Source organism: Dyadobacter sp. CY345 (assembly GCF_021502725.1).
Taxonomy (GTDB): Bacteria; Bacteroidota; Bacteroidia; order Cytophagales; family Spirosomataceae; genus Dyadobacter.
In genome coordinates this window covers 402,522-460,192 of sequence record NZ_JAKFFS010000004.1, presented here as the reverse complement: position 1 = coordinate 460,192, position 57,671 = coordinate 402,522, and the positions used below count along the sequence as shown (strand labels likewise).

Below are 57,671 nucleotides of genomic sequence, written 5' to 3'. Positions count from 1 at the left end.
CTGAGCGCCAGAAAGTTCAGAACCTGATCGAACTTAGTTATACGCTGTTAAAATATCAAATGGGTATGCCGCTTTCTGAAACGATTGCACTGGAAGACAAAGTAGAAGACCTGGATATTGAAACGATGAAATCCGAATTTTCAGAAACAGCAATTAACTACAACAACCGGATCGAATATTCCTTACTTGATACGCAGCTGAAACTCGCCGGGCTGGATTTGAAAAACATTCGCAGCGGTTATTTACCAAGCGTTTCGGCCTCATTTGGTTATGGACATAATAATGGTAGGAATACACTTCCAGACTTGTTCGGAACGCAGTGGTTTAACAATTCCGTTTTAGCATTAAATGTCAACATTCCGATTTTCGATGGTTTTACAAAAAAATACCAGGTTCAGCAAAAGAAAGTGGCGCTTGATAAAGTGAAACTTAATCAGACGCTCCTGGAACAATCCATCGATCTTGAATCAAGACAAGCTGCGATTAATATCAAAAATGCTTTTGCGACCTTGGAAACCCAACGCAGAAATGTTGATCTGGCAGAGGAAATCGTGCGTGTTTCTAAAATTAAGTATAAGGAAGGTGTGGGATCTAATATTGAGGTAATCAATGCTGAATCTTCTTTCAAGGAAGCACAGACAAATTATTTCTCGGCACTTTACGATGTACTGATTGCCAAAGTTGACCTGAGCAAAGCGAAGGGAGAGCTTTATAATGATTAATTGTCAAGGATTAATTGTTAATGAGCGGCTCATTAAGAGCTCGCAGACAGAAACAGTTACCATCCATAATTAATCATTAACCACTAACAATTAACCATTAAAAGAATTTATGAAAACACATATTCTATGTATCACAATCGCTGCTGCTTTGCTGGCTTCTTGCTCAGGAGAGAAAAAGGATGGATTGGCAGGAAAAAAAGAAGAACTGACCAAACTAAAATCAGAACAGAGCGAAACTGACAAAAAAATAAAGGCACTTGAATCGGAAATAGCGAAGCTTGACACGACAAAAAGAGCAGAAACCAATATAAAAGTAGTTACTGTGAAACCGCTTGAAGTGGGTACTTTAAGTCATTACGTGGAATTGCAAGGTTCTATCGATGCCAAAAACAGTGTGATGGTAACGCCGAAATCCGGTGGGGTGATCACGGCCGTTTATGTACGTGAAGGCGATCAGGTAAAAGCCGGAACTGCAATGGCGAAAGTTGACGACAGTATTTTACGCGAAAGTATCGAAGAAGTAAAAACGCAGCTGACCTTGGCTAACACGATTTTTAACAAACAAAAAAACCTTTGGGACCAGAAAATCGGTACTGAAGTACAGTTTTTACAAGCGCAGAATAATAAAGAAGGCTTGGAAAGAAAACTTTCTACTTTAAACACGCAGCTTTCTCAATCGCGGGTTTCTGCTCCGATTTCGGGTGTTGTGGATCAGGTTAATGTGAGAGTTGGCGAAACTGCGGCTCCGGGCGTTGGTCTTTTCCGGGTTGTTAATCTTGGAAATCTGAAAGTTGTTGCTAAGGTTTCGGATACTTATGCTGCGAGCGTAAAACGTGGTGACGAAATTCTGATCAGCTTTCCGGATTTGAATAAAGATTATAAGGCAAAAGTTTCTTTTGTTGGAACGACGGTTGATCCGCTTAGCCGCACTTTTAATATTGAAGCAGATCTTCCTTCAAGTCCTGCATTGAAACCAAACATGACAGCGAAAGTCCAGATCAATGACGCGACAAAGAAAAATGCGCTGATCGTTGACCAGAACATTATTCAGGGAACTGAAAAGGGACAGATTGTTTATGTAGCTGTGAATGAAAACGGTAAGAAAATGGCTAAATCGAAAATTGTGAAAACAGGTTTGATTTACAACGGAAAGATTGAAATAACGGAAGGCTTACAGGCAGGAGACGAAATTATCACGACCGGATACCAGGAGGTTTCGGACGGACAAACAATTTCGTACTAACATTCACTTTCAGCTAGCATACCCATGAAATTTGAAGATCATAAAACCCTGAGTTTTACCAACTGGTGCGTAGAGAATAGGACTACTATTTACATCTTTACGGTTATCATCACGCTGGCAGGCTTCGTGGTATACAACAACCTGCCCAAAGAGCAGTTTCCGGATATCAAAATACCGCAGATTTATATCAACACGGTCTATTTTGGTACCGCTCCCGCCGATGTGGAGAACACGATTAACAAGCCCATTGAAAAACAGCTAAAATCCATCAATGGGGTAAAACATATCAAATCAAACGCTTTGCAGGATGTTTCAGTAATTCTGGTGGAATTTACACCGGATGTTGAAGTTTCGGATGCCTTACAGCGTGTGCGTGATGCGATTGATAAGGCCAAACAGGATTTGCCGCAGGAACTGGATTCTGGTCCGACGGCGCAGGATGTGAACTTTTCGGAGTTCCCGATTATGAACATCAACCTGGCAGGAAATTATTCGCTGAAACAACTAAAAGAATACGCGGAAGATTTGCAGGATGCGATTGAAGCCATGCCGGAAATCAGCCGGGTAGATATTGTTGGTGCGCTGAACCGTGAAATCCAGATTAACCTGGATCTGCCGCGTATGCAATCCACCGGTTTGACTTTTGCGGATATTCAAACTGCCGTTCAAAGTGAAAATATTAACGTTTCTGGTGGTGATTTAAAAGTTGGAAATATGCGCCGGACGCTGCGCGTGAAAGGTGAATTCCTTGACATGACCCAGCTTGCAAACCTGCGTATACGTACAGGAACGGGTGCGGTGGTACGTCTGGGCGATATTGCCGAAGTGACGGACAGCTTTGAAGAACAGCTTGATTTTGCCCGTCTGGACAACAAATCGGTAATCACGCTGAACGTTATCAAAAGAGCGGGTTCAAACCTGGTAAAAGCGGCTGATGATATTGAAGTGATTATTGATAAAATGAAGGAATCCGAATTGCCGCAGGGACTGGATATCCGCATCACAGCCGATCAGTCGGAACGTACACGGGCGGATTTGCATGAGCTGATCAATACCGTTATTATCGGTTTCATCTTCGTGGTTTTGGTACTGATGTTTTTCATGGGTATCCGTGACGCGATTTTTATCGGACTTTCCGTACCGCTTTCTGCGCTTGTTGCCTTTGTATTGATGCCGGTTTTAGGACCAGTGATTGGTACTTCATTTACCTTGAATACGATCGTACTTTTTGCCTTCCTGCTCGGGATTGGTCTGGTGGTGGATGATGCAATTGTGGTAATTGAAAATACCCACCGTTTGTTCAACAACCATAAGGACTGGACGATTCAGCAGGCGGTAAAAGCCGCTGCGGGAGAAGTTTTCGTGCCGGTACTTTCCGGTACCTTGACGACGATCGCACCGTTTTTTCCGCTTCTTTTCTGGCCGGGCATTGTCGGGGATTTCATGAAATTTCTGCCGCTGACGCTGATTTTGACGCTGATGTCGTCCCTTTTTGTGGCTTATGTGATCAACCCGGTTTTCGCGGTAACGTTCATGGGCCGTCATGAAGATGAAAAAGAAAAACATGATACAAGCATCAAAGCGATCATGCGTCCGATGTTGATATTGGCTGCGATGGCGCTGGTTGGTTATTTTGTTGACCGCGGTGTGGGTAACTTCTTTGTAATTATCCTCGTGCTTTTCGTTTTCAATCATTACATCCTGACACCGAGAATTCTTGTTCCTTTCCAGGACAAACTCCTTCCGGCACTTAAAAATAATTATAAAAAACTGATCACCTGGCTGATCAAAGGATACCGACCGGTTTTTGCGATTCTTTCGATGGTCGTGCTTTTGATCGCGACGTTTATCATTGTCGGTATTGCCAAACCGGAAGTAACATTCTTCCCGAGCGGTGATCCTGATTATATTTATGTGTACAATAAACTGCCTTCGGGAACGGATGCGCTTACGACGGATTCGGTTACCAAAGTGATCGAAAAACGTGTTTTCTCGGTGTTGAAAACGGAGAAAGCTATGAATATCGTGAACTCGGTTATTTCCAATGTTGGTAAAAATGCCGGTGATCCAAACAACCCGGACCGTGCCGCTACGCCGCATAAATCCAAAGTGACGGTGGCGTTTGTCAAAAGTGAATCCCGCGATGGCCGCTCGACGCAGGAATTGCTGACCAAAGTACGTGATGCAGTAGCCGGAATTCCCGGGACTGAAATTTCCGTTGAACGTGAAAGTACCGGCCCTCCTACCGGAAAGCCGATTTCGATTGAAATTTCGGGTGATGATTTTGATGAATTGCAGGTACTGGAAAAAGATCTTTTGAAACGTGTACAAAACTCCGGTATCGCAGGAATTGACCAGTTGAAATCCGATCTGGTAACGAACAAGCCTGAGATCACGATTGATATTGACCGTGAAAAAGCACAACGTGAAGGTATCAGTTCTTCACAGATCGCGCTGTCGATCCGTACCGCACTTTTCGGTCTGGAAGTCTCCAAATTCCGTGATGCAAAAGATGAATATCCGATCATGGTCCGTTTGAAAAAAGACGACCGTCAGCAGATTGAAAAACTGTTGAGTCTGAACATTGTATACCGTGATATGAATTCCGGCGGCGCGCTTCGTCAGGTTCCGATCACGTCCGTTGCCAACATTTCTTATTCGACAACATTCAGTCAGATTAACCGGAAAGATCAGCAACGGATTGTGACGCTGAGCTCCGATGTTTTACCGGGATATAATGCCAACGAGGTCGTGGCCCAGATTCAGGAACTGGTGAATGACGTGAAAGTGCCAAGCGGTTATACCGTAAAAATGGGTGGTGAGCAGGAAGATCAGGCTGAATCCATGAACTTCCTGACCGGCGCATTTGGTGCAGCGATCCTGCTGATTTACCTGATCCTGGCTACGCAGTTTAACTCGGTTGTGAAACCGCTGATCATCTTCTTTACCATCGTGCTTTCGCTGATCGGAGTATTGCTAGGTTTTGTGATTTTTGACAAAACATTCTCCGTGATCATGTCCGGTGTTGGTATCATTGCACTGGCCGGTATTGTGGTGAAAAACGGGATTTTGCTCATTGAATTTATTGATGAACTTCGCGGACGCGGTTACCCGCTGCGCAATGCAATTATCGAAGGCGGCGCGATCCGTCTGACGCCAGTATTGCTGACGGCTTCGGCGGCGGTACTCGGTCTGATTCCGCTTGCATTCGGTATTACGCTGGATTTTGTGGCCCTGTTCAGAGATTTTGCCCCTAATATTACGACAGGCGGAGCGAGTTCCGTATTCTGGAATATCCTCGCCTGGACGATCATCATGGGACTTACCTTCTCAACCATCCTGACGCTTCTGCTCGTGCCGTGTATGTATTACGTCAACGAAAGAGTACGCGACAAATGGTTCCGTAAAGGCAAACAGGAAGTCATCAATCCAAACTGGCAGAACGAGAGTATATAAATTCGTTTGTTTGTTTAAACGCAGAGTTAGGGAGTTTTGCGCAGAGTTTCACAGAGATTATTTAAAAAATAAAAACTCTGCGTAACTCTGCGCAAAACTCTTTTAACTCTGCGTTTTTTTTAATTATTTGCAGCCTTGGAAAATTACGGGATGTGGCGCAGCTCGGTAGCGTGCTTGCATGGGGTGCAAGAGGTCGCAGGTTCAAATCCTGTCATCCCGACAATATAAGAAAATACTCACGAATCATGTTACAAGTATTTTTCTTGTATAGATTATCGAAAATTAACTTTTAATCTCGCCTTTTAGCCTACAAGTATCATGGATTTTTGATCGAAGCATAAAGTAGTTCAATGAAAATAACTTGCATCTCTCAGAAATAAAATAACATATGTCATATAAGTTACGTCGGAGACGGTCTCGACTACCGTTATTATTAAGTGATATCAAAACTTGAACTGTCATAACGAATTCCGATTGACTCTACAAAGTCCCTCTCTCTATTTCTAATAATTTCTTCTCTTTGGGACAAAAAAACATCTTCATCACCGTTGAGCATTATATCACGTAAATCTGGTGTGAAAAAGATTTTCGCCAGATCTTCTTCACTTGCATCAGTAATTGAAAACACGTTGTTCGGCTCGAACTCACCACTATCAGGTATAACTGTGAAAATCATATTTGAAGGCACTCTTCCCTTGCCCTTATAAACATAAATGTCAGTAACGCTACCCTCCTGTGGTACTTCTTGTCCTAAATACCTATTATAAAGCATAAATAACTGCAAAGCTTTTGCTCTTACTCCTGTGAAATTTATTTTCTCAGGAAATTTAGCGGCCTCAAACTCGTCAGTATTGCTGATTTTATAAATGCCGTCCAAATGTTTGTCTGATGCAAAATCAACAAACAGCTTATATGCCGCCCTTTGTTGTGAAAGCGAATAAATTGTAAAGTAGTTGGAATAGCTTGTAATCCAAAACCATTTTTTTAAACGTTTAATCTGATCTAGGGTCGGTACAGGGTTCAATCGAAAATACTCCGAAATAAAGATAAGTTGCGTTGGATATGGGAGCAACTTAGCATCAAGAACTAACATTTCATATCGCAAAAACTTGATTGCCTTAGATATATGAATAAATGCCCCATCAGTCAGCGTCTCAATGTCTTGTTTAAGTAACTCCTCAATTCTAACATCGAAATAAATACGCCCTTGACTATTAGAAATGCAATTCAAAATTGTATCTCTCTTTAATCCAGAAAAATTGTAAATCGCATGGTTAGCTAAAAAATTCGATATGCGATCACTTAATAAAAAATTTGTATCAACATTATAGGTTAGTGCTGAAAGCATAAAATCTTCCGATATATCCGTACCCGTAGAATTAACACGAGAAAATATCTCTACCGCACTTTTTATATCGCCCCTGTGCATTTCAACATAAGGGATTTCATAATCGGAAAATACTCTACTTATCTCTTTCGCATTATCTATTAATCTGCTACTTTCTTCTTTATTCAGTACTGTTGTCTCAATTTCACGAAGAAAATCTATAAACTCAAAGGTATCAATAATTTTATACAAAGGTATTAAAGCGATTCCTGGCTTATTCCTTCCCTTTAAGTATACAAATTCGCATTCCGATAAATCGTAGTATACAGAAAACTGTTTTAAAAATACTTTATTATGTTCTTCAAACTTATTCGGGTTTTCGAGTGCGCCAAACAGAGTACTCACCCGTTGAAAACCATCTAAGATGTAACTGACCGAATGCGACTTTTTAGTTACTCTATAAGGACCGATAAATTCTTTCGTATCAAATTCAATCTCTGGTTTCCAAAATATTAAACTTCCAATCGGATACCCTTTTGATATACTGTCAAATAGCTCTAAAATTTGATTCGGCTTCCAAGCCCATTCACGTTGAAAAACTGGTATCTTATATGCACCATCATAAATATCCTGTAATAGATTTATTAATCTAGTTTTATCAGGTTTAACTCTAATTATTTTGGACTCGCTTTTATTCATATGATTTTTGCAATATTTAGCAATAATTTTTCCACTTCCGAAACCTCCTCCAAAATTCCGTTAGGTAGATCCAAAGGCACACGGTGATGGCTACATCTATTTTCTAATACTTCACGAAGTCCATCATTCATAAAAAGAGTTGGAATCTGGTTTTTCATACCTTGATCCATGTGTTGACTAAATCTATAAAAGTCCAGATCACGTGGACCTAGACCAAGAATTGTTGCAGAAATGGCGGTATTTACATCTAGCGCTTCAATCAGCATTTCTGACGATAAATAATTTTCTAACTCCCGCTTGTAAAGCATGTGCCAGCGTAGTAAATCCGATTCCTTCCATATCCATTCGGCGCTATTATTTTCATTAAATGTTGAACCCTTGATGTACTCTAATAAAGTCCTCCATTTTTCAAAATTAATTGATTTATCATCATTCCTATCCGAATCAAAAAGCACTAAAACCTTAAACTTAAAAACCTCAGCCAAATCTCCTTCAACAATTGCTTTCAATCGCTTTACCATTTCTCCCGATCCTCCTGCATGATTTTCTATTAGGGTATGCTCGTCCAGAGCCTTCGATATAAGTTTATAAATTTCTTTGCGTTTAGGATGCTTTTTATAATTTTTAACAAGTCCCTTTATAAAGTTCCAATCATTAGTCCCATTCTCCACAAGTACTAATGAACTTGTATTAGTAATTTTTAATGCATCAGCCGGTCTCACCTCATCCGCCTCGACACCAATACAAATAGTTGTTAGATAAAATTTCTGAGCACTGGTAATATAAGCTGATTTCAAAAAAAGTTCTTTTAAATGCCCCCTTATTTGATTACGCATATCTGCCGTCAAAATAGTTTCAGCAAATCTTGTCTCGAAAAATAAGCTTTCACTTGTTGGATCCCCAAAAATTTCATAAAGATTTTCTTCATCCCATAGATATAGATCTTTAAAAAAGTTCAATATCAACGCGAGAATATCTCTTCCCACTAAACTATCATCTATATCAAATACCTTAGGATTAAATTTGAATATCATTCTTTCGACCTCTTTTTTTCTGTTAAAGCCTTCCTCATTTCAACGACTTCGTCCAAATTCTCATTAAAAATACCCTCTGGCCAATCTGACAAAACACCATCTGAATCAATTGTTATCTTCATTAATCGTTGACCAACTTCGGAACTATCCACAAAGTAGATAATAATGTCATCAGATGTAAAACCGAAATCATTACTTATTACCAACCTACGCAATCGAAGAAGAAAATTTTCGGAATGAGTTTCAACAACAAAAGTTTGATTTGACTTTTTAGATGATTTGGCAAATAGCTCGGCAATATCTCCATGAGCCGCTGGATGCAAATGCAATTCTGGCTGTTCGGAAATAACATATGAATCCTCCTCATCAACATGAGCTCGAACAATTAGGGGAAGGACCTGACTCATACCTTGTCCAACATCAACCAAATTTATCAAAGAATCCCCTTTGGATAAAAGAAGCTCTATAAAAGGAACATTTTTATTTTCGACTAGAAGTCTCCAACCGTCAAAATTTTGTTCAAACCAACTACCCACTTTCTCATGTAATGTCGCCTTTACATTCTTGCTTGCACCTAACATCGAGTATGCATATTCACCTTTTGTACCAGTTTGATTATAATTAACTTGACCAGTCAAAGTAAACTGTCTATCAGGGACAACTCTAAATGGTCCTATATAATCGACGATCATTTGCATATCAAACTCAATAAAATTCAAAAGATCCTTTCCATTGGGATCTCTCATAGTAATAGGAATAAATCCCCTAAATTCACAATTGTATATACCACCACCACTATCAACATATCCCTTTATTGGATCATATCGAAGACTAATATCAATTAGAGGACTAACATAAGCCCATTCATATATTATTAATTCGTACTGTTGTAGAGGTTGTAGTATACTAACTGTTAGAATGGATGAGTCTTGGAATTCTAATGAAAAAATGATTGGACTATTGGGATTTCTGTTAAAGACAAGATCCCTAAATTCTCCTCCTAAGAAAACATTATTATTGCTTAATAATAATGGCTCATCAAAATGACCGGATAGAGAATTGCTTAGCAGAGGAAAAAGCTTTGCTATGGAACTTTTTCCTGAACTATTTTTCCCAATCAAAATTGTCAAAGGTTTGAGAGTTAAATGTTGTCTTTCAAAAAAGCCTTTATAATTTTCAAAAGAAAGCGATTTGATCTTCATTTAGCGTTAGAATCTTTGCCGCTGGCGTTATACATATCTTCATGCAATATCCATTAAAATTAATGAATGGACAAACGTAGTTAGAGCTCACGGCAGACATTACTAAAATGTCATCTTTAAATTTTCATCATCTTTGCAAAAAAATGTCCTGCTTCACGAATAACAGTGCACTTAGGGTTAATTTTTTATTTTAACACCTAAACAAAAAAGGTCCGCGAATCCTAGCAGACCTCAAAAATCCAAAACCCAACCTCGTTACTCCTTCAACAACCAAACATCCGAAATCTTCAAATTCTTCAGTCAGTTCAAATCAGATTCTTCCGGTCCATCAAACGTCACAGAAATTTTACCGTCTTGTGTGAGGGATTATGGGACGATCCATTCTTTGAAAGAATCCTCTTCCTTGTTATACATCATCGCAGAAAATCCTACCAATCAACAAAACAAATCCCCAACCCCACGGTATTCTGTGCATGTTTGTAATCGATCAGCGTTTCGCCGTATCCGCTGGACATTTGAATGTGACCTTTTAAGTGGTTGCGGATCTGGAATATCCAGTTTAGTTGCGCGCTGCCGCGGTTGAGCCGGTTGAAGGGATGTGTCGCTACGTGGTAAATCTGGTGTCTTGGGCGGCCGTAAACTACCGTCACTTCTCTTCTTCCGATATAATTCATGATCTGAGGATTTTCATCATCTTCATCTTTTAACCTTATCCATGGGCGCAGGGTGATCTGCCAGTTTTTTCGCTCCATACTGGTATGAAACATGATCCGGTTCCAGCTTCAGGAATTTGGAAGTTCCCTGCCGTTTGACTGATGATTGAAAGCAACGCCGAGCGTCCGGCCTTCAAAACCCAGAAATTTGTAACGTATCGGGAAATTCAGGATTAATTCAGGTTCGTAATTCAGCTCACGAAAGGGTCTGGAAACGCCGGTATTATAAATCTGCCAATGCGCTTTTTGCGTATAACCGGCCCACAAATCTCCTTTCCCCCAGAAAATCTTTTGCAGCAATTTCACCTTAAAACTGATATGAAACCGGCTTCATATTTATTATAATTCGTTGCCGTGGGAACACTATACGCAGGATTTTCACTATACGGCTGCCGGTTAGGATTGCTCGACCAACGGCCCAGAGAAAAATAAAAGGGTTTATAGGAAGTAAGCAGAAATGTGCCTTTGCGCGTCGAGTCCGCCAGTTCCCAACGTTCGGATATACTCTTAATGCGAACCGACTGGTCAGCGATCGTCTGCGCTTTGCTTTGACAAAAACAAAAAACCAGTAGGAGTAAAAAGTAAATTCTCTTCATGCGCAGTTCCGTTTGTTTAACTTTAAACAAACATAACACATTTCATTTCCTTTAACATATTGCTGGTTAGACAGTTTTGTGTCATACTTTGCAATAAACGTACTATCATGTTTCTTCAACAAACAACCACCCAAAACCCCCAAAATTCCCCCACCAACCCAAATCAAATCCTCCCAAACCCTCGAAACTGTCTAAGTTTCTCCCTTTCGCGGATTAAAGAATTAATCCAACCATTAAACGTACATTAAATCCGATGAAATCGTCAACTATTTCCCCACAAAAAAACCTAACTTCCCAAAAATTTTTACTCCACCAAAAAGTTGAAAGAAGATGCCTAAAATCACAGTAGAAGACGGAACCGAGATTTTTTATAAGGATTGGGGAACAGGACAACCGATTGTTTTTCATCACGGGTGGCCGTTGTCAGGGGATGATTGGGACGGACAAATGATGTTTTTCCTTAGTCAGGGATACCGGGTTATCGCGCATGACCGCAGAGGACATGGCCGGTCTAGTCAGGTTTCTGAGGGACATAATATGGAAACGTATGCGTCTGATGTTGCTGCGCTTACAAAAGCACTGGATTTGAAAGATGCCATTCACGTTGGCCACTCGACGGGTGGCGGTGAGGCGATTTATTATGCTGCAAAATACGGACAGGGCCGTGTGGCGAAAGTGGTGCTGATCAGTGCGGTAACGCCGCTGATGGTGCAGACGCCGGAAAATCCTGATGGTATCCCGATGTCGGTTTTTGATGAAATTCGTGAGGGAACGGCAACAAAACGTGCGCAGTATTTCCAGGATTTCACCATTCCATTTTACGGATACAACCGCGAAGGTGCGGAAATATCACAGGGAATCCGTGACAACTGGTGGCGTCAGGCGATGATGGGCGGAATTAAAGCGCATTATGAGGGTATCAAAGCCTTTTCAGAAACAGATTTCACAGAAAGTCTTACAAGCGTTGATTTCCCGGTACTGGTTTTACATGGCGAAGACGATCAGATCGTGCCTTTCCCAATTTCTGGTGCCAAGGCTGTCAAACTTTTGAAAAATGGGAAACTGATCTCCTACCCGGATTTCCCTCATGGAATGCCTGCCACCGAGGCAGCAACGATCAATAAAGACCTTTTGGAATTCTTCAAAGCATAATTTTGGTCTTTCGGCAGTCGGCTATCATTATAAATGTCGTTCCCGGCATTAATCTGATAGCCGACAGCTGACAGCGAATTTATTTAATCGCAGCAATAGCCGCAGTATAATCCGGCTCCGTCCCTATTTCCGGCACTTGCTGTTCGTATACAATTTTTCCTTCTGGGTTTACCACAATCACCGCGCGGCTCAGCAAACCTTTCATCGGGCCGTCTGCAATCTGAACGCCATAGGAGGTGCCAAAATCAGTCCTGAAATCAGAGAGCATCACTACGTTGTTGATTCCTTCCGCGCCGCAAAATGCTTTTTGTGCGAATGGCAGATCCTTGGAAATACAAAGCACGGTAGTGTTTTTCAGGCCGGCTGCGTCTTCATTAAATTTCCTTACCGATTTGGAACATACGCCCGTATTTACGCTCGGAAAAATATTCATGATCACATACTTTCCCTTGTAATCAGCCATAGTTTTATCTTTCAGATCAACGCCGGTTAATGTAAAATTTTTCACCTCGGTACCAACCGCTGGCAGTTTCCCTACAGTGTGCACGGTATTACCGCCCAAAGTGATAGCAGTGCCGGTTGTTTGTGCGAAACTGCTGTTTGTAATAAAGATCGCGGTAAGTGCTAAAAAGGAGATTTTAGCAACCAATAATGTTTTTTTAAAGTTTGTCATGCTGATTAATCAAGTAAAAAGTGAATCTTCGAATGTACAAATAAAAACATTAAATCAGCTCACGATGCTAACCGATATCAACCCAAAACTTCCGATGCGTGACAAAGCCGTTACGAAGGATTTTTATTTGAACAAGCTTGGTTTCGAAGCGTTGGGCCAGGCCGACTATGACGGATACCTGATGGTCAGCAAAGACGACATTCAAATTCACTTTTTTGAATTTAAAACACTTGATCCGAAAGAAAATTACGGACAGGTTTATATCCGGACGGATAACATAGACGAATGGTATAAGTTGGCTTTGGACCAAAAAGTAAATATCCCGCAGGCAGGACATTTACAAACAAAACCCTGGGGACAAAAAGAATTTGCAATACTTGATCCGGACAATAATTCGCTGACATTTGGACAAAGTTTATAGAGGCCGCTTATTAAACCAGCCTCTATAAATCAACTCAGAGTATTACGCCTTCATGTAAATTCCGGCCAAGTAATCTTCTACCGTTGTTAATTTACAGCCAAGTATTGCTTCCAGTTTTCCGTTTACTGCATCAAATTCTCCATCGTTTATCGCCTGACTAAATCCAGCTGACATGCCAACGATCTCAGTAGGAACACCTGCATTGGTTAAAGCCGAAGTAAAATCAGCGACCGAAGGGCTCACATACGTAATGGTTTCGCCAACATTTGAAGAAATCGCGGCAGCAATATCAGTCCACGAAACTGTTTCGGAACCTGCCAGTTCAATCGTCTGGTTATCAAATTTTCCGGTTTCATCCAACAAAATTAATGCACCTGCTTCGGCCATGTTTTCTCTTGTCGCAAAAGCCGTTTTCCCTTCGCCGGCAGGTAGAAAAATGGTTTTACTTTGAAGTAAATTTTCTCCGGCAAACATTGGAATAACATCAGCATACAAACCATGCTGTAAAATCGTGTAAGTTACACCCGACGCTTTGAGCACTTTCTCAGTATATAAATGTCCTTCCGCAATAAAAGAAAGTGCCGGATGCCCGTTTTCTGTTTTGTGCTGGAAACTGGTGTAAATGATATGCTTCACCCCAGCCTCTTTTGCCGTATTGATCACATTTTCATGCTGAGTACCACGATTAGCGTCCAGTCCTGAAACCAGATATAATTTGTCTATGCCTGTCAAAGCTTTCGCAAGTGCGGCAGTATCTTCATAATCACCGACTTCCACTTTTACACCTCTTTCCTTAAATCTGTCAGCCTTTGCAGGATCACGAACCAGGATACTAATATTTGAAACGTCTGTTTTTTCCAAAAGGAATTCCGTCACGCTTGCTCCAAGGTGGCCTGTTGCCCCCGTTACCAAAATCTTGCTCATAATTATCTATTTGAATTTTTGCCAATAGTTACTTTTGTATAGTTAAAGGTAAATAGTAACTTAGCGTCAAACAAGAAGGCACGCATAAACCAATAACTTACTTTCAAGTAACTAATGCTGAACGTTAAAAGATTATGATAAAAGAAAATCTGAAAAAATTTGAGTTGATAGATGATTGTCCCGTCAGAAGTGTACTGGATCGTGTAGGAGATAAATGGTCGATTCTTGTAATCTCTATTTTGGGTGAATGCGGAACTTTGCGTTTCAATGAACTTAACGCTGTGATAGGCACGATATCCCAGAAAATGCTGACAGTGACATTAAAAACCCTGGAAGCTGACGGATTAGTTTCTAGGAAAATTTACCCGCAAGTGCCGCCGCGTGTTGAATATTCTTTAACCCCGCTGGGCGAAAGTTTGTTGCCGGCAATGTCACTTCTTATAGACTGGGCACTTAAAAATATGCCCGCGATCAAAGCGTCACGTGAAGAATTTTCACAACGAAAAGTGTTCGTTTAGAAGCTGGCTGAATTAGATTCATTCAAAGATTGGAATCTTTCCGGAGTTGCGTAAACCTGCGGTACGAATTGGCCTCGAAAAGCTGAGACGGGAATTACACCCTTCCCTTCCTTGCCTTGAAGAATCGCCATGGAGCAATGGCTAAAATCATCAGTCCAAGTAAAATTAAAATGCCCTTCCAATACCCCGAAATTCTTTCAAACTTCACGCTTCCGTCTGGCAGAACTTTATAATATAGCCCAAATCGCTGTGTTTCCACCATATCTTCCCGGAAGGGCTGAGCTTCGCTGAACCATTCTTTGGTGACAACCTTTCCGCTTGTGTCGATGTAGGCATATTTATTATCCAGCTGTATCATCGCCAGACCATGTTTAAAGTACGAAGCAGACTGATAAATTATCGGTGTAGTCACTTTTCCGGTTGTATCAATATGCCCGAATTTACCGTTGAGAGAAACTGACGCGCGGTTTTCATCCATGAAACGGCCGGCATAATCATATAAAAACGGAATAACGGTTTCCCCTTTTTTATTGATACAACCCCATTTCCCGTTCTTTTTCACCCAATAACGCCCCAGAGAAGGCTTTTGCGTATCCTCATAAATAAAAGGAATCACGACCTCGCCGGTTTTTGAACTGATATACCCAAATTTATCTCCATACCGGACACGTGCCAAACCTCTTCCGGAATGTTTATAAATCAGGTCAATATCATCCAGCGCAACCGGGACACGCAGGATCAGATTTTTATCAACAACGCCATATTTTCCTTTGTAGTAAAAGCGGAACGGCTCTTTGGCTTTCTTAATATCGGCCTCTATAAATTTTCCGAAATTCCAATTGAGCGTTGTCAGATTGTCATTCACATACCAGATAAAATCTTCCTGGCAGTCGTGGTAGGCTATGTAAGCCGCCTTCGCCTTATTGATCAAAAAATCATTGGGAAATAACTCAACCGGGACTTTATATATTTCCTTGCCGAGGGTATCCAGATAGGAAAGACCCATTTGTTTACCTTTTGGATAAATCACATAAGTGATGCCATTCTGAAACTCACCTGCTCCGCGATAAACCGCCGGAATAATAATTTTCCCGTTTTTATTGAGATATCCGTGCATACCCAACGCACCTTTATGATTTTCAAAGGTGACAAATTCAGCCAGGCCGTTAGAGAATTTACCAATATCCCGATAAGCAGGCGTAAGTTTTTTGCCATTTTTATCAACCAGAAAACTGCTGTAAGTGTCGTTTGTTTTGTTGATGGTTTTAACAACGTAAATGTCTCTGTAAGCCTGATGTTCATTGTATTTTTCAAGCCAGCCCGGCTTCTGAGCCATCGCCAGGTTTAACCCTGAACAAATTGAAAGAATAGTAAAAATTATATTGAATGATTTATTATAAAAAATCATAACGTCCGATTTTGTGAGGTTTGGTGAATACATCCTGGAACATCAGGCTCCCATTGCGTAGCTGTCTTCACCGGCATTTTTGTTGAACAATTCAGCACTTACATTGTCATGAGTTACTGCATAAACCAATACGGATTTTACAAAATCGTTTAAGGTAATATCATGTTGTGCTGCCAATGTAGCCACTTTTTTATGTAAAGTTGAGGGAACACGAACGTTAAAAACTCCCTTGTATGTCTTCTCTGGAGATTTATTTAGTTCCTTACATGTTTCCAGATAATCTTCTACCGCTTCCTGAAAAGCCTGTTTAAGTTCTGCTACCGATGTTCCCTCAAAAGTGATAAGGTCATTCAGGCCAATAATCTTGCCAAAGAACACCTCATCCTCAGAACTGTAACTTATTGATGCCGTGTAGCCATTGTATGTCAGAGAATTAATCATGTTTGATCTTGCCATTTTGATTTAGAAAAACGATGATCTGCTCAATCACATAAGCTTTCACAATCGGCTTTGGATGTGGCTTATGTAAAGAGACAACCAGCTTATTTGCATCTATAAATTTTCTCCGGGACCCATAAAATTTGTAACTGCAATTTAGTTACAAAGTTAGGCAATTAATTATCTTTATCGGATGTATTGAATAATTTTACAGTAGCAAACAGCTCTTACTTTTCTTTCAGCCACTTTACCAGATCATTGATTTCCTGCTCATTGATTGAATGCTGCATACCCTGGTAAGTATGTAAAATGGCTGGTATTTGCTTTTCTTTTAAAATGGAAACAGCTTCGGTGGCATAATGATAGAGCACTTTTTCGTCAGCTGTTCCGTGGCCAATGAATATTTTTAAATTTTTGAAAGCGCTTGATGGTTTAATATTCGGTCTCAGCGATTCGAATATTCTGCCGCTTAAAGGCGCAATTCCGCTTAACAATTCAGGCGATGTCAATCCTACTTCAAAACTCATCATTGCGCCCTGGCTAAAACCGATCAGAAAAACACGCGAAGGATCAGCTTTAAATTTTTTCACTGCCCCTTTCACAAAAGCCTTAATCAGATCTGAATTTGTTTTAAGATCTTTCAGAATGCCTCCTTTCACACCTTTAATCGTCTCACTTCTAAACCACTGATATGCATTCGGTGCGAGTGTCATGGGCGCTCTCACGGAAGTTATCAGAAAATTATCGGGGAGCATATTCCGCAATTCAAACAAATCCGCTTCATTGCTGCCATATCCGTGCAGCAAAATAATCAATCCGGGTTTTGCGGTTTTTGTTTTCGGCTGGCTGACCAGATAAGACAGAGGCAAATCTTTTTGTAATGTAAACTGTGCAAATACCGGAAGTGAAAAGAAGCAGATGGCAAAGACAGAAAATAATTTATTCATCAGGTGAAATTGAAATATAATTTAAATCGGGCAGCAATATTGGAATTTCGTAAATATAACAGACGGTAAGCAAATCAGTCTGACCATTTAAAAATTGGAATGAATGGATTTTTCAATAATTAGACATATCAACCAATAAATATTAGTTTAAGAATATACTTCCAAAGTTTTAGATACCAGATTTAACAGGATACAAAAAGTTGATTACATTTAATAAAATAACTTAAAATGTTTCCTAGACCAAATTTTATACATGAAGATTAAATTCTTAATAACAGCATCACTGTCACTGCTATTCTCGCAGGCTTTTGCTCAAAAACCACTTCCGCGTATCGGAATAACGGGATTGGCCATTGAGTCCAGTACGTTTTCCCCCGCACGTACGCATGAAGAAGCTTTTCATGCCAAATATGGCGCTGAGATTTTTACTTCCTACCCGTTTTTCTCGCCGGATTCAACCATTCCAAAACGCGCAAACTGGCTTCCGGCTATGGTTGGTCGCTCGCTTCCGGGTGGAACGGTTACGAAAGAAGCTTACGAATCGATGGTTAAACAGGCTCTGGATTTGTTGAAAAAGAATCTGCCTTATGACGGTTTGTTTTATGATATCCATGGTGCCATGAGTGTGGTCGGCATGGATGATCCGGAAGGAGATTTTCTGATTCGAATTCGTGAAGTGGTTGGCAAAAAAACATTGATTTCCACCTCCATGGATTTGCACGGAAATGTGTCGTGGCGACTGGCGAAAAATACGGATATAATCACGTGTTACCGTATGGCGCCGCATGAAGACGCGATGGCAACAAAAAGACGCGCAGTCAATAATTTACTGACCCGACTTGAAACCGGGAAAGGAAAACCTGCATACAAAGCCTGGATCCCCGTTCCAATCCTACTGCCTGGTGAAAAAACAAGTACGAGAATCGAACCGGGAAAAACTTTGTATGCCGCAGTTTCTCCGGCTTCCTTGCAAAAAGGAATTGTTGATGCTGCGATTTGGATCGGGTATGCCTGGGCCGACGAGCCGCGAAACCATGCCGTTGTAATGGTGACTGGTGATGATAAAAATCTGGTTACAAAAACTGCGGAAGATCTGGCTGAAAAGTTTTGGAAAGTGCGGAAAGAATTTGAGTTTGTCGCACCAACCGCATCCTTAAAAGAAGCGCTCGACAAAGCAGTTAAAAGCCAGAAACATCCATTTTTTATCAGCGATTCAGGCGACAACCCGACTGCGGGCGGAGCGGGTGATGTAACGTGGACATTAACCGAGATACTGGCGCGTCCGGAATTCAAATCAGAAGATGGACCTTCGCTGATTTATGCTTCCATTCCCGGACCTGAATTTGTAAAAGCTGCCATCGCGGCTGGTGTTGGTGGAAAAGTAGATGCCCTGGCAGGTGCTGCTGTTGACGCACGTTTCGCTCCTCCGGTTCGTCTGGCCGGAACTGTGGAATCGATTGAATATGGAGATAGAAATGCGGAAACAGAAGTTGTCGTAAAAGTCGGCAGCGTGCATGTGATCGTTACGCAAAAACGCAAACCTTATCATAAAGAAGCTGATTTTACCAGACTTGGTCTTAACCCCCGCAAATCTGATATCGTGGTTGTAAAAATCGGTTACCTCGAACCTGAACTTTACAACATGCGCGCTGACTGGTTATTGGCTTTAACACCGGGCGGCGTAGATCAGGATTTGGAAAGACTGGGTTACAAGAGAATTAAACACCCGATGTTTCCGCTGGACAAAAACATGAAAGATCCTGATCTGAAAGCACAACTTGTGCCATTGTCGGATAAGTAGCAATGATATAGAAGATTATCAGTGCCTGACGGAGGATAGATTTTTACAAATTTTGTAAAAATCTATCCTCCGTTTTTTCTGCACGACCCTGAATTTTAGATTGTCTAAACACCCTAAGACCGTTTCTTTAACTTAAAAATTATACTTTTCTCATATGCATCTTCGAATTTTTTATCTGAAATACCGTTAATGGTATAGTACTTTTGCAAAAAAAAGCGAAACGTAAACCCGGATCTTTATTACTGCTCATCAAAAACAGATTGACTTCCGAAGCATGCATATTTTAATCACAAGAGTAGATGCCATCGGCGATGTTGTGTTAACCCTTCCTTTGTGCGGTTATTTAAAACAGATCAGGCCGGAGACTCGTATTACTATTTTAGCGAGAAACTATACAAAAGCAGTAATCGATGCCAGTGACTCTGTTGATGGATTTATTGATTATGACGCAATTTTTGCATTACCGGAAAAGGATCAAATAGCACAAATCAAACAACACAAATTTGACGCAATTCTCCATTTAATTACACAAAAGGATATAAGCAACCTGGCGCGGAAGGCAGAAATCCCGATCAGGATTGGAACGATCAGCCGCCCATACCACTGGCGCGACTGCAACCGACTGATCTGGCTGCGCCGGAAAGTTTCGGATGAACATGAGGCTGTTCTGCATTTTCGCTTGCTAAAACCTTTGGGAATAAAAGAAGTGCCTGATGAATTGTGGCGTTATTATCAGATGAACAAGCTTGCGACGTTGCCGGCTGAATTTTCTGATCTGCTCATTACGGACAAATTCACCATTATTCTGCATCCTAAATCCAATAAAAATGCCTTGGAATGGGATCTGCAACGGTTTTCGGAATTGATTGATTTATTGGATAAAAACCGTTATCAGATTTTTATAACCGGTTCTAAAAAGGAACAGGAAGAACTGAAACCCTGGATTGATACATTACCGCGGCATGTGATCGACCTAACCGGCCAATTACCGCTCGATCAGCTGATCACTTTCATAAAACATACGGATGGCCTGCTCGCAGCCAGCACCGGACCATTACATCTGGCGGCAGCTCTGGGCATAAATACTTTAGGACTATATCCCAATTTCAGACCGAAACATGGCGGAAGATGGGGCCCAATCGGGCCGAAAGCGAATTATATTGAAACACAGACTGAAAGTCTGGACAGTATTTCTGCAAAGGAGGTTTTTGATAAAATTAAGGTTTGGGGGAAAGGAGCCAAATATATGGGGCCTAATGTATAGACCCCATATATTCACGTACTAATTCAGCTTTTCTAAAACGACCTTATCTTTATAAACGATAAAATGCCTGTAATCCGAACCAACTATTTGCCAATTTGTAAAATAGAACCCTGCATCAGGCAATGAATCCTTTTCATTAAAAAATACCCTAACATAAATACTGCCTTCCGGTATTTTTACATCTCTGTTGATATTAAAATTTATCGTATCAGCTTTTCCAGGAAGAACATTTTCGAAAATCCACGATTTTTCATTCTTTAAGACAGGGCGATCACCGCCCCAAACTATTATCTTATGAATCGTTGTATCTGCCCTGTTAGATATAACGATTTGATCATCAAACTTTTCTTTGCCAAACTTATCCTCGGAGCAGGATAAACAAATAAACATAATTAGAGGCAGAATGATTACTTTCATTTTATCGTTTGTAAGGTCAATTATCATAAAAATAAGTATTTGTCAAAATAATTAATCGTAATATACCCTGGTATAATTGTTAGCTGTAAAGGAACTACCTCTTGCAATTTTGACTGCCGAAGAATAGTATATGTAATCGCAATATTCTTGCGGTAATTTATTTAACCTAACATTATGATCAACCAAATTCTTTTTATATCTCTCCGCGTACGTATTGAAATACTCTAAACCGACGTCATTATTGTGTAAATCCATTTGTTTTTCATCATCAGGAGAATCGCATTCATGGGCATCAGTAAGGCCTTCAATTACCTCACGAGCTTTCCAAACGTCTCCATATCGATATGCTGCATGCTTACCTAAGAGAATATTCCAAACAGCATGTAAAAAAGAATTTGCCATGGTATGGTCATTTGCATTGCTACCGTAATAAATTGTGGTGTAATCAAGAGCTTTGCCTGCTGCGTACTCTATTCCACCCTTATCAAGTCTTAAATGATTAGCATAATACCATTTTTCACAAGAGTTGGCTTCCCCTGGGTTATTTCCTGATGTTACCCTCAAATTTCGTCCTTCTGGTAAAGTAGATACTGATATTGCAACTTCATATCCCATTAATTTCTCCATAAAATCAAGAATATCTTCGGAATTTTCCTGAATCTCATTCTCAGACAATTCAGGAAAGTATTTTTTGTATTGTTCAGGTTTAAATTCATCGAAACTAGGGTATTCTTCGAGTACATTTTCTGCGATTTCATCGAAACTGTTTCCCTCAGTTGTCCTCATATTCGCACTACCTTTTCCCTTTGCTGCTATCAATTGTAAATCGTCGGGCCCATATTTTAAAAGTTCTTCGGGATAATTAACAGGAATTTTTGCCTTTAGATTTCTAAATGTTACCAATTTAGTGTCAGTATCACTAATCAACTTACTTTCTTCCTTAACACTTGGTTCGCTACAAGAGTATAGTAAAATTGAAAATAATGATAACAATAGCCCATTTTTAATTCTAAAATTCATAACTTTAAATTGGTTTGATAATGTAAATTATTTAAACTACTCTTAATCTCACCCTCCGACCGCGAAATCTGGGGTGAGATATTTTTTGTAAAGGTATTTCGCTTTGAAATATCAAACTATTAACATAAGGCAATAAATTGTGTAGAATATTATATTTTTTACAATTGTTACTTTTGTTCAAAAACACGTCTTAATCATTTTTGATGATTAGGAGCAATGAAGGATTTATTACAAAGACTTGAATTACATATTCCGCTGCCAACTGATGTTGTTAAATTTTTAAACAACAGGGCGGCAAAAAGGAATTTTAGAGCAAGAGTACAGATCTTAATGCCCAATGAGAACCAAAAGAGTCTATTATTTTTAACAAAAGGGATAACAAGAAATTTTTACAGAACGGAATCCAAAGAATGGACAAGCCGTTTTAGTCAGGCAGGTGACTTTGTAGTTTCAGTTGATAATTTCTTATTGAATTTACCTTGTCAGGAATATATTGAAACTTGTACCCCAATAGAATTTATTGAAATTCCCAAGATCGATTATTTACAGATTCTAACGGATAATCCAGAATTATACATCGCTCTATCGAACATCATGATAGAAAATTTCAAAGCAACTATTGATCGAATGTGTAGCTGGCAAATGCAATCCGCTACTGAGAGGTATCATGCATTTATCCAGCAGTATCCTATTGTACATCAGCAAGTTCAGCAACAACATATAGCGAGTTATCTGGGTATTACTCCCACCGGGCTTTCTCGAATTCGGAAACAAAAAGGAAACGAATATTTACTTTAAAAAGATAAAACAAAATGAATTTAAGCTCTAATTATCCGACTTCCGTTATCTCATTTTAGTCAGTAGAATACTTGATTTAATCATAAGATAGCATTTGTATTTAACAATTTACAGGAACTTACAACAAGTAGTCAGGAGGTAATTACGCCATAAAAATATTGACTAATACCCCAATTCAATATAATTTTTTCCCAAAATCGCTAAATGCTATTCATACAAAAACGTCCCCGCTTCGCTCGAAATCGTAAGTTTTTTAACAGGCGAGGCTTCTACACGACCGACAATTTGCGCCTCTATGCCAAATGACTGTGATAACGCAATCACGCGCGCTGCATGTTCCTCAGCTAAATAAATTTCCAGACGATGCCCCATGTTGAAAACCTTATACATTTCCTGCCATGAGGTACCGCTTTCTTCCTGGATCAATTTGAATAATGGAGGAACCGGCAGCAGGTTATCTTTGATGATATGCAGGTTATCAATAAAATGCAAAATCTTGGTCTGCGCTCCGCCGCTGCAATGAACCATACCGTGAATATGCGGACGAAGTTCGTCCAGCAACGCTTTGGCAACAGGTGCATAGGTGCGCGTCGGAGAAAGAATCAGCTGTCCGACGTTCAATGGCGTCCCTTCAACCGGATCTGTTAATTTTTTTGAACCGCTGTAAATCAGATCGCTGTTAACTTCCGGATCGAAACTTTCACCGTATTTCTCAGCCAGATATTTACCTAAAACATCATGACGGGCAGACGTCAATCCGTTACTTCCCATTCCGCCGTTATACGAAGTTTCGTACGTTGACTGGCCATAAGATGCAAGTCCGACAATTACGTCACCGGCTTTGATATTGGCGTTGTCGACAACTTCCGATCTTTTCATTCTGGCAATGACTGTGCTGTTAACCGTCACGGTTCTTACCAGATCACCAACGTCAGCCGTCTCGCCGCCCGTGCTATAAATTTCCACGCCATAACTGCGCAGCATTTCCAGAATTTCCTCCGCGCCGTTGATCACTTCGGCAATCACCTCACCCGGAATCCTGTTTTTATTTCTATCAATCGTCGATGAATATAACATCGGACCTGTTGCGCCGACGCATAACAAATCGTCGGTATTCATCACAATCGCATCCTGCGCGATACCCTTCCAGACCGAAATATCGCCGGTTTCTTTCCAGTATAAATAAGCCAGCGAAGTTTTTGTACCCGCGCCGTCTGCATGCATGATTGTACAATACTCAGGATCACCGGCCAGCGTATCAGGAACAATTTTGCAAAAAGCTTTGGGATATAATCCTTTGTCAATTTTCTCGATTGCCTTATGTACGTCCTCTTTCGATGCAGATACGCCGCGTTGCAAATAACGGTCGGTGGTTTCCATGCAATAGGTATGGTTAATTCTTGAATAATCTTTTGAAGGGCACAAAAATAGCAAAAAAGATGGGTGGAATGAAGCTTCGTTTACGGATAACGTCAGAGATTACCGTAAGTACTGGCCCTAAGTGACTTAACTGCCAAAACAGGAAAATTTAACAAATTGATAAAAGTTAAAATTTTTTAAACCAATATTCCTCGTTAGCTTTACACTTCGAAGGTCAAATTTGAAAAGACAATATATTCTACTGATTAGGAGTTTATTACCCAGAACCTAAACCAAGCTGAATGTTTATTACGATTCAACGTACCGTTTTCCTAGGCTTACTTTTTTGCGCTGTTTTATCTGGTAATCCTGCCAATGCCCAATCAAAAAATCCACAGAAAGTTGAGGCAGATACGCTAAATGCGATCGGGTCACTTGTTTCTTTTGCAAACAAGCATTTACATATCCCATACCGTTCCGGCGGTACATCAAAAAAAGGTTTTGACTGTTCCGGATTCGTCCGTTATTGTTTCAGCAAATGGGATATTTCCCTGCCTCATTCCAGTGCAGCACAATCAGAAAAAGGGGAAGAAATTGATCTTTCCAAAGCACGCAAAGGCGATCTTATTTTCTTTAAAGGACAAAGTTCAAAAGATTCCAGAATTGGTCATGTCGGTATCATTACCGAAACCGCTCCGGGTTATATCCGTTTTATTCATTCTGCATTTAACGGCGGCGTGCGCTACGATCTGCTGAGCGCTGATTATTACCAAAAACGCTTCGTAGCTATTCGTCGAATGATTAACTGATTTTATGTTTTGTTAGGTTACACAGAGGGTCACAGAGTAAAAAAGAGGTACACAGAGGTTTTGATTTGAGATAAGAAAAAAACGCTGTATAACTCTCCTATTTATCTGTTGTTCCGCGCGTCCGCTCTGTGTCACCTAACAAAAATAACCTTCACAATTCCCCTGCGTTTCCTCAATTGATTGTAAATTTGTAGCAGTAAGCGCATGATTGACTGGGATTAATACCTCTGTGTTTCTCTTTCCTAAGCTGCGCACCTCTGTGTAACCATAATTCGTCTACTGATTTTGAAACTCTGGCAAAAAGAAAATACTGTAACTTCTGAAAAAATTGAGCGATTCACCGTTGGTCGTGATCGTGAAATGGATCTTTTCCTTGCTGAATTCGATGTGCTGGGAAATCTGGCGCATGCGACTATGCTGGAAACGATCGGCTTATTAACTGCCGACGATCTTTCAGCGCTGAAAGTTGAGCTGTTTTCAATTTATAAAGAAATTCAGTTAGGAAACTTCATTATTGAAGAGGGCGTTGAAGATGTTCATTCACAGGTAGAATTGATGCTGACACGGAAACTGGGTGATATCGGCAAAAAAATCCATAGCGGACGTTCGCGTAATGATCAGGTTTTGGTTGATATGAAACTATATACCCGCGACCGTCTTTTTCAGGTTGTTCAGGCAACGGAAAAACTATTTGGTGTTTTGATCAGCCAGTCTGAAAAACATAAAAACGACTTACTTCCGGGTTATACCCATTTGCAGATTGCCATGCCTTCTTCTTTCGGATTATGGTTTGGTGCTTATGCAGAAGCTTTGATTGACGACGTCATTCAATTAAATGCTGCCTATCGCCTTGCAAACAGAAATCCGCTTGGATCCGGTGCTGGTTATGGCACTTCTTTTCCGTTAAACAGAACATTGACAACAGAACTGTTGGGTTTTGAAGGGATGCATCACAACGTGGTTTATGCGCAAATGAGCCGCGGCCGTACGGAACAGGCAGCACTGACCGCCATTGCTTCACTGGCAGCGACGGTTTCAAGACTTGCGATGGACGTTTGTTTGTATAACAGCCAAAATTTCAGTTTCATCGTTTTGCCGGATGACCTGACCACGGGAAGCAGCATTATGCCGCACAAGAAAAACCCGGATGTGGCAGAATTACTTCGCGCAAAAACAAACCGCATGAAAGCACTTCCGATGGAAATTACCATCGTTTTGAGTAATCTTCCTTCGGGATATCACCGTGATATGCAGCTGCTGAAAGAAATCCTGATGCCTGCTTTCGATGAAATTCTGGACTGTCTGGATGTTGCGACCTTTATGCTGGAAAATATAAAAGTGAAAGAAAATCTGCTGGACGATGCCAAATACGATCTTCTTTTTAGTGTTGAGCGTGTGAATGAACTGGTCATCAATGGCGTTCCTTTCCGTGATGCCTACCGCCAGGTTGGCGCGGAAATTGGTGACGGAAGTTATACCGCCCCGCGTGATTTGAAACATACGCATGAAGGCAGCATTGGAAATTTGCAGAACGATTTGATAAAAGCCCGGATGGATCAGGAATTGGCCCGGTTCGGTTTTGAAAAGGTTGAAAAGGCTTTAAGCGATCTGATTGTTTCTTAAAAAAGAAAATGATCAGCATAGATAAGAGAAGTCAACAAGTAGTTTCGTGTTGGCTTCTCTGTGTTATAAGGGTTCTAAACTAACCAAATAAGTTTCAGGAATGCCTGCTTACAAATACGTAATTATTATACTCCTTTCCTTTTGGATAACAGCTTTTGCTTTTATCAATACAAAAAACAATGAAGTTTCAACTCCGCTGAAATCAGTATCCTTATCCGATTCACTATTGACTGGCGAGCAGTTAGCAGGACAATACTGCGCCACCTGCCACCTTTTTCCAAGTCCTTCGCTATTGGATAAAAAAACCTGGACAACTTCGGTATTGCCTAATATGGGTTTTCGCATGGGGATAAATACGTCGGGCAAAAATGTTTATGAAGACATGCTCGCGGAGGAAGAAAAGCTGGTTCGTGATCTGAATATTTATCCGCGCACAGCGACTATTTCAAGAAAAGACTGGAAAAAAATCGTTGAGTATTACGAAAAAGAAGCGCCTGAAAAACCCATCCCTCAGAAACCCGGACCGGTTGTTACCAACCAGCTATCTCTTTTTCAACCGAAAGCAGTTTTCGTTGGCAAAAAAATGTTTCCGCAAACGACACTTCTGAAATTTGATAAAAAATCTTCACAGCTGTATGTGGGTGACGCACAAAACACGCTGTATGTTCTCGACGAAAAATTTCAGCAAAGGGATTCTATCTGGATCAGCACACCTGCTTCTGATATTGATTTTCCTGACAATGCTTCACCGAGATTATTGTCCGTCGGCTCGCTGAAACCGTCTCAGCAAAAATTCGGAAGTCTGGAATCATTAACAAAAACGGATAAAAAAGATCAGTCGAAGGTTAATATCCATTTACTGCACAGGCCGGTAAATTTTGTAGCGACTGACCTCAACATGGACGGAAAAGAGGATGTTGTTATTTCCGAGTTTGGAAATCATACTGGGAGGCTGTTATGGCTGGACAATTTTGAATCTAAAAAGCAACATGTCCTTAAAGAATTGCCAGGAGCCCGAAAAGTCGAAATTGCCGATTTTAACAAGGATAAAAAACCTGATATCATGGCATTGATGACTCAGGCCAGGGAGGAAATTTCGATATTTTATAATTTGGGAAACGGTGAGTTTAAGGAAAAAGTGGTTCTACAATTCCCTCCTGTTTTTGGCTCTATTTATTTTGAACTGGCGGATTTCAACAAGGATGGTTTTCAGGATATTATTCTGACCAATGGAGACAACTGGGATTATTCAGGAATTAAGAAAAACTACCACGGTATCCGTATCTATTTGAATGACGGTAAGGATAATTTCAAACGGGCCTGGTTTTATCCGTTATATGGAGCCAGCAAAGCCATGGCCCGGGATTTCGACGGCGACGGTGATATCGACATCGCTGCTACCTCCTTTTACACTGATCTTGATAATCCAGAGCAGGGTTTTATATATCTTTCCAATGAAGGCAATTTAGATTTCAAGCCCTTTTCTACACCTGAAGGAGTTTCGGGAAAATGGATGATTATGGAGTCCGCGGATTATGATAAGGATGGTGACGAAGATATTATTCTCGGCTCCTATTTTCATAACATCTCAGAACTGACTGTCCTGATGTTTCAAGGTATTACAGTTTATCCTCAGCTCTTGGTTTTGGAGAACAAGACGAAGTGACTTTCCTAATTTCTCGTTTATTCTTTCAGTTTTTTTCTGAGGACTTTTATGAAGAGATTCAAGGCGATGATCAATAGTATCAATACGTAGGCAACGACTCCGAGAAATATAACGTTAGCGCCAATTCCGACTAATTCAGCTTTTTCAAATGAGAAACAGATCATGGTGAGTGTGTTTTATGTTTAGGCAAAAGTATTATTCTGTCTGAATTAAATTCATTGATATCAAAAAGGGTCAACTTTACAGCTGACCCTTTTTGACTATTTAACTAAGAACATAAAAGCAGAGCTATTTTACGTCCCAGAAAAGTTTTGTTGTAAGCTTATCCTGATCTCTTACTGATGAGTAATTGTTCGCATTGTAAGAAATCTCATTACTTGGGATTGTCCATTTCACCGGAGGCAATGTCTGGTTGTTTGCATTATCAACCTGGAAAGTGAACGTTGGAAGATCCAGTCTGCGTGTTTCTGCCCAGTTTTCGTAAGGCTGAACAAGGTTGAAATGAAGCCATTTTTGCGTAGCGATCAAAGAAAGTTTTGCTGTGCTTGAAGTTGCTTTATCCCAGTTTACTCCATCCGCTGCAATGTAGGCCGCGATGGAAGCATCCGTAGCAGGAGTCGGCGCAGCATTAACACCTGTCGCGTTACTTACCGCTGAAATTCCATTATAGAATTTTGTCGATTGAGAGATCGCTGTCTCGTATGCCAATTTAGCCGAAGCGTCGTTTCCAGCTCTTAAATAATATTCCGCTTTGATCAGATTAACCTCAGCTGCGTTGATAATCACACCTGGGAAAAACTGGTTATGACTTGTTACGTAACGGTTATAAATCGCCACTTCTCCGGCGTTGGAAAGTGCAGTTTGCACTGCGGAAGTTGCTGTTGGATCAATACCAATATATTTTCCGGCTGCATTTGCACCTGGCTCAAAAAGGATAGGCAAACGTGGATCAGCGTTGGTATTCATGAAATCAATCATTTTCTTGCCAGCCGTGTTGCCATACCAGCTTCCGTTAGAAGCAATACCATCCTGAAATCCTTTGGAGTTAATGTCAGAGTTTATACTAAACACATTAATCTGAATATTCTCCTCATTGCTTGTAACAATCGGATACGTTGTAGCATTTCCCAAAATCTCAGCCATTTCAGTAGTTGATCTCGATTTGAACGCTTCAACTCCGGAAACGCGGTTTAACATTCTCAGCCGAAGTGAATTGTTATAACGTTTCCATGCAGTCAGATCACCTTTGTTTACAAAATCTTGAGTCTGGAAAGATTTAAGGTATCCTGCATTAATTGTCGTTGAATTCAATTCTGCCGAAATGCTTTTCAAATCGTCAAGCATCATGGTGTAAAGCGCCTGCGGATCGTCAAACTTTGCCAAAGAGCCGGCATAGTCACCACCTTTGATGCTCAACATACCAGCCTCTGTGAAAGGAATAGCACCAAAGAGGTCGATCATTCTTTCCGTCTGATCATACAAATAAATGGTAGCAACAGTCATGAAGAACTTGCGATCTGCTTGTTCAGTTGCTGTTTTGGAATTATATACCTTTTGAAGCTCGCGATACTGAGCAAGCATATTATAGTAATTAAACCAAACCGCTTCTGTTCCGGCCGACCCTGGAATATATTGTCCTGAATCATTGATCCAACCTGTCACCTGGTTGTAATGATTGATCGAAGTGCGGAGTGCTACGAAATAATTGGTATACCCTGGAAGAATATAATCCTTAGTGGATTGTAAAAATCCTGTAAATTGTTTTTCAACCGTCGTTTCAGCAATCTTCGAAGGATCGGCGTAAGAATCAGTAAAATCCGATTCCTTGCAGGACACTGCACTCAGCAAAAGCCCTGCTAATATTAATGATGATATTTTTTTCATTTTCATAATCGAATTAGAAATTAGAAGCTTGCTCTTAACATAACACCCATGGTACGGAATGATGGGTTGTTACCTGCGTTATTCACGTTTTCGTACCATCTTGTACTTGCGTTGGTTTGTTCTGCATCAAGATCCTTAATTGATCTGTAAATGAAGAACAGGTTACGTCCGAACACAGATACTGTTACATTCTGAGTCCCGATTTTGTTTGCTATAAAAGCTGGCAATCTGTAAGCAAGAGAAATTTCTCTCATTTTGATAAAGTTGTTCTTCTTTACATACAATTCATAACGAGAGCTGCTGAACTGCGGTCCACCCCAGTTGTAAGTACTGTTATAATAAACAGCCTGAGAAATGATATTCGTATTGGCTTCTCCAGTTGTAGTAACACCATCCATCAACATACCGTCATGATATACGGTCTGTCCACCAGGTCCCGTAGCCGCATTTGTCGGAACACCTTTGCCATTTGCGTCAACATAGTAAGATAAACCGCCATGCTCTGCGTCCATCGCAGTCAAACTTTCCTCTGTCAAACCTCTTGAAGTCATCCAGTTGATACCCGTTGGCATAATCGAACCACCCCATCTGAAATCTGTTACCACGTCTAGGCTGAAATTTTTGTAACTCAGATTGTTGATAAAACCACCCGTTAGCTTAGGCATTGCATTACCCACTCGTTTGAATTCAGGATCAAGCTGATATAATCCGTTAGGTCCAACAACCTGCTGTCCCTGCGCATTTTTGAGAATTCCATGTACAAAAATATCACCCATCGGACGACCAACAACAGATCTTAACTGTGCAGCGTTACCATCGTAATCAGCATGTAATAATTCCGTTGAGTTATTGGCAAGTTTTTCAACCTTATTAGCATTTTGAGCCAGGTTGATTACCATATCCCAGTTGAAATCATTAGCTCCTGTTCCCTGAATTGGAGAAAAGTTAATCCCAACTTCCAGACCCTTATTTCTTAACGTACCAACGTTAGCAAGGATTGATCTTGCACCAGAAGTTGCAGCAATGGATAAAGGTAAAATCTGATCAACGATCTGCGCATTGTAATAAGAGACATCTAAACCGATACGATTATTTAAAAATTTAGCCTCTAAACCGAATTCAAATTCACGTTTTTGTTCCGGGCGGATTTTATCATTACCGTAACTTGAATTCATATACGTATACAATACCGACTGGCCTCCTGTTTGCTGAACCTGCAAACTTCCCTGCTGATAAGCAACGTTCGCCTGATAAGTCTGAGGATAATTACCCACAACACCGAAAGAACCTCTGATTTTACCGTAACTCAGGAATGACGGCATGTTAAATGCATCCGAGAAAACAAAACTTGTATTAACAGAAGGATATACAAATGAATTGCTTCCCTTAGCCAAGGTTGAAGTACGGTCTCTTCTTATTGTTCCTTCAATAAAAAACAAGTTTTTGTAATCGAAGTTTGCCGTTCCAATGTACGCATCCCTTGTGAATCTGCTACGGGTATTCGTTCCAAGTGTCTTTAAATTGTTTACAGAAGCAGACAAATCATAAAAGCTTTCTGTGCTTAATCCGCCATCTGTGACCACACCAAACATTGTGGTAAGCTCTTTGCGGGCATTATATCCACCAGTAAGCTGAACGGTCATATCCTCGTTTAGCTTTTTAGTATAGGTTAATAAAGCTTCACCAAAGACATTATTATAAAGATTGTTACTCATCCCAAAAGAACCCGTGTAACCAAAAGCAAGCGGTTTTTCAGAAGCCTGTTTGTCTTCAATTCTTTCAGATGTAAAATCAGTTGCGATTCTGCCTCTCAATTTTAACTCAGGAGTAATCTCCCAGTGTTGCGTCAAATTTGCGATGATACGGTTGCTGTATTCGTCGTATGTATTTTTTCTTGTGCTCCATACATAGTCAGCAATGTCACTTTTGAATCCGTTGTATTTAATGATCTCGTTAGGTGTCAAGCTAGGGTTACCCGAAATAGCTGTTACGTATTTATAACCCTGGCTGGTCTGGTATTTATCAAAGTACCAGTCAACATTTTCAAAACGGTTCATCATACCCGTGAAGTTGTTGATCATACGATCCACTTTGAAAGGTCTGTTGTGCGTATGCTGATTTACAAAGTTTACTGTAATGTCAGTCTTTAACTTTTTACCCGTGTTAAAGCTTGAATTAAGGTTTGCGATATTCTTGCTGTTTTTAGACTCATAGCTAATCATTCCGTTATCCTGACGTGTGAAAGAAAAACGAACATTCGCATTATCAGTTACTTTTGAAACTGCAAGGTTAATATTTGAACTGCTTGCATTCTGGAACAAATTTGCATAGCTGTTATTTGATGGAGAATAAGGTCTGATCACACCATCAAATGCCATTACCGGCTGACCGTCAAATTTAGGACCAAAGTTAACGGTTGCATTAAGTAAACCTCTTGTTTCCTTGGTACCGTCTCCGTCGGTATCATAATAAATAAATCCGGCTGCATCCTGCCCACCATTTAAATAATTTAAGGGATATCCAGGACCTCTTACATTCTGGTATCTAGGCAGATATGCAATTTTATCTACGTTATAACTTGCAGTGAAATCAACACCAAATCCTTTTTTACCTTTTCCACTTTTTGTCGTTACTAACATAACGCCATTCACTGCCTCTGAACCATACAGAGCCGCGGCGGATGCACCTTTCAAAACAGAGATACTTTCGATATCAGCAGGGTTCAAGTCTAAAAGACCGTTTCCGCGTATACGTTGATCACCCCAAAAATCTGTATTTCTTGATTCACCGTTACGAATTGGCACCCCATCCAATACCAGAAGTGGCTGCGTATTTCCGGAAATCGAACTGAAGCCACGGATACTAACACTTATCCCACTGGTTGCACCACCCGGCGTAGCGTTAATGGTAACTCCAGGAGCTTTTCCATACAATGCGGCTGCAAAGTTGGGAGAAGCCGTTTTTACCAAAGATTCATTGTTGATTGTGGCCGTTGCATAACCTAATGCGCGTTGCTCCTTAGGAATACCTAAAGCTGTAACAACAACCTCATTCAATTGAGAAGCATCTTCTTCCATTGTTACATCAACAACCGATTGCGTTCCCACGATTACCTCTTTCGATTTGTAACCAATAAAAGAGAAAACCAATGTGTTATTTGCCTTGGCTGAAATGCTGAATGCCCCATCGGCATCTGAGGTTGTACCGGAGGTGGTACCTTTTACAAGCACCGACACGCCAGGCAGTGATGAGCCGTCAGAGCTGCTTGTAACTTTCCCTGATATCGTCTGAGCGAATACAGGTCCACTTATTACCATCAACATGACAATAAGTCTAAGTAAATTTTTTCCCATAGAGAGTTAAATGAATTTGATGTTCGCTGATTTTTTAAATAATAAAAAGCTTAACACAAACTTAATAAGTTATTTTAATAATTAACTAAACAAATTAAAAATAAATTATGTTATTCGAGAATATTAATAATATATCTATCGAATAGAGTTTGATGAGCGAAGAAAATTTCGACGTTTGAGAGATAAACCGAATTAGCTGTATTGTTAACAGAATGTTACAAATACTATGAGGTTTTCACCTTAATGAAAGACCACGACCTGCGAAAATCAGCAGATCAATGAATGGTAAACATTTTCTTCAAGACTACCTTAATCCAAATAAATAACGGTCCCAGCCTGCCCGACTGAAGCATTTCCTAACTCGTCGGCATGGCAAATTGTAACTTTTGATACACCACTGTGCAAAGCTGCAAACGCATTGTCCATTTTAGGTATCATGCCTTTATTAATAGCACCAGATTCCTTGTAACCAGCATATTGATCAGGTGTTAGGGAAGAAATCACTGAGTCATCATTCTCAGAGTCAGAAAGAACTCCTCTTTTTTCGAAGCAATAAATCAGATTGACATCATAATGTCTGGCCATAGCAACTGCCATTGCCGAAGCCATAGTGTCGGCGTTGGTATTTAGCAGTAACCCACCACTACTATACGTCAGCGGTGCAATCACCGGAACCAGGCCGCTATGTAACAAAGCGTTGACCTGAATATCGTTCACCTCCTCAATATCTCCCACAAAGCCGTAGTCGATTGTTTTTACTGGTCTTTTCACCGAACGGATAATTCCACCGTCCGCACCAGTAAGCCCTATCGCATTACATCCGATTGCCTGAAGCATCGCCACCAGATTTTTATTTACCAGGCCGCCATATACCATCGTAACCACATCCAGCATCGGCTTATCCGTAATTCTCCGGCCGTCCACCATTTGTGTCTCGATCTGAAGACTGGCAGCTATTTGCGTTGCCACTTTTCCTCCGCCATGCACCAGAATTTTCGTTCCTGATAATTTAGAAAAGGCTTCCAAAAAACGAGAGCATGCCTCCGGGTTATCAATTACATTTCCTCCGATTTTGACTACGTAAAGTGGTTGCGACATCGATCTGCTGTTTTACTATGCTTTTTTTGAGGTCGCAAAGTTAGCAGAAAACGTTTAGCACACTCAACAATTCGACTTAAATCAAAAGTAATTCTGTTTATTGTAAAACTTTTTGGGACTTTTAGCAGGATGGAAAATTATTCTGCCAGACAATTTGCACTTTTGTATTCGCATACGGGATATGCTTTCGGTGAATTTTTTCGATCAAAAAACGTTCAATATATAAATCGTTGTAAGCCCCACCAGTTTACTAGATAATTAATTCAATACAAGACAGTCTGAATCTTAACGAATTCAGCTCCTACTATCAAAATATCCAATGAAACGAAGTCTTTTTCTATTCATTATTGTTTGCGCTTTTTTTGCAAAAACTATGGCATTTGCGCAAATTCAGAAACATGCGCACTGGACTTATACATTTTCCAAAACCGATGTAAAAGCGGGTGAAACCATTGACCTGATCTTTACCGCAACACTTGATAAAGACTGGTATCTGTATTCCTCAGACTTCGATCCTGATTTGGGTCCGATGCTTACTTCCTTCGCTTTTACTCCCAATAAATCATTCGCGCTGGTTGGCAAATTGAAACCGCAGAACCCGAAAACGAAATATGAGGAAATCTGGGGAGGAAATGTTAAATTCTTCGATGACAAAGCGGTTTTTAAACAATCCGTAAAAATCCTGACTGCAAATCCGGTTATTAAAGGAAGTTCTGAATATCAGACATGCAGCCATACATCCGGACTTTGCGTTCCCGGAAATGATGATTTTGAATTTAAAGGTTTAAAAGTAGTTGCCGATGCAGGAGCGTCTACACAAACTTTGACCGGAAGCACGCCAGCAGAAGCAAGCACGGTGGCGGCTGCTGAAACAACAGATTCTACAAATCAGGAAACAGCAAATATTACAATCAAAGCAGGTGATTCCTCGGAAGCTACTGGTGAAAAAATCGCTCCGAAAATCGATTTGAGCAGGGAAGATCAGGGCGCAGATAAATCTTTATGGGGATTCGCTTTGGCGGCGTTTCTATCTGGCTTGGTTGCTTTGTTGACGCCTTGCGTGTTTCCTATTATCCCGATGACGGTTAGTTATTTTACTAATCAGACCAATGGAAAAGTAAAAGCGTTGCTGTATGGAATTTCGATTGTATTGATCTATACTTTAATAGGTACTGTCGTTTCAAGATTAAACGGACCGGCTTTCGCCAATTTCCTGAGTACCCACTGGATTCCAAACGTACTTTTTTTCGCCATCTTTTTTGTCTTTGGATTATCATTTTTAGGCTTATTCGAGATTGTTCTGCCAAGCGCATTTGTCAATAAAATGGATGCCAAATCGGATCAGGGCGGATATGCCGGGATTTTCTTTATGGCATTTACGCTCGTTTTGGTATCATTTTCATGCACAGGGCCAATCGTGGGAAGTCTTTTAGTGGCTTCGGCGGGCGGTGCTGTGGTGAAACCGATTATAGGTATGGCTGCATTTTCCTCAGCCTTTGCTATTCCCTTTACGCTCTTTGCGCTGTTTCCTCAATGGCTGAAATCGCTTCCAAAATCTGGTGGCTGGCTGAATACTGTTAAAGTGGTTTTGGGCTTTCTGGAACTTGCTTTGGCACTGAAATTCCTGAGTATTGCAGACCAGGTCTACCACTGGCATTTATTAGACCGTGAAGTGTATCTAGCTTTCTGGATCGTCATTTTCTCGATGTTAGGATTTTATCTTCTGGGAAAAATTCTGACACCACACGATTCACCGATTGAGCGTGTAAGCGTGCCACGAATTTTGTTATCGATTATCACATTCACTTTTGTAATATACATGCTTCCCGGTATGTGGGGCGCACCTTTGAAAGCGCTTGCCGGATATCTGCCCCCGCAGTCGACTATCGATTTTGATTTAAGTAAACGTGTCAACACCACAGCCGCTGCCGGCTCTTCCGAAGTTTCTAAAAAGTATGCTGATTTATTCCATTTGCCGCATGACCTTGATGGTTTTTTTGAAATCAAGGAAGCGCAGGCTTATGCGAAAAAAGTTAACAAGCCGGTATTTATTGACTTTACAGGACATGGCTGTGTGAATTGTCGCGAAATGGAAGCGCGGGTATGGTCGGATCCGGAAGTACTGAAACGCCTTCAAAATGATTTTGTAATCGCCGCGCTTTATGTGGATGACAAAACAGAATTGCCCGAAGCAGATTGGTATACCTCGAAATATGACAATAAGGTTAAGAAAACCATTGGAGCGCAAAATGCTGACTTGCAGATTGTAAAATATAATAACAATGCGCAACCTCATTATTGCATCGTTGATCAGGAAGGAAATTTGCTGGTTGCTCCAAAAAATTATGATCTGAACCCGGCACATTTTGTCGATTTTCTTGAAAGTGCAAAGACGGCCTACAAGAAGTTATAACTAAAAAATTCGCCTGGGCGTCAAATTATTCAGCAAAGATTTTGGTGGTTCTATTGTTTAGCGACGATAGAACCACTTCTTATTTATACAAAAATGAAAAAAGTGATGAGATTTGTCACCTACCTGTCTTCATAGAAAATAGATGTTGCTATATTTCTATGAAATTAATGCTAAAACGATTTAACAAATTAATTATAACGCTGATGCCTAAACGCTGGTCAATACTCTACCTTTTAATCTTCGGATTGAATGTTTGTTTTGCGCAAAATTTTCAACCTCCTGCTGTTCCACTAATCACGATCGATCCATACACAAGCGTTTGGTCATTTGGAGGCGAATTGACAGGTTCTCCAACCAAACACTGGACCGGCAAGCCCAATCCGATCGATGGACTGATCCGAGTGGATGGAAAAACATATCGGTTCATGGGCGCACCAACAGCTGTGCTGAAGACCATTGTTCCGACAGCGAAAACAGAATCCTACGAAGCGGCGTTTATAACAGAAAAGCCAGCAGCGGATTGGTATAAGGAAAGCTTCAAAGCCACGACCTGGAAAACAGGAAGTGCTCCATTTGCTACGAAAGACAGAAATGACGCCATGTTGAAAACCGGAACTGTATTTCCAAAGGAAGTATGGTATCGCCGGGAGTTCACACTGGACAACATCAATTTTGAAAATATTGGTTTAAATATATTTCATGACGATGACGCTTCTGTTTACATCAATGGTGTTTTAGCTTATGAATGTTCAAACTGTTTCACCGGTGATTATGAAACACGAAAAATCAGTGCTGCTGCTAAGAAGGCATTACGAAAAGGAAAAAATATCATAGCGGCTCATTGCAAAAATGGAGCCGGACCAGGTTATATCGACATCGGCCTGACAGATGAGCTGGCGCCAAAAGGTCCCGATGTTATTTTGAATGCGAAACAAGTGAATTTTACGATGAAAGCCACGCAAAGTATTTATGAGTTTGACGCTGGCCCGATTCATCTGACAACACGTTTCGTAGCTCCGCTTCTGATGGATAATCTGGCTTTATTGTCTCGTCCCGTAAACTATATCGTCTATGATGTAAGATCGAATGATGGTAAAGTCCACGATGTTCAGGTACTTACATCTGTATCCGGGTTACTTGCTGTGCATGAAGGAAGCCAGGAAGTGACGGAAAGAAAAGGTAAAGACGGAGATCTGGTGACGCTTGCTATCGGTAGTGTGGATCAGAAAATTTTGCAGCGCAAAGGTGATGACGTAAGGATTGACTGGGGATATGCTTATCTGGCTGCAAATGAAAAATCCGTTCATATCGCCGGACTTGGAACACCTGCCGGACTGATGAAAAATTTTACTGAAAAAGGAGAGCTTGACCAGATAAATTTGGCTGTCATCGGCACAGGTGGCGATCGGGCAATGGCCATTGTTACAACACTTGGAAAAGTTAACAAGGGTAGTTCAGAACATGTAATGATTGGTTATGACGATGAATTTTCTGTTCAGTATTTTGGTAAAAACTTGCTGCCGTGGTGGAATAAAAATGGTGACAAAACCATTCAGGGAGAACTGAAAGACGCAGAGACAAATTTCAATTCGATTTTTGCGGCGTGTAATGCGGTGGATGTAAAAATTTATAACGACGCATTTAAAACCGGTGGAAAGATGTATGCTGATCTTTGTGTAATGGCATATCGCCAGGCAATTTCCGCACATAAGCTCGTAGCCGGACCTAACGAAATACCGCTGTTTTTATCAAAAGAAAATTTCAGCAATGGTTCGATCGGAACAGTCGACGTTACGTATCCGTCTGCTCCGCTTTTTCTCGTTTATAATCCAACGTTGCTGAAAGGAATGATGGAACCAATATTCTACTATTCGGAAAGCGGAAAATGGACCAAACCTTTTGCAGCGCACGATATCGGCACTTATCCGCTCGGAAACGGACAAACTTATGGCGAAGATATGCCTGTGGAGGAATCAGGTAATATGCTGATTTTAACTTATGCCATTTGTAAAACAGAAAAAAGTACTGACTTCGCAAAAAAGCATTGGAAAACCTTGTCCGTTTGGGCTAACTATTTGAAGAAAGAAGGCTTTGATCCTGCTAACCAACTTTGTACAGACGATTTTGCAGGACACCTGGCGCGAAATACCAACTTGTCCATTAAAGCCATTATGGGCTTGGCATCGTATTCGAAATTGGCCGAACAACTCGGCGAAACGAAAGAAGCAGCAGAAGTTAATGTGTTGGTAAAAGAGTTTGCTCAAAAATGGATGCAGATGGCAAACGATGGCGATCACTATGCACTGACTTTTGATAAAAAAGGAACATGGAGCCAAAAATATAATCTGGTTTGGGATGAACTTCTGGACCTGAACGTGTTTCCAAAAGAAGTTGCAAAAAAAGAAGTCAATTATTATCTGAAAAAACAATTGCCTTTTGGCTTACCGTTGGACAGCAGAAAAACTTACACAAAATCAGACTGGATTATCTGGACAGCAACTTTGGCTGATAACCAAAAAGATTTCGAGGCATTTATCCAGCCGGTATATCATTATGCGACTACAACTCCGGATCGTATTCCGCTTTCGGACTGGCATGAAACAAAGGATGGAAAATCAGTGGGATTCCGGGCGCGCTCGGTAGTTGGGGGTTACTATATGAAGGTGTTGGAAGCGAAGTTGAGATAATCAAATCAGTGCAAGATGAGAATTGGGTTTATTCATCTTGCACTAATTTTTACCAATGTCTTCCCGAACTTTTTTAATTTTACCCGATATATCGTAGATATCAAATTACGTTCAAGAATTACTTTTCCTTCTTAAATCTTCCTTGATTTCCTCAACCAGTGATTCAGAACAATTAGCAAGAGCTGCGATTTTGGAAATATCGAAATCCGTATTAAGCAACATATTTTTCGCAATCTCGTACGTTTTGCTTCGTTCACCTCGCTCTATACCTTGCACAATTCCCTTTTCCATCCCTTTTTCAATCCCCTCCTCCATGGTGATCATCTTGATGACTTCTATAATTCCCATAGCTACTGATTTTACCTGATATACTGTTGATATCAAATTACGTTCAAAAATTACTTTCCCTTCTTAAACCTTCCTTGATTTCCTCAACCAGTGATTCAGAACAATTAGCAAGAGCTGCGATTTTGGAAATATCGAAATCCGTATTAAGCAACATATTTTTAGCTATCTCGTACGTTTTGCTTCGTTCACCTCGCTCTATACCTTGCACAATTCCTTTTTGGATTCCCTTTTCCATCCCTTTTTCAATCCCCTCCTCCATAGTGATCATCTTGATGGCTTCTATAATTCCCATAGCTGTCTCATTTCCAGTTAATATATTTACCTGATTATCAAATTTACTATTTAATTCAGAATTATCAATGTGAATAAAAGTCTTGAGAAAAAAGAGAAAACGCCTGATTTTTTCAGGATCATATCGCTTACTATTTATCAATGCCCTTACTATTTGTAATCTTTGTTCGCTCAGTTCAGCTTCCGGAGTTTTATCGGATAACTTAGCTTTTTGAGCAGCCAGAATTACCAGAGCAAAAAGATTATCCATTTCTACCAACTGCTCCTCATCATGGTCAAATATCTGGTAAGCATTGTATTTGTAGGTAATTTCTGTGCCTAAAAAATTCCTTCTGTATTCCGATGGCTGCTTTTGCTTCTGTTTCCCGGTAAAAACAGCCAGTGCCGCTACTTCAACTTCAAACCTGTCCAGTATTCTGTAATAATACTGAAACATACGTTTCGGAAAATTTTTGATTGCTCCGTCCTGAATTTCGATATGAACCAGAATATATTCTTCAGCACCGGTTTTCAGGTATGTTTTTACCAACATATCTACAAATCTGCTACCACCCTTTTTCTGTAAATCCGGAAAAAGCTCTGCAAGCTCCTTGTCCATAAATTCGAAGCCGCGTTCGAGATCAAACAGCTCATCAGCGTTTTCAAAAAAGAAAAGAAGTAAATCTGAGAACGCCTCTTCGAAAGCACTTTTTAGTAAAATGTCATTTTTCCTTCGCATGTCTGGGCTGATTAATGTCAAAAAACCACTTGCAAAACTGAGAACTCAGTAATACAAGTGGTCTTTTGTATCAGTATTAGGACGTAACCTCAGCCGATATGTCTCGAAAATTATTTACCCAAAGTTTTGAAAAGCATTCCTTTGGTAACTTTGTCCGTTAGCGCCATACCATTCAGGATAGCAAGGTCTTCCAGTTTGTTGTCTGGCATATTAGCACTTTTCAGTGCATCACGGAGCGTTCCATCACTTTGAACCGTTTTGATACGAATACGTTCTGGCTCCCTGTTCAATTTTGAAGCGTCGGTTAAGGATTTAAAACCTTGTGCAACTGATTTGAATTGATTCAAATTTGCTCCAAAATCCGTACTTGCAGCAACCCCATGAATGACATAAATAGAACCGTTATATTGGATCAACCAACTTGCAATTTGTGCAGCGTTGGCAGCCGCAGCAGTTTGTCCCTGTGCAACCTGTTTTGCAATCATCGCGATTGCAGGATTACCGTTGATTGTTGTTTTGTTGTTTTCAGAAACCTGTAGACTGTAATTCTTAACAATTGTCTGAGCCGCTTCTTCCAGCGATTTTCCCTCAGCTATTGTGAAAAGCATCATTGCTTTGCCATCCTTTGAAGCCATCTGAAATTGTGCCGGTGTATTTTCTGTCTGCCAACCCGATGGCACCGGGAATTGAAACTTTAATCCCGGATGATAAAACTGACCACCTTCTACAAAACCTTGTTTCGGGTCAACACCATATATTAAACCTTCAATTCTGCGAAGGTAAACATCACGATTCACATTGTAACTTGCCTTATGCGCTGATTGGTAAGAAGTAGCAAGTTGTTTAACTTTCACCTGCCGATTTCCCGGATCCGGGTGAGTGGACTGGAAAGTTGGTATGGTTTGTCCGGATTTTTCGCTGATCCTTTTCAGTGTTCCAAAGAAATCTGCCATTTCATTGGCGTCATATCCAATTTTACTAGAATAGTCAACACCTAACTCGTCAGATTGCGTTTCGTGATCCCGACCATATTTTAACAATAATAATCCCAAACCTTGCGAAGCCTGTTCTGACATACTTCTGAAAGTTGGTGAAAGGACGGATCCGGCCAGCAGAACTCCTTGTGTAAAAACTTGTTTGGTTTGCTGACTTGCAGAGTGACGCGCTGCTATGTGTCCAATCTCATGACCTAAAACACCTGCGAATTCAGCCTCATTATTAAAATGCGCCATAATTCCGCGTGTAAAATATACGTAACCACCCGGAACGGCAAACGCATTTACAACAGGAGAATCGACAATAAAAAACTGATAATTTACATCAGGACGGTGAGAAATTTTCCCCATTGCCTTTCCTTTGTCATTAATAAAAGCCGTCAGATCTTTGTCATCGTATAATCCCATAGAAGCGACTACCGATGGATGTGATTCTGCACCTAAGGCTTTTTCTTTTTCCGGAGACATGAAAATAATTTCATTTTTTCCGGTAACCGGGTTTTTAGAACAACCAGAAAAAACCCCGGCAGCCAGTACGCATGCAAGTATGTGCGATTGATACTTAATAGTCATATTTATTTTGGTATTTTTTGTTAGTAAGCTGATCAAAATTAGGTAAGTATTGAACGGTAATCAAAGAATCATGCCAATAGTTACTGTTATACGTTTTTGACTTCAAAACATTGATTTGGTTACAATCTGTCAGGCCCGGTTATTTATTTAATTTAAGAATCTCTTTATATCTTACCTTCGTTAACAATTTTTGCAGATAATATTGATTTAGATGTCAACAAGCCAACTAATTTAAGCCGCATTATTGACCATACTTTCTACATGAATGCCAAAAAAAGTATATTCAGTGCACTTCCGCCTTGGCTAGCACGGTTTGATTTTCTGGGGTTGTTTGAAAAAGACCCTTTCGGTAATTTTTTGAGCATAAAACGCTTTTTCATATTCGTGATTGGCTGGTTTACCTATTATCGCTATACGGCAGTTAATAAAATAAAAATTACAGGCAGCGAACAATTAGTTGACCTTCCTGATCATGGCGTTATATTTTTATCAAATCATCAAACTTACTTCGCCGACGTAATTGCTTTCTACCATATTTTCTGCGCGACCAAATGGGGATACAAGGATACCATTTCGCCGCCATTTTATCTTTTTTCGCCGAGAGCCCGCTGTTATTATGTAGCCGCTTCTGAAACAATGAAAGAAGGAATCCTGCCAAAATTATTCAGTATTGGTGGCGCGATTACCATTGACAGATCCTGGCGGGCAAACGGAGAAAATGTAAAACGGGAGCTGGACAATTCAGCTCAGGACAAAATTGGCATGGGCTTGAAACACGGATGGGTCGTTAGTTTTCCGCAAGGCACTACAAAACCTTTTGCTCCGGTCAGAAAAGGAACGGCGCATTTGATCAAAGAACATCAACCCATTGTAATACCAGTCGTTATTAATGGTTTTAGAAGAGCTTTTGATAAAAAAGGATTACGTTTTAAAAAGCGAAATACTACGCTGACTGTTCATTTTAAAGCGCCCATGCACTTTTTGCCCGACGAATCCATAGACAGTATGATTGAAAGGGTTACCAAAGCAATTGAGCAGGAGCCACCGAAAGAAGTCAATACCATTACAGAATAATACGTCGGCATTATTTTTGTATCTCCATCTTCTGAAATAGTAACCCATCCCAGCATTTTATGGCACAAAAAGTATTGATCACCGGAGGAACAGGTTTAATTGGAAAAAGACTTACAGCCTTATTACTTCAAAAGGGATACGAAATCGCTTTTCTTACCCGAAAAAAAGTAAATATTCCTTCGGTAAAAGTTTATGAGTGGGATGTAAAAAAGAATTACATTGAAGCTGGTGCGCTGGAAAATACAGATTATCTGATACACCTGGCAGGTGCTGGTGTTGCGGATGAGCGTTGGACAGAAGAACGAAAACAGGAAATATTCAGCAGCCGAATAGATAGTATCGAGCTAATCGCCAGAAAATTTAAAGAATTAAATATAAGGCCAAAATCCTTTGTTTCAGCATCCGGAAGTAGTTATTACGGAGAAGACACGGGTGATATTCAGCATACAGAACACTCGCCTCCCGGAAAGGATTTTTTGTCCGAAGTGACGATTGAATGGGAAAAGGCAGCAGATCAAATTGCTGCGTTAGGTGTAAGAACTGTCAAATTGAGGACTGGAATTGTTTTAAGCAACGACGGTGGTGCGGTACCGAAAATGGCACAACCAGCAAAACTTGGGTTTGGTGCACCATTAGGTTCTGGAAAACAGTGGCTTTCCTGGATCCATATCGATGATATTTGTGCGCTTTATATCCAATGCATGGAAAACGATTTCTGGACTGGCGCTTATAATGCTGTCGCGACGCCTCCTGCCACAAACGAATATTTTACACAACTCATTTGTAAAGCGTTAGATAAACCCCAGTGGCTTCCAAACGTTCCTGCGTTCGCGCTCAGGCTGACTTTCGGTGAAATGGCAAATGTGGTATTGGGAAGTAACTATGTTATCAATCAGCGCATTCAGGACGAAACCGATTTTCAATATCAGTTCCCGGATTTATTGGATGCTTTGAAAGATGTGTTAAAAAATTGACTTCGGCTGTCAGCTTTCAGCAGTGTACTTTAAGATCAGGTTCAATATAAACTCAAATTCACTTTTAAAACTGATAAGTGTTTATATTCAAAAAAATTGAAAGCCGACCGCTGAAAGCCGATTGCCAACGCTATTCCTCTTCTTCATCAGACAATACCTGCCGCGTTTCAAGCCATTTGTCACGCTGGATTTTCGCCTTAAAATCGTCCTGGACATTTAGCTGAATATTTCCGTTACTGAACGTGGTCATCTGCAAACCGACAAAACTCAGTGCTTCATTCAATCTGGCTTCTAATGGTTCATTTGTAAAAATGCAATCCTTCCAATACCAATCCAGTTTTTCACCAGCCACTTCTTCCACAATATCCTGATAATCCTGAATGGTATACCCAATGAAAGGCTTGCCAAAACGCTGCCAAAGAATTTGCATAACCGTGTCCAGAGAAACTTCATGATTAGACTTTTTCCTTAGATATAAGTCCAAGATCATCGCAACCAGTGCGCCTTTGTGATATACAGACACTTTGCGATGAGGAATTCCTTTCTCATAACCATCCAGCCAAAGATCAAAAGACGACTGAGCCAATGATTGCGCGGCCGATCCATTATTTTCAAAATGCCGCTTCATGTATACCTGCAATTCTTTTACGTATGCTTCGTCGTTGAAAACGCCGGCGCGTTTTAAAAATAAATCACCATAATAGGTTGTGCAGCCTTCTGCCACAAAACAAGTTTCAAAATAATTTTCTTTGGTAAAATCGTATGGCAAAAGTTCGATAGGGCGAATTCTGATGATATTCCAGGCATGAAAAAGTTCATGCGAACTCACCCCCAGCAAATCAGTATACAATCCTTCTCCTTCATCATCAGGCCCCAAAACAATCATGGTAGAGTTGTGATGTTCAACTCCGTGGTAAAATGCGTGAGGCAGGATCAGGTTCAGGAAATGATAATCTTCCTCCGGAAATTCCCCCATGGTCGCAATCTGTTCCCTGGAAAATCTTCTGAAATCGCGTTGGATACGTTTCCAGTTTGGTTTCAAACGGCCATGCATCCAGATATGAAACTGGACGCCGCGAACAGTATAATCTGATTTTTGTAAAGTTTCCGAGGCGAGCAACGGACTGTCTACCAATTGATAAAAATCCTTAGCCACCAATTGATGACGTCCGTGCGATGGTAATCCACATGCAATTTCGAAAGTTTCGGGTAGTGCAAGTGTTATAGAATATTCATCATTAATCCGGCCTTCTGTATAAAAACAAAAATTGATGAAATTCAGATACCATAGCTCCTCATCGACATAACTGCTACCTGCATTTTGGATTGCTGCATAATAAGAATAACGAATCTGAACTTCTTTTTCATTGTTTGTCGTAACCTCCCAACGATCCTTCGTGATTTTGCGTAATGGCAGTTTATCACCATTAATTGAAATTGCTTCAATAAATTGAATATTTTTGGCAAAATTTTGAATTTCATATCGTCCCGGCCGCCATGCAGGCAACTGAATTTCAATGTGATCCGTTGTGATTTCAGGAATTGTGTAGGTGATTACTAAGAAGTGAGAAGCAGGGTCAGTTACAGAAATATGATAATGCATAGGTAGTCAGGCAGTGAATGAGGCAGAATTGATGAGGGCTTAATCAACAATAAACCAAAAGTTAAGAATTTTGCGTTAGTATTAACAATATTAAAATAAACCAATTAGAAATGAAAAGGAAAATCCTCCTATCCTGCTTATTTATCATCACACTATCAATTAAATCAGTAGTATTTGCCCAAACCGACGAATATTACCGCCCGGATACTGTGAAAAAAGAAAGACCGATCAGAAACGAAATACCACCGGTAGAAGAAAAGGCGCCGATTGAAAAACAAAAGGTTGAAAGTGATTTAAAAAATCTTGCGTTTAAGGAAAGAATAAGACTTGGCGGAAGTTTTGGTTTGAGTTTCGGGACATATACAAATATAAATATATCCCCTATGGTGGGATCTCAAATTACTGAGAAATTAGTTGGCGGTGTCGGTGCTACTTTAATGTGGTTTAAATCAAAATATTACGGCGTAAACTCAGTCTATTATGGAGGAAAGGGATTTCTGATGTATCAAGTAGTACCAATGATAAATATTATTGCTGAATATGAATCAATGAATGTTGTAGCTGATACATTTATTAAATACGACGCCAGGAAATGGATAGGTTCCCCTATGTTGGGAGCATCTTACTCTCAGCCTACTGGTGGCCGCCTTATACGAGCTGTACATTTCACCGCGTTGTATAACCTAAATTACAATAATCAGATAGATGATTATGGAAATAATATTTCGCCTTATGGAAGCCCGTTTGTATTTCGTGTAACGTTCCTTTAAAAATCCGTACTTTTGTAAAAACAACATTCTGCACGTTTTGAAATGTCGGTTTGAAAAATCAAGTTTCTCCAACTGACAAATAAATTCCACCCAGATTCATTAACAATACAATTACCTCTTTCATCGGACCAACTTTGTCCTGATGGATTTTATTTAATTATGGAAAATCCGGTTTTAATTTTTGGTGCAGGTTCTTTAGGAATGCAAGCACTTGATATTTTTAGAAGAAATAATGTGCTTGTCTATGGGATCCTGGACGATAACAAAGAATTGCATGGAAAAGAATTCGGCGATGTAAGTGTTCTAGGCGCCACTGACGACGAAGCTTTTATTAATATCATTGGCGAAAAATGTGAAACTTTTGTTGCTGTTGGCGAGCGCACAGTTCGTAAACAATTGACGGAAGGAATAAATGATCGTTTTAAAAGTATGCCTGTTAACGCGATCCACGAAAGTGCAATAATTTCTGATATGGCTGCCGTTGGTCATGGCAATTTATTTGGAGCACGCGTTGTCATCGGTCCATTATCCACTTTGGGAAGTCATTCTTTATTCCAAACTTCATCCGTGATAGAAACCTATGTAAAGATCGGTGACTATGTTACAGTTGGCGCAGGCGCCGTGATCAATGACCGCGTGACGATTGGTGATGGTGTGTTTATAGGATCAGGAGCAATCATCGTTGCCGGTATAGAAATCGGTAAAAACGCAAGAATTGGCGCAGGGTCAGTAGTCGTGGAAAATGTACCGGCAAACAGTACATTTTTCGGAAATCCTGCACGTAAGATCTAGGTCTTATTATAGGAAAAAGTCAATACATATTGGGAAACAGCATATTCAATGTTAAATCCCTCAGTTCAAATCAATAAAAATTGTAGATAGTTTTTTTATTAACACGAAAAGACACTACCTTTGCAGTCCTTTTGACAGAAATAGTGAAAGAGCTAAGTAAATACAACATAGACATTTACGGTTTGGAAGACAAACAGTATGACTATGATATGGAGTCGGGAGACGCTTTTTTTGAAGAATTAGAGCAGGATCTTATTGAACGCGGCCAATTTAAAACACACGTGGTTTTAAAAAAATCTGCAACAATGCTCCAGTTACATTTTCATACTGAAGGTTCGGTGGAATTGACCTGTGACCGTACTTTGGAACCGTTTGAGGAGCCTATTATTTCGGATGATCAGATTATTTTAAAATTTGGCGACCGTGATGAAGAGCTGACCGATGAAATAGAAATCATCAACCGAAACACGAACCGGATTAACGTTGCAAAATATGTTTTTGAGTTTATAGCACTTTCGCTGCCGGTAAAAAAGTTACATCCAAGCCTTCGTGAGGAAGGACCTGGTGATGAAGATGCAGAAGAGGATGAAGTGATTCTTGTTTACTCCTCAGAAGATAAAGAGGCGAGCGAAGAGGACAGTGATTCAGAAGAAAAAATTGACCCACGTTGGGAAGCATTAAAAAAATTAAAAGGCAATCAGGAGTAATTCTGAACTGCGATATAAAAGTTTTTCAAACCGAATATTAACATACAGAACATAAAGCATCATGGCACATCCTAAGCGGAAAATTTCCAAGACCCGTCGCGATACACGCAGAGCACATGACTTCCTTACAGGCAAGCAATTGTCAGTTGATTCTTCAACTGGGGAAATCCATCAGTTCCACCGTGCGCACGTACACGAAGGAAATCTGGTTTATAGAGGCAAAGTTGTTGTTGAAAATTATGCCAAAACGGTTTAATTTTTGATAATGAGAATGCTAATTTCGCAACAGCCTTATAAAAGTTGTTGCGAAATTCTTTTTTACTAAGGCACAACTGCTAAATTTACACCTTCGATTTCTAACTTTTAGTACAAAATAACAGCGTGTAAATGAAAATTGCGGTAGATGCTATGGGGGGAGATTTAGCTCCACAAGCAATAGTTGAAGGGGTTATGCAAGCCACTTCCGAACTGCCATCGGATGCCCGAATCGTGTTAATTGGCCGGGAAAGTGCTATTTTGGAGATATTTCACCAGAATAACTTTCCGACATCAGCTGTTGACATTATTCATGCCGAAGATGTTATTGAGATGGGTGAGCACCCTACAAAAGCTCTTTCTCAAAAGCCTAATTCAAGCATAGGAATTGGATTCAAGCTTCTGAAAGATAAAGAAATTGACATCTTTTGCAGCGCGGGTAACACCGGAGCGATGCACGTAGGTGCTCTTTTTAGCATAAAAGCTATTGAGGGAGTTTTAAGACCAGCCATTGCAGGTTATGTACCGCAGGTTGGAGGCGGATATGCCATTATGGTGGATATTGGTGCCAATGCAGATTGTAAGCCTGAAGTATTGGCGCAGTTTGGAGAAATCGGCTCACTATTTGTTCAACATACATTCCAGGTTGAGCGCCCGCGTGTAGCATTAATGAATATCGGTGAAGAAGAACAGAAGGGTTCATTGACTGCTCAGGCGACTTATCCGCTGCTCAAGGATAACAAAAAAATCAATTTTATCGGGAATATTGAAGGGAAAGACCTCTTCACTAACAAAGCAGATGTGATCGTCACCGATGGTTTCACAGGGAATGTTTTGTTTAAGTTAGGAGAATCTTTTTATGAAATTGCCAAACAAAAAGGGATTCAGGATGATTTTATAGATCAGACAAATTATGAATCGATCGGCGGAAGTTCAATTATCGGAGTAAATGGTAATGTAATGATTGCCCATGGTATATCTTCGCCGCTGGCAATTAAGAACATGCTTGGTTGGGCATATAAACAAGTCAAATCAAAAGCTTATCTGCATATTGCAAATGCCTTGAATTGATATATGATCGATACAGCTATATTTGCGAAAACTCTGATACTATTTTTTACCAAAATTCACTTGAATTTTGAATGCTAGAAATTAACCATGACCCACGCAAGAGCCTCTATAACAGGAATACACGGGTATGTGCCTGACTATATTCTGACAAATGCTGAATTGGAAACGATGGTGGCGACAAACGATGAATGGATCGTTAGCCGCACCGGCATTAAGGAACGTCGCATACTCAAAGGAGAAGGTTTAGGAAGCTCACATATGGGCGCTGAGGCTGTAAAAGGGTTACTTGCCAAAACCAATACGTCTCCGGAAGACATTGATTTAGTAATTTGCGCCACTACAACTCCCGACTTTATTTTTCCTGGTACTGCCACTCTGATCTGTGATATGACAGGCATTAGAAATGTTGGAAGTTTTGATATCCAGGCTGCATGTTCCGGATTTGTTTATGCACTTACAATCGGCTCTCAATTTATTGAGACTGGAAAATATAAAAAAGTAATTGTGGTCGGTGCTGATAAAATGTCAGCGATAGTCGATTACACAGATAGAAAAACCTGTATACTTTTTGGTGATGGAGCGGGAGCTGTGCTTCTTGAACCTGACACGGATGGTTATGGAATCATAGATTCCATTATTCGTTCTGACGGTGTTGGATATCCTTATCTGCATCAGAAAGCGGGAGGAAGCCGTTATCCGCCTACACACGAAACAATTGACAACAAATGGCATTCTGTATTTCAGGATGGCTCACAGGTTTTTAAATTTGCCGTGAAGAATATGGCTGATATTTCAGCTGAGATCATGGAAAAAAATAATCTTTCCAGTGAAAATGTTGCATGGCTTGTTCCGCATCAGGCGAACAGACGAATTATTGAAGCAACAGCTAACCGAATGGGTGTGGGTATGGATAAAGTGATGTTGAATATCCAGAAATACGGCAATACAACTTCGGCCACTATTCCACTATGTTTGTGGGACTATGAGTCACAGTTGAAAAAAGGAGATAATCTGGTATTGGCTGCCTTCGGTGGAGGATTTACCTGGGGAGCTATCTATTTAAAATGGGCTTTATAATAAAGAAATGAATAATGGACATGCTTCATTATTCATTTTGTGTTTAAGATTTTACAATAATTTTGCATTACTTATTAATCAAACATGGCAACGACTGCAGATTTACGTAACGGACTAGTAATACATTACAACCACGATCTGTTTCAGATTACCGAGTTTCAACATGTAAAACCTGGTAAAGGAAACGCTTTTGTTCGTACTAAAATGAAGAGCCTTACCTCTGGAAAAGTATTGGATAATACATTTTCTTCTGGTGCTACTATTATTCCGGTTCGCGTAGAAAGACATAAATTCCAGTTTTTATACAAGGATGAAAGTGGTTATAACTTCATGAACTCAGAAACGTTCGATCAGGTATTGATCGACGAGAAACTTGTAACAGCTGCTGATTTGATGAAGGATGGACAGGAAGTAGAAATCCTGATCAACACGGAAACAGATGCAGCATTACTTTGTGAATTGCCCCCATTTGTAGAATTAGAAGTGACCTATGCTGAACCAGGCTTGAAAGGAGATACTGCAAACTCTCCGAAAAAAGCGATTGAGGTAGAAACGGGTGCACGTATCATGGTACCTTTATTTATTGAAGAAGGTCAGAAAATCAAAGTAGATACCCGCACTTACGACTACGTTGAACGAGTAAAATCATAGGCTACAATTCCTACAACTGTATAAACTTGACTAAATGGAAACTAAAGAAATTCAGAAACTAATTGACTTCATCGCCCAGTCTGGTCTTGATGAAGTAAACATTGAAACAACGGATCTTAAAATTAAGGTAAAAAGATACGGGTCAGCGCCGGTTGTATCTGCTGCTGCTCCTTCGCAATTTTCTGCTCCCGTAGCCAACACGCTCTCAGCATCGGCCGCTCAGGCTGCTGCCGCATTGCCCTCGGCTCCGACTGCTTCTCCGGAACCTGCGGTATCTTCAAATCTGGTTACAATTAAATCGCCAATGATCGGTACTTTCTATCGTGCCTCAAATCCTGAAACGCCTGCTTTTGCAAGCATCGGAGATGAAATCACGCCTGGAAAAACGGTTTGTGTGATTGAAGCAATGAAGTTGTTCAATGAAATCGAATCTGAAATCTCAGGAAGAATTGTAAAAGTTTTGGTTGAAAACGCCACTCCGGTAGAATTTGATCAGCCTTTATTTCTTGTTGAACCTGTATAACGGTAATGACCGGTCTTCAAAAACTTAATTAAATTACATGTTTAAAAAGATTCTCATTGCCAACAGAGGTGAAATTGCACTACGTGTGATCAGGACCTGCCGTGAAATGGGTATTAAAACGGTTGCAGTTTATTCAACTGCCGACCGCGACAGCCTTCACGTACGTTTTGCTGACGAAGCTGTTTGTATCGGACCTCCGCCAAGCCGTCAGTCTTATCTAAGTATACAAAATATTATTTCTGCTGCCGAAGTTACAGGCGCAGATGCTATACATCCGGGATACGGATTTTTGTCAGAAAACGCTGAATTCTCTCAAATCTGTGCTGATTACGGCATCAAATTTATTGGAGCCACAGCCGCTCAGATCAACGGAATGGGCGACAAGGCAACTGCAAAAGCGACCATGATTAAAGCGGGCGTTCCGGTTGTTCCAGGTTCGGAAGGTTTACTTGAATCGGTTGAGCAAGGCAAAGAATTAGCGATCGGTATTGGATATCCTGTTATTGTGAAAGCAACAGCCGGTGGTGGCGGACGCGGTATGCGTATCATCAACAAACCGGAAGAGTTTGAAAAGGCATGGAACGATGCCCGTACAGAATCTGCTGCGGCTTTCGGAAATGACGGTTTGTATCTTGAAAAATTTGTTGAAGAACCACGTCACATTGAAATACAGATCATCGGTGATCAGTATGGCAAAGTTTGTCACTTGTCAGAACGTGATTGTTCTATTCAGCGTCGTCACCAGAAATTGGTTGAGGAAACGCCTTCTCCTGTTGTAACACCTGAACTTCGTGAAAGAATGGGTGCGGCTGCTATCAAAGGTGCGCAGGCAATCGGTTATGAAGGCGCGGGAACGGTTGAGTTTCTGGTTGACAAATACGGTGAATTCTTTTTCATGGAAATGAACACCCGTATTCAGGTTGAACACCCGATTACAGAAGAGGTGACTGATTTTGATTTGATCAAAGAACAGATCAAAGTAGCAGCTGGTGAACCGATTAAGGGTGTTAATTACACACCTAAATTATATGCAATGGAATGCCGTATCAATGCGGAAGATCCTGCAAATGGTTTCCGTCCGTCTCCTGGAAAAATCACAAACCTGCATTTTCCTGGTGGTCACGGTATTCGTATTGACTCACATGTTTACAGCGGATATACGATCCCGCCAAACTATGATTCAATGATTGCGAAACTGATCGTTAGCGGCCAGTCGCGCGAGGAAGTAATCACAAGAATGAAACGTGCTTTGCAGGAATTTGTGATTGAAGGTATCAAAACGACCATTCCTTTTCATATCAAGTTGATGGATGATCCTGGATTTAAATCCGGTAATTTCACGACCAAGTTTTTGGAATCATTTGATTTCTCAACGCTTTAAACGCAGAGTGACCGGAGTTTTTCCGCTGTGTTCAGGGAGTTTTAATTGATATAATATTTTGAAAAGGTGTTTGGTTTTTGATAACCGGGCATCTTTTCTGGTTTTGAGGTTTATCTTAAAATTAAGTAGCTTTACCTTACCAACTTACATACTATGTCAACGATTATAACGGATATCAATCAGCTGGATTTGGATGGGACTTACACCTATGCTGATTATTTGTCGTGGAGAATCGAAGAACGCCTGGAATTAATTAAAGGCAAAATTTTCAAGATGTCACCTGCGCCTTCTTTGCGTCATCAGAAGATATCGGGTAGGTTACATTTGGAAATGGGCCAGTTTTTTAAGAATTATTATGGTCAGATTTTTTATGCTCCGTTTGACGTAAGACTTCCCAGAAAAGATTCGTTGGCAAGTGATGGTAAAATTTTCACAGTTGTTCAGCCGGATCTTTGTGTGATTTGTGATGAAAATAAATTGGATGAAAAAGGCTGTTTGGGTGCTCCCGATCTGATTATTGAAATTCTTTCTCCTGGAAATTCAAAGAAGGAAATGAATGAAAAATTTGATCTGTATGAAGAAAGCGGTGTAAGGGAATATTGGCTCGTGGAACCTTCTGATAATGCAGTATATATCTACGTCCTGAATGAAGACGGAAAATATATTGGTTTAAAACCTGTAACAAGTATTCTTAAATCCAGCATTTTCCCTGATTTGGAAATTAATTTAGAAGAGATTTTTGGGTAGAAAGTCTCGACACAACCGTATCTGATGAAATATTTATATATCTTTCTTTTAGCTATTATAATTTTAGCTTGTAAAAAAACAAAAATCGATCCCGCACCCCAGTTCCCATCTACACTTTATTTGAACGGTATTACCAAAAAGTCTACAATCCGCTTATTTACAAATAAAGGAGAAATAACAGATCAGTCGGCGATTGATAAATTCATTAAAGGCACAAAAGGTTTTACCAGAAAAGACACATCATTTATCTCCGACGAAACGCTAATCTTCTTCTCTGCAGATTCCGCTGGAATACCAAATTTATTCAATTCATTGACTGTTGTAAAAAAAGAAAATCAGCTTATTTTTAAGTCGACAAATAGGAATATAATATCGGATGCCCAGCTGTCTTCGAACTATAAGATGACAAAATATCAAAGTGAGATCGAGCCTGTTTGGGACGGTAAATTTAGCGTTTATAACATGCTGGTTGGTTACGGAAACTATTCCGCATTAAATCTGTCTGTTTTTGAATACAATAGGATAGGCTGGTATATACAATGGAATTGGAGTGATGCTTCATCGCCTGATATATGGGATAAATCATCCTCATCAGGAACCATATTCAATGAGTTTAATGAATCTTATATAAATTCAGTCGGAAAATATGACACGCTTGCCATTCAAGAATATTTTTATTCTTTCAGAAAGAGATAATATGACTACCAATATTTAACGTAAAAAAACAACATTAACTGTATCAAAAATAGCTCGAATCAAACCGATCCGGGCTTTTCTGTTTATAAACATACGCTAACTTTTTTATTAAACTGTTTCAGGCACCGTATAAGGCGCGCGATATTTCCTAGTCAGATAAGTATTTGCATCGTCATCTCCTACAAACTTTTCTGTCTTGGGATCAAAAGTTAATGCACGGCCTGTCCGGTATGCGATGTTTCCCAAATGTGCCAATCCAGATGATAAGTGAGCAGTTTCGACAGGAGCATTCAACATCTTAGAATCCCGTGCTACTACGGCATCAATAAAATTTTTGTAATGATCTCCCCCAGCCTTGCGCGTCGGCCCTGGCTTTTTGTCTTTGCCCAGGAAAATCTCATAAGAGTCGTATCCTTTTACGACCAGATATCCCTCGCTGCCATAAAATATATTTCCAATACCTACGCCACCCTCCTCATTTGTTATCCAGGGGCGTACCTCAAATTCAATGATTTTTTTTTCTTTCGGATAAATAAAAGATGACGTCAACAGTTCAGGTGTTTCTTTGGCATCATCCCAGAGAAACTTCCCACCGGCTGACGTTATTTTTTCGGGAAAAGTATCCACGCCAAGTCCCCACATACACATATCGGTTTCGTGGATTCCCTGGTTTCCTATATCCCCGTTCCCATAGTTCCAATGCCAGTGCCAGTTATAATGTACGTAATTTTTTGAGAAAGATTTCATCTCCGCCGGGCCCGTCCAAAGATCATAATTCAATCCCGCAGGAATGGGTTCTGTTCCTTTATTTCCAATATCCGGTCTCCATTTGTACACCAGGCCACGAGCCATATAGACATTGCCAATTAGACCGTCCCGCATAAATTTTACTGCTTCCTGCAGCGCCTCCGAACTCCTCAACTGTACGCCATGCTGCACAATCCGCTTATACTTATGCGCCGCTTCCACCATTTTCCGTCCTTCATGAAGATTATGTGAACCGGGTTTTTCAACATAAACATCCTTTCCAGCCTGACAAGCCCAAATCGCTGCCAGCGAATGCCAGTGATTCGGTGTTGCAATACTTACTGCATCAATCGATTTATCATCGTAAACTTTTCGAAGGTCATTTTCAGTCTTTACCTTTTTCCCGGGATTTTTCTCAGAAAATTCTTTTGAACGGGTTTGCAAAACCACATCGTCCGGATCGCATAACGTAGCAACTTCAACATTTGCCAGTTTTGAATAACCTTTTATATGATCTTGTCCGCGGCCATTTACTCCAATCACCGCAACCCGAACTCTGTCATTAGCACCAAAGGCACTAGCCGGAATAATTGAAGGAATAGAAAAGGCTACGGCAACGCCCGCAGAGTTCCTGATGAAATCGCGGCGGGAAACTTCGCTTTCTTTTTTCATGAATCGTTGATTTAGGAATTTTAGATTTTGTCAGGTGAGAAGAGAAAGTTTCGGTATGATATTGATAAATAATGTGTTAGACGAATTATTCAAATCATAACCCCGAAATAATTAACTCTAAAATACAATTAATTTATTATTTAATGCCAAAATATAAACTTTCTACTCGTTTATTTTCTGAATTATTTCCTCAATTTTGAAATACCGTTCTTACCTGTATGACAACAAAAAAGAGCGCCGAAAAGCGCTCTTAATTTTCTATAAATTGAACCTAAATCTTAACCTATAAATTACCAACGACCTGGTGAATGGATTTTACTGCGTTTATACCCGCATCTTCACTTGGCAAGCCGAATAATGATTTTTCTTTAATAATATTAGCAACGTTTTCTGGAACAAGTTTTTCCCATCCAGGCTCACCACGTTTAATTTTTTCAAGCACACTGTCAGTTGTAATGTGCATGTGTTCTTTGTTGTAATTAATAATATCTTCAATCTTGTTATTGATGATAAGATACTGGAACAAAGGACGTAAGTGATCAGGGACAACAAAATTCTCGCAGCTGTAAACTGAGCCGTCTGGTTGTAAAGTCGGATAAATGAACAATTTCACTTTTCTGCTGAATAATGTTGCGAAGGATTCCAGGATACCACCAGGAAGAAATTCATAATGTTTTTCTTCAAAAATATCCTGCAAACTCGGGCTGCCGAGCAACAATCCCGCTTTCAATTTTGACAGTCTTGAAAGATAAGCCACAAGCCGGAAATATTCATGGTGATTCGAGATCATTACCATATGTCCCAGAGAACACAAAATATCAACCCGGTCAAGGAAATCTTTTTCGTCAATATCTTTATCGGATCCTTTCAGGTTGTGCAGAGTAAGCTCCGAAACCAGAACCACTTTCGATTCATCCACATCCGGCTCAGCAAGAAACTGTTTTTGTCCGTTGCTGATCAGGTCAATATGAACGTTGGTGATTGGGCGCAAACGTCCGCGCATCATCAAAATATGTTTTTTGTATAGCGCTTCCGAAGGCTGCAAAACACCGCCGTCAGAGCCAAATAAAGCTGCATCTGTAAAACCATTTTTAACAAGACGAAGGCTCATCAATCGGTTGTCAACTTTCACAAAATCCGGGCCGCTGAAACGTACCATATCAATTTCTATCCTGTCGGGCGTAAGATCGTCCATCAGGGATAACAGGAGTATTTCAGGGGACTTGTGGTAAAAGAAACATCCGTACATCAAATTTACACCGATAATGCCGAGTGCCTGCTGTTGAAGAAGGTTTTCGTCATCCCGCATACGTACGTGAATAACCACATAATTCGTAGGCC

48 protein-coding genes, 1 tRNA gene and 1 pseudogene (2 of these 50 cut by a window edge) are annotated in these 57,671 nt (G+C 40.3%); 28 read left to right on the top strand and 22 right to left on the bottom strand.

All coding sequences use genetic code 11. The features are described from left to right. The 4 genes from L0657_RS19265 to L0657_RS19250 all read left to right on the top strand — a co-directional run. Positions 1-722: the 3' portion of a TolC family protein gene (locus L0657_RS19265; RefSeq protein WP_235152383.1), read on the top strand. The gene continues 643 nt to the left of window position 1, outside the view; the window shows 722 of its 1,365 coding nt (coding positions 644-1,365); its start codon lies off the left edge, out of view; the stop codon is at positions 720-722. A gap of 109 nt (positions 723-831) precedes the next feature. After that, positions 832-1,965 (top strand): efflux RND transporter periplasmic adaptor subunit, encoded by a 1,134-nt coding sequence (locus L0657_RS19260; protein ID WP_235152382.1) that lies wholly within the window; start codon positions 832-834, stop codon positions 1,963-1,965. A gap of 24 nt (positions 1,966-1,989) precedes the next feature. After that, the gene (locus L0657_RS19255) at positions 1,990-5,421 is read left to right on the top strand and encodes an efflux RND transporter permease subunit (protein WP_235152381.1); all 3,432 of its coding nucleotides are present in this window, start codon (positions 1,990-1,992) and stop codon (positions 5,419-5,421) included. A 146-nt stretch (positions 5,422-5,567) separates the two neighbouring features. Next, a tRNA-Pro gene (locus L0657_RS19250) sits at positions 5,568-5,641 on the top strand. Between the two features lie 213 nt (positions 5,642-5,854). On the opposite strand, the gene L0657_RS19245 is transcribed toward L0657_RS19250, so the two are convergent. The 5 genes and pseudogenes from L0657_RS19245 to L0657_RS27915 form a co-directional block, all read right to left on the bottom strand. Then, positions 5,855-7,447, bottom strand: coding sequence for a DUF262 domain-containing protein (locus tag L0657_RS19245; RefSeq protein ID WP_235152380.1), 1,593 nt, complete (start codon positions 7,445-7,447; stop codon positions 5,855-5,857). Further along, complete coding sequence (locus tag L0657_RS19240; protein WP_235152379.1) at positions 7,444-8,481, bottom strand: hypothetical protein; 1,038 nt, start codon at positions 8,479-8,481, stop codon at positions 7,444-7,446. The genes L0657_RS19245 and L0657_RS19240 overlap by 4 nt, the downstream gene beginning before the upstream one ends. Then, entirely contained in the window at positions 8,478-9,683 is a 1,206-nt protein-coding gene (locus L0657_RS19235) for a DUF3696 domain-containing protein (protein WP_235152378.1), read from the bottom strand. Before L0657_RS19235 ends, L0657_RS19240 begins: the two co-directional genes overlap by 4 nt. 428 nt (positions 9,684-10,111) lie before the next feature. Beyond that, positions 10,112-10,702, bottom strand: a pseudogene (locus L0657_RS27920) (phospholipase A). Then, a complete protein-coding gene (locus L0657_RS27915) occupies positions 10,699-10,992 on the bottom strand; it encodes a phospholipase A (protein ID WP_255717918.1) in 294 nt (97 codons plus the stop codon). Before L0657_RS27915 ends, L0657_RS27920 begins: the two are co-directional and overlap by 4 nt. 330 nt (positions 10,993-11,322) lie before the next feature. Here L0657_RS27915 and L0657_RS19225 point away from each other — a divergent pair, with 330 nt between their 5' ends. Continuing rightward, positions 11,323-12,144, top strand: a complete 822-nt coding sequence (locus L0657_RS19225; RefSeq protein ID WP_235152377.1) for an alpha/beta fold hydrolase — start codon at positions 11,323-11,325, stop codon at positions 12,142-12,144. A 79-nt stretch (positions 12,145-12,223) separates the two neighbouring features. Here the strand turns inward: L0657_RS19225 and tpx are convergent, their stop codons facing one another. Beyond that, positions 12,224-12,817, bottom strand: a complete 594-nt coding sequence (tpx, locus tag L0657_RS19220) for a thiol peroxidase (RefSeq protein ID WP_235152376.1) — start codon at positions 12,815-12,817, stop codon at positions 12,224-12,226. On the opposite strand from tpx, the gene L0657_RS19215 reads away from it, so the two are divergent. Beyond that, positions 12,816-13,238, top strand: a complete 423-nt coding sequence (locus L0657_RS19215) for a VOC family protein (RefSeq protein ID WP_235152375.1) — start codon at positions 12,816-12,818, stop codon at positions 13,236-13,238. The two genes, tpx and L0657_RS19215, sit on opposite strands and share 2 nt — an antisense overlap. Positions 13,239-13,280: 42 nt before the next feature. On the opposite strand, the gene L0657_RS19210 is transcribed toward L0657_RS19215, so the two are convergent. Further along, positions 13,281-14,162: an SDR family oxidoreductase gene (locus tag L0657_RS19210; RefSeq protein ID WP_235152374.1), complete on the bottom strand. Its 882-nt coding sequence runs from the start codon at positions 14,160-14,162 to the stop codon at positions 13,281-13,283. 134 nt (positions 14,163-14,296) lie between these two features. Between L0657_RS19210 and L0657_RS19205 the strand changes: the two genes are divergently transcribed. After that, positions 14,297-14,680 carry a helix-turn-helix domain-containing protein gene (locus tag L0657_RS19205; RefSeq protein ID WP_235152373.1) on the top strand — a complete coding sequence of 128 codons (384 nt, stop codon included), beginning with the start codon at positions 14,297-14,299 and terminating at the stop codon, positions 14,678-14,680. A gap of 94 nt (positions 14,681-14,774) precedes the next feature. Here L0657_RS19205 and L0657_RS19200 read toward each other — a convergent pair whose 3' ends face one another. The 3 genes from L0657_RS19200 to L0657_RS19190 all read right to left on the bottom strand — a co-directional run bounded on the left by L0657_RS19200 (position 14,775) and on the right by L0657_RS19190 (position 17,473). After that, on the bottom strand, positions 14,775-16,088 hold the full coding sequence (locus L0657_RS19200; protein ID WP_235152372.1) for a WG repeat-containing protein: 1,314 nt from the start codon (positions 16,086-16,088) through the stop codon (positions 14,775-14,777). Positions 16,089-16,130: 42 nt separating this feature from the next. Next, the gene (locus tag L0657_RS19195; protein WP_235152371.1) at positions 16,131-16,544 is read right to left on the bottom strand and encodes a type II toxin-antitoxin system HicB family antitoxin; all 414 of its coding nucleotides are present in this window, start codon (positions 16,542-16,544) and stop codon (positions 16,131-16,133) included. Between the two features lie 209 nt (positions 16,545-16,753). Next, positions 16,754-17,473, bottom strand: a complete 720-nt coding sequence (locus L0657_RS19190; RefSeq protein ID WP_235152370.1) for an alpha/beta hydrolase — start codon at positions 17,471-17,473, stop codon at positions 16,754-16,756. A gap of 253 nt (positions 17,474-17,726) precedes the next feature. Here L0657_RS19190 and L0657_RS19185 point away from each other — a divergent pair, with 253 nt between their 5' ends. Beyond that, complete coding sequence (locus tag L0657_RS19185; RefSeq protein ID WP_235152369.1) at positions 17,727-19,274, top strand: M81 family metallopeptidase; 1,548 nt, start codon at positions 17,727-17,729, stop codon at positions 19,272-19,274. A 274-nt stretch (positions 19,275-19,548) separates the two neighbouring features. Beyond that, positions 19,549-20,538, top strand: coding sequence for a glycosyltransferase family 9 protein (locus L0657_RS19180; protein ID WP_235152368.1), 990 nt, complete (start codon positions 19,549-19,551; stop codon positions 20,536-20,538). An 18-nt stretch (positions 20,539-20,556) separates the two neighbouring features. On the opposite strand, the gene L0657_RS19175 is transcribed toward L0657_RS19180, so the two are convergent. Then, positions 20,557-20,955, bottom strand: a complete 399-nt coding sequence (locus tag L0657_RS19175) for a hypothetical protein (protein ID WP_235152367.1) — start codon at positions 20,953-20,955, stop codon at positions 20,557-20,559. Between the two features lie 51 nt (positions 20,956-21,006). After that, positions 21,007-21,975 (bottom strand): DUF6973 domain-containing protein, encoded by a 969-nt coding sequence (locus tag L0657_RS19170; protein ID WP_235152366.1) that lies wholly within the window; start codon positions 21,973-21,975, stop codon positions 21,007-21,009. A 216-nt stretch (positions 21,976-22,191) separates the two neighbouring features. On the opposite strand from L0657_RS19170, the gene L0657_RS19165 reads away from it, so the two are divergent. After that, positions 22,192-22,773, top strand: a complete 582-nt coding sequence (locus L0657_RS19165; protein ID WP_235152365.1) for a Crp/Fnr family transcriptional regulator — start codon at positions 22,192-22,194, stop codon at positions 22,771-22,773. A 207-nt stretch (positions 22,774-22,980) separates the two neighbouring features. Here the strand turns inward: L0657_RS19165 and L0657_RS19160 are convergent, their stop codons facing one another. Beyond that, a complete protein-coding gene (locus tag L0657_RS19160; RefSeq protein ID WP_235152364.1) occupies positions 22,981-24,153 on the bottom strand; it encodes an AIR synthase related protein in 1,173 nt (390 codons plus the stop codon). A gap of 281 nt (positions 24,154-24,434) precedes the next feature. Between L0657_RS19160 and L0657_RS19155 the strand changes: the two genes are divergently transcribed. From L0657_RS19155 to L0657_RS19145, 3 genes are all read left to right on the top strand, one after another. Then, entirely contained in the window at positions 24,435-24,941 is a 507-nt protein-coding gene (locus L0657_RS19155) for a C40 family peptidase (RefSeq protein ID WP_235152363.1), read from the top strand. Positions 24,942-25,226: 285 nt separating this feature from the next. Next, entirely contained in the window at positions 25,227-26,564 is a 1,338-nt protein-coding gene (argH, locus tag L0657_RS19150; protein ID WP_235152362.1) for an argininosuccinate lyase, read from the top strand. 100 nt (positions 26,565-26,664) lie between these two features. Continuing rightward, entirely contained in the window at positions 26,665-28,230 is a 1,566-nt protein-coding gene (locus L0657_RS19145; protein WP_235152361.1) for a VCBS repeat-containing protein, read from the top strand. A 288-nt stretch (positions 28,231-28,518) separates the two neighbouring features. Here L0657_RS19145 and L0657_RS19140 read toward each other — a convergent pair whose 3' ends face one another. The 3 genes from L0657_RS19140 to argB form a co-directional block, all read right to left on the bottom strand. Next, positions 28,519-30,114, bottom strand: a complete 1,596-nt coding sequence (locus tag L0657_RS19140; RefSeq protein WP_304488741.1) for a SusD/RagB family nutrient-binding outer membrane lipoprotein — start codon at positions 30,112-30,114, stop codon at positions 28,519-28,521. A gap of 20 nt (positions 30,115-30,134) precedes the next feature. Continuing rightward, positions 30,135-33,467, bottom strand: coding sequence for a SusC/RagA family TonB-linked outer membrane protein (locus L0657_RS19135; protein ID WP_235152359.1), 3,333 nt, complete (start codon positions 33,465-33,467; stop codon positions 30,135-30,137). A 309-nt stretch (positions 33,468-33,776) separates the two neighbouring features. Then, positions 33,777-34,565: an acetylglutamate kinase gene (argB, locus tag L0657_RS19130; RefSeq protein WP_235152358.1), complete on the bottom strand. Its 789-nt coding sequence runs from the start codon at positions 34,563-34,565 to the stop codon at positions 33,777-33,779. 373 nt (positions 34,566-34,938) lie between these two features. On the opposite strand from argB, the gene L0657_RS19125 reads away from it, so the two are divergent. Together L0657_RS19125 and L0657_RS19120 are read left to right on the top strand one after the other, a co-directional pair. Further along, on the top strand, positions 34,939-36,978 hold the full coding sequence (locus L0657_RS19125; RefSeq protein WP_235152357.1) for a cytochrome c biogenesis protein CcdA: 2,040 nt from the start codon (positions 34,939-34,941) through the stop codon (positions 36,976-36,978). A gap of 203 nt (positions 36,979-37,181) precedes the next feature. After that, entirely contained in the window at positions 37,182-39,665 is a 2,484-nt protein-coding gene (locus L0657_RS19120) for a glutaminase family protein (protein ID WP_235152356.1), read from the top strand. A 111-nt stretch (positions 39,666-39,776) separates the two neighbouring features. Here the strand turns inward: L0657_RS19120 and L0657_RS19115 are convergent, their stop codons facing one another. From L0657_RS19115 to L0657_RS19105, 3 genes are all read right to left on the bottom strand, one after another. Beyond that, complete coding sequence (locus tag L0657_RS19115; RefSeq protein WP_235152355.1) at positions 39,777-40,013, bottom strand: hypothetical protein; 237 nt, start codon at positions 40,011-40,013, stop codon at positions 39,777-39,779. Positions 40,014-40,056: 43 nt separating this feature from the next. Then, positions 40,057-41,022, bottom strand: coding sequence for a hypothetical protein (locus tag L0657_RS19110; RefSeq protein ID WP_235152354.1), 966 nt, complete (start codon positions 41,020-41,022; stop codon positions 40,057-40,059). A 110-nt stretch (positions 41,023-41,132) separates the two neighbouring features. Beyond that, a complete protein-coding gene (locus L0657_RS19105) occupies positions 41,133-42,590 on the bottom strand; it encodes a M48 family metalloprotease (RefSeq protein ID WP_235152353.1) in 1,458 nt (485 codons plus the stop codon). Between the two features lie 261 nt (positions 42,591-42,851). Between L0657_RS19105 and L0657_RS19100 the strand changes: the two genes are divergently transcribed. Further along, entirely contained in the window at positions 42,852-43,664 is an 813-nt protein-coding gene (locus tag L0657_RS19100; RefSeq protein WP_235152352.1) for a 1-acyl-sn-glycerol-3-phosphate acyltransferase, read from the top strand. Positions 43,665-43,723: 59 nt separating this feature from the next. Next, entirely contained in the window at positions 43,724-44,638 is a 915-nt protein-coding gene (locus L0657_RS19095; RefSeq protein ID WP_235152351.1) for a TIGR01777 family oxidoreductase, read from the top strand. 130 nt (positions 44,639-44,768) lie between these two features. Here the strand turns inward: L0657_RS19095 and L0657_RS19090 are convergent, their stop codons facing one another. Further along, entirely contained in the window at positions 44,769-46,241 is a 1,473-nt protein-coding gene (locus tag L0657_RS19090) for a M61 family metallopeptidase (RefSeq protein ID WP_235152350.1), read from the bottom strand. A 110-nt stretch (positions 46,242-46,351) separates the two neighbouring features. Here L0657_RS19090 and L0657_RS19085 point away from each other — a divergent pair, with 110 nt between their 5' ends. From L0657_RS19085 to L0657_RS19035, 11 genes are all read left to right on the top strand, one after another. Then, complete coding sequence (locus L0657_RS19085) at positions 46,352-47,011, top strand: hypothetical protein (RefSeq protein WP_235152349.1); 660 nt, start codon at positions 46,352-46,354, stop codon at positions 47,009-47,011. A 159-nt stretch (positions 47,012-47,170) separates the two neighbouring features. After that, positions 47,171-47,803 (top strand): acetyltransferase, encoded by a 633-nt coding sequence (locus L0657_RS19080; RefSeq protein ID WP_235152348.1) that lies wholly within the window; start codon positions 47,171-47,173, stop codon positions 47,801-47,803. Between the two features lie 143 nt (positions 47,804-47,946). Continuing rightward, positions 47,947-48,510 carry a DUF177 domain-containing protein gene (locus L0657_RS19075; protein WP_235152347.1) on the top strand — a complete coding sequence of 188 codons (564 nt, stop codon included), beginning with the start codon at positions 47,947-47,949 and terminating at the stop codon, positions 48,508-48,510. Between the two features lie 61 nt (positions 48,511-48,571). Next, complete coding sequence (gene rpmF / locus L0657_RS19070) at positions 48,572-48,766, top strand: 50S ribosomal protein L32 (protein ID WP_090337350.1); 195 nt, start codon at positions 48,572-48,574, stop codon at positions 48,764-48,766. 131 nt (positions 48,767-48,897) lie between these two features. Further along, a complete protein-coding gene (gene plsX, locus L0657_RS19065) occupies positions 48,898-49,836 on the top strand; it encodes a phosphate acyltransferase PlsX (protein WP_235152346.1) in 939 nt (312 codons plus the stop codon). Between the two features lie 87 nt (positions 49,837-49,923). Further along, the gene (locus tag L0657_RS19060) at positions 49,924-50,913 is read left to right on the top strand and encodes a beta-ketoacyl-ACP synthase III (protein WP_235152345.1); all 990 of its coding nucleotides are present in this window, start codon (positions 49,924-49,926) and stop codon (positions 50,911-50,913) included. 84 nt (positions 50,914-50,997) lie between these two features. Continuing rightward, positions 50,998-51,564 carry an elongation factor P gene (gene efp, locus L0657_RS19055; protein ID WP_235152344.1) on the top strand — a complete coding sequence of 189 codons (567 nt, stop codon included), beginning with the start codon at positions 50,998-51,000 and terminating at the stop codon, positions 51,562-51,564. Positions 51,565-51,598: 34 nt separating this feature from the next. Continuing rightward, positions 51,599-52,087, top strand: a complete 489-nt coding sequence (accB, locus tag L0657_RS19050; protein ID WP_235152343.1) for an acetyl-CoA carboxylase biotin carboxyl carrier protein — start codon at positions 51,599-51,601, stop codon at positions 52,085-52,087. Positions 52,088-52,124: 37 nt separating this feature from the next. Next, a complete protein-coding gene (gene accC, locus L0657_RS19045; RefSeq protein WP_235152342.1) occupies positions 52,125-53,468 on the top strand; it encodes an acetyl-CoA carboxylase biotin carboxylase subunit in 1,344 nt (447 codons plus the stop codon). A gap of 153 nt (positions 53,469-53,621) precedes the next feature. After that, positions 53,622-54,215: a Uma2 family endonuclease gene (locus L0657_RS19040; RefSeq protein ID WP_235152341.1), complete on the top strand. Its 594-nt coding sequence runs from the start codon at positions 53,622-53,624 to the stop codon at positions 54,213-54,215. Positions 54,216-54,239: 24 nt separating this feature from the next. Then, positions 54,240-54,911, top strand: a complete 672-nt coding sequence (locus L0657_RS19035; protein ID WP_235152340.1) for a hypothetical protein — start codon at positions 54,240-54,242, stop codon at positions 54,909-54,911. Positions 54,912-55,019: 108 nt separating this feature from the next. Here the strand turns inward: L0657_RS19035 and L0657_RS19030 are convergent, their stop codons facing one another. Continuing rightward, complete coding sequence (locus tag L0657_RS19030; RefSeq protein WP_235152339.1) at positions 55,020-56,330, bottom strand: Gfo/Idh/MocA family protein; 1,311 nt, start codon at positions 56,328-56,330, stop codon at positions 55,020-55,022. A gap of 283 nt (positions 56,331-56,613) precedes the next feature. Continuing rightward, positions 56,614-57,671 carry the 3' portion of a TonB-dependent receptor gene (locus L0657_RS19025; RefSeq protein ID WP_235152338.1) on the bottom strand. It continues 403 nt past the right edge of the window, so the window shows 1,058 of its 1,461 coding nt (coding positions 404-1,461); its start codon lies off the right edge, out of view; it ends in the stop codon at positions 56,614-56,616.

What these genes read in the sequence shown, in the direction of transcription:
- L0657_RS19200 (WP_235152372.1), bottom strand. Translation starts at nt 16,088, where the DNA reads ATGATTTTTTATAATAAATCATTCAATATAATTTTTACTATTCTTTCA.
- L0657_RS19205 (WP_235152373.1), top strand. Translation starts at nt 14,297, where the DNA reads ATGATAAAAGAAAATCTGAAAAAATTTGAGTTGATAGATGATTGTCCC.
- L0657_RS19185 (WP_235152369.1), top strand. Translation starts at nt 17,727, where the DNA reads ATGAAGATTAAATTCTTAATAACAGCATCACTGTCACTGCTATTCTCG.
- accB (WP_235152343.1), top strand. Translation starts at nt 51,599, where the DNA reads ATGGAAACTAAAGAAATTCAGAAACTAATTGACTTCATCGCCCAGTCT.
- L0657_RS19120 (WP_235152356.1), top strand. Translation starts at nt 37,182, where the DNA reads ATGCCTAAACGCTGGTCAATACTCTACCTTTTAATCTTCGGATTGAAT.
- L0657_RS19235 (WP_235152378.1), bottom strand. Translation starts at nt 9,683, where the DNA reads ATGAAGATCAAATCGCTTTCTTTTGAAAATTATAAAGGCTTTTTTGAA.
- L0657_RS19035 (WP_235152340.1), top strand. Translation starts at nt 54,240, where the DNA reads ATGAAATATTTATATATCTTTCTTTTAGCTATTATAATTTTAGCTTGT.
- L0657_RS19165 (WP_235152365.1), top strand. Translation starts at nt 22,192, where the DNA reads ATGAAGGATTTATTACAAAGACTTGAATTACATATTCCGCTGCCAACT.
- L0657_RS19105 (WP_235152353.1), bottom strand. Translation starts at nt 42,590, where the DNA reads ATGACTATTAAGTATCAATCGCACATACTTGCATGCGTACTGGCTGCC.
- L0657_RS19215 (WP_235152375.1), top strand. Translation starts at nt 12,816, where the DNA reads ATGCTGATTAATCAAGTAAAAAGTGAATCTTCGAATGTACAAATAAAA.
- L0657_RS19115 (WP_235152355.1), bottom strand. Translation starts at nt 40,013, where the DNA reads ATGGGAATTATAGAAGTCATCAAGATGATCACCATGGAGGAGGGGATT.
- L0657_RS19085 (WP_235152349.1), top strand. Translation starts at nt 46,352, where the DNA reads ATGAAAAGGAAAATCCTCCTATCCTGCTTATTTATCATCACACTATCA.
- L0657_RS19135 (WP_235152359.1), bottom strand. Translation starts at nt 33,467, where the DNA reads ATGGGAAAAAATTTACTTAGACTTATTGTCATGTTGATGGTAATAAGT.
- L0657_RS19125 (WP_235152357.1), top strand. Translation starts at nt 34,939, where the DNA reads ATGGCATTTGCGCAAATTCAGAAACATGCGCACTGGACTTATACATTT.
- L0657_RS19155 (WP_235152363.1), top strand. Translation starts at nt 24,435, where the DNA reads ATGTTTATTACGATTCAACGTACCGTTTTCCTAGGCTTACTTTTTTGC.
- L0657_RS19225 (WP_235152377.1), top strand. Translation starts at nt 11,323, where the DNA reads ATGCCTAAAATCACAGTAGAAGACGGAACCGAGATTTTTTATAAGGAT.
- L0657_RS19030 (WP_235152339.1), bottom strand. Translation starts at nt 56,330, where the DNA reads ATGAAAAAAGAAAGCGAAGTTTCCCGCCGCGATTTCATCAGGAACTCT.
- L0657_RS19140 (WP_304488741.1), bottom strand. Translation starts at nt 30,114, where the DNA reads ATGAAAAAAATATCATCATTAATATTAGCAGGGCTTTTGCTGAGTGCA.
- L0657_RS19190 (WP_235152370.1), bottom strand. Translation starts at nt 17,473, where the DNA reads ATGAATAAATTATTTTCTGTCTTTGCCATCTGCTTCTTTTCACTTCCG.
- L0657_RS19245 (WP_235152380.1), bottom strand. Translation starts at nt 7,447, where the DNA reads ATGAATAAAAGCGAGTCCAAAATAATTAGAGTTAAACCTGATAAAACT.
- L0657_RS19210 (WP_235152374.1), bottom strand. Translation starts at nt 14,162, where the DNA reads ATGAGCAAGATTTTGGTAACGGGGGCAACAGGCCACCTTGGAGCAAGC.
- L0657_RS19040 (WP_235152341.1), top strand. Translation starts at nt 53,622, where the DNA reads ATGTCAACGATTATAACGGATATCAATCAGCTGGATTTGGATGGGACT.
- argB (WP_235152358.1), bottom strand. Translation starts at nt 34,565, where the DNA reads ATGTCGCAACCACTTTACGTAGTCAAAATCGGAGGAAATGTAATTGAT.
- L0657_RS19145 (WP_235152361.1), top strand. Translation starts at nt 26,665, where the DNA reads ATGCCTGCTTACAAATACGTAATTATTATACTCCTTTCCTTTTGGATA.
- L0657_RS19095 (WP_235152351.1), top strand. Translation starts at nt 43,724, where the DNA reads ATGGCACAAAAAGTATTGATCACCGGAGGAACAGGTTTAATTGGAAAA.
- L0657_RS19180 (WP_235152368.1), top strand. Translation starts at nt 19,549, where the DNA reads ATGCATATTTTAATCACAAGAGTAGATGCCATCGGCGATGTTGTGTTA.
- L0657_RS19090 (WP_235152350.1), bottom strand. Translation starts at nt 46,241, where the DNA reads ATGCATTATCATATTTCTGTAACTGACCCTGCTTCTCACTTCTTAGTA.
- L0657_RS19195 (WP_235152371.1), bottom strand. Translation starts at nt 16,544, where the DNA reads ATGGCAAGATCAAACATGATTAATTCTCTGACATACAATGGCTACACG.
- accC (WP_235152342.1), top strand. Translation starts at nt 52,125, where the DNA reads ATGTTTAAAAAGATTCTCATTGCCAACAGAGGTGAAATTGCACTACGT.
- L0657_RS19255 (WP_235152381.1), top strand. Translation starts at nt 1,990, where the DNA reads ATGAAATTTGAAGATCATAAAACCCTGAGTTTTACCAACTGGTGCGTA.
- L0657_RS19170 (WP_235152366.1), bottom strand. Translation starts at nt 21,975, where the DNA reads ATGAATTTTAGAATTAAAAATGGGCTATTGTTATCATTATTTTCAATT.
- L0657_RS19060 (WP_235152345.1), top strand. Translation starts at nt 49,924, where the DNA reads ATGACCCACGCAAGAGCCTCTATAACAGGAATACACGGGTATGTGCCT.
- rpmF (WP_090337350.1), top strand. Translation starts at nt 48,572, where the DNA reads ATGGCACATCCTAAGCGGAAAATTTCCAAGACCCGTCGCGATACACGC.
- plsX (WP_235152346.1), top strand. Translation starts at nt 48,898, where the DNA reads ATGAAAATTGCGGTAGATGCTATGGGGGGAGATTTAGCTCCACAAGCA.
- L0657_RS27915 (WP_255717918.1), bottom strand. Translation starts at nt 10,992, where the DNA reads ATGAAGAGAATTTACTTTTTACTCCTACTGGTTTTTTGTTTTTGTCAA.
- L0657_RS19160 (WP_235152364.1), bottom strand. Translation starts at nt 24,153, where the DNA reads ATGGAAACCACCGACCGTTATTTGCAACGCGGCGTATCTGCATCGAAA.
- L0657_RS19100 (WP_235152352.1), top strand. Translation starts at nt 42,852, where the DNA reads ATGAATGCCAAAAAAAGTATATTCAGTGCACTTCCGCCTTGGCTAGCA.
- L0657_RS19260 (WP_235152382.1), top strand. Translation starts at nt 832, where the DNA reads ATGAAAACACATATTCTATGTATCACAATCGCTGCTGCTTTGCTGGCT.
- tpx (WP_235152376.1), bottom strand. Translation starts at nt 12,817, where the DNA reads ATGACAAACTTTAAAAAAACATTATTGGTTGCTAAAATCTCCTTTTTA.
- efp (WP_235152344.1), top strand. Translation starts at nt 50,998, where the DNA reads ATGGCAACGACTGCAGATTTACGTAACGGACTAGTAATACATTACAAC.
- L0657_RS19175 (WP_235152367.1), bottom strand. Translation starts at nt 20,955, where the DNA reads ATGAAAGTAATCATTCTGCCTCTAATTATGTTTATTTGTTTATCCTGC.
- L0657_RS19240 (WP_235152379.1), bottom strand. Translation starts at nt 8,481, where the DNA reads ATGATATTCAAATTTAATCCTAAGGTATTTGATATAGATGATAGTTTA.
- L0657_RS19080 (WP_235152348.1), top strand. Translation starts at nt 47,171, where the DNA reads ATGGAAAATCCGGTTTTAATTTTTGGTGCAGGTTCTTTAGGAATGCAA.
- L0657_RS19110 (WP_235152354.1), bottom strand. Translation starts at nt 41,022, where the DNA reads ATGCGAAGGAAAAATGACATTTTACTAAAAAGTGCTTTCGAAGAGGCG.